The sequence below is a fragment of the Azospirillum lipoferum genome, assembly GCF_024170005.1.
Classification (GTDB): Bacteria; Pseudomonadota; Alphaproteobacteria; order Azospirillales; family Azospirillaceae; genus Azospirillum; species Azospirillum lipoferum.
The window spans coordinates 55990-110559 of the sequence record NZ_JALJXJ010000015.1 but is presented as its reverse complement, the minus strand read 5'-3'; the positions used below and the strand labels follow the sequence as shown (position 1 = coordinate 110559).

The 54570-nt window shown below is 65.6% G+C and carries 66 protein-coding genes and 1 tRNA gene (2 of these 67 cut by a window edge); 33 read left to right on the top strand and 34 right to left on the bottom strand.

Translation table 11 applies throughout. The annotated features are described in order from the left end of the window. From J2848_RS28350 to J2848_RS28265, 18 genes are all read right to left on the bottom strand, one after another. On the bottom strand, positions 1–113 hold the 5' portion of the coding sequence (locus tag J2848_RS28350; RefSeq protein WP_149233937.1) for an ATP-binding protein. It extends 4339 nt beyond the left edge of the window; the window shows 113 of its 4452 coding nt (coding positions 1–113); it begins with the start codon at positions 111–113; its stop codon lies off the left edge, out of view. A gap of 12 nt (positions 114–125) precedes the next feature. After that, complete coding sequence (locus J2848_RS28345) at positions 126–2201, bottom strand: tape measure protein (RefSeq protein WP_149233938.1); 2076 nt, start codon at positions 2199–2201, stop codon at positions 126–128. A gap of 317 nt (positions 2202–2518) precedes the next feature. After that, entirely contained in the window at positions 2519–2875 is a 357-nt protein-coding gene (locus tag J2848_RS28340; protein ID WP_149233939.1) for a hypothetical protein, read from the bottom strand. A 101-nt stretch (positions 2876–2976) separates the two neighbouring features. Continuing rightward, a complete protein-coding gene (locus tag J2848_RS28335; protein ID WP_149233940.1) occupies positions 2977–3453 on the bottom strand; it encodes a hypothetical protein in 477 nt (158 codons plus the stop codon). Positions 3454–3526: 73 nt separating this feature from the next. Next, the gene (locus J2848_RS28330) at positions 3527–3919 is read right to left on the bottom strand and encodes a DUF3168 domain-containing protein (RefSeq protein ID WP_149233941.1); all 393 of its coding nucleotides are present in this window, start codon (positions 3917–3919) and stop codon (positions 3527–3529) included. Further along, positions 3916–4365, bottom strand: a complete 450-nt coding sequence (locus J2848_RS28325) for an HK97-gp10 family putative phage morphogenesis protein (RefSeq protein WP_149233942.1) — start codon at positions 4363–4365, stop codon at positions 3916–3918. The genes J2848_RS28330 and J2848_RS28325 overlap by 4 nt, the downstream gene beginning before the upstream one ends. Beyond that, a complete protein-coding gene (locus J2848_RS28320; RefSeq protein ID WP_149233943.1) occupies positions 4365–4697 on the bottom strand; it encodes a phage head closure protein in 333 nt (110 codons plus the stop codon). The genes J2848_RS28325 and J2848_RS28320 overlap by 1 nt, the downstream gene beginning before the upstream one ends. After that, positions 4694–5002: a head-tail connector protein gene (locus tag J2848_RS28315; RefSeq protein ID WP_149233944.1), complete on the bottom strand. Its 309-nt coding sequence runs from the start codon at positions 5000–5002 to the stop codon at positions 4694–4696. Before J2848_RS28315 ends, J2848_RS28320 begins: the two co-directional genes overlap by 4 nt. Positions 5003–5025: 23 nt before the next feature. Next, positions 5026–5373: a hypothetical protein gene (locus J2848_RS28310; protein WP_149233945.1), complete on the bottom strand. Its 348-nt coding sequence runs from the start codon at positions 5371–5373 to the stop codon at positions 5026–5028. Positions 5374–5375: 2 nt separating this feature from the next. Further along, positions 5376–5804, bottom strand: coding sequence for a hypothetical protein (locus J2848_RS28305; RefSeq protein WP_149233946.1), 429 nt, complete (start codon positions 5802–5804; stop codon positions 5376–5378). 57 nt (positions 5805–5861) lie between these two features. After that, positions 5862–7127 (bottom strand): phage major capsid protein, encoded by a 1266-nt coding sequence (locus J2848_RS28300; protein ID WP_149233947.1) that lies wholly within the window; start codon positions 7125–7127, stop codon positions 5862–5864. A gap of 10 nt (positions 7128–7137) precedes the next feature. Then, positions 7138–7974 carry a head maturation protease, ClpP-related gene (locus J2848_RS28295; protein WP_149233948.1) on the bottom strand — a complete coding sequence of 279 codons (837 nt, stop codon included), beginning with the start codon at positions 7972–7974 and terminating at the stop codon, positions 7138–7140. Next, the gene (locus tag J2848_RS28290; RefSeq protein WP_149233949.1) at positions 7961–9190 is read right to left on the bottom strand and encodes a phage portal protein; all 1230 of its coding nucleotides are present in this window, start codon (positions 9188–9190) and stop codon (positions 7961–7963) included. Before J2848_RS28290 ends, J2848_RS28295 begins: the two co-directional genes overlap by 14 nt. 7 nt (positions 9191–9197) lie before the next feature. After that, positions 9198–10877 carry a terminase large subunit gene (locus tag J2848_RS28285; RefSeq protein ID WP_149233950.1) on the bottom strand — a complete coding sequence of 560 codons (1680 nt, stop codon included), beginning with the start codon at positions 10875–10877 and terminating at the stop codon, positions 9198–9200. Positions 10878–10880: 3 nt separating this feature from the next. Continuing rightward, complete coding sequence (locus J2848_RS28280; RefSeq protein ID WP_149233951.1) at positions 10881–11462, bottom strand: Lrp/AsnC family transcriptional regulator; 582 nt, start codon at positions 11460–11462, stop codon at positions 10881–10883. A 114-nt stretch (positions 11463–11576) separates the two neighbouring features. Then, a complete protein-coding gene (locus J2848_RS28275) occupies positions 11577–11975 on the bottom strand; it encodes an HNH endonuclease (RefSeq protein WP_246194195.1) in 399 nt (132 codons plus the stop codon). Between the two features lie 4 nt (positions 11976–11979). Continuing rightward, positions 11980–12171 (bottom strand): hypothetical protein, encoded by a 192-nt coding sequence (locus tag J2848_RS28270; RefSeq protein ID WP_149233952.1) that lies wholly within the window; start codon positions 12169–12171, stop codon positions 11980–11982. 2 nt (positions 12172–12173) lie between these two features. Next, a complete protein-coding gene (locus tag J2848_RS28265) occupies positions 12174–12497 on the bottom strand; it encodes a hypothetical protein (protein WP_149233953.1) in 324 nt (107 codons plus the stop codon). 327 nt (positions 12498–12824) lie between these two features. On the opposite strand from J2848_RS28265, the gene J2848_RS28260 reads away from it, so the two are divergent. The 4 genes from J2848_RS28260 to J2848_RS28245 all read left to right on the top strand — a co-directional run bounded on the left by J2848_RS28260 (position 12825) and on the right by J2848_RS28245 (position 14809). After that, positions 12825–13007, top strand: a complete 183-nt coding sequence (locus J2848_RS28260) for a hypothetical protein (protein WP_149233954.1) — start codon at positions 12825–12827, stop codon at positions 13005–13007. Next, a complete protein-coding gene (locus tag J2848_RS28255; protein ID WP_149233955.1) occupies positions 12997–13398 on the top strand; it encodes a type II toxin-antitoxin system death-on-curing family toxin in 402 nt (133 codons plus the stop codon). Before J2848_RS28260 ends, J2848_RS28255 begins: the two co-directional genes overlap by 11 nt. 58 nt (positions 13399–13456) lie before the next feature. Further along, positions 13457–13675 (top strand): hypothetical protein, encoded by a 219-nt coding sequence (locus J2848_RS28250; protein ID WP_149233956.1) that lies wholly within the window; start codon positions 13457–13459, stop codon positions 13673–13675. A 660-nt stretch (positions 13676–14335) separates the two neighbouring features. Then, the gene (locus J2848_RS28245) at positions 14336–14809 is read left to right on the top strand and encodes a hypothetical protein (RefSeq protein ID WP_149233958.1); all 474 of its coding nucleotides are present in this window, start codon (positions 14336–14338) and stop codon (positions 14807–14809) included. A gap of 41 nt (positions 14810–14850) precedes the next feature. On the opposite strand, the gene J2848_RS28240 is transcribed toward J2848_RS28245, so the two are convergent. From J2848_RS28240 to J2848_RS28215, 6 genes are all read right to left on the bottom strand, one after another. Then, positions 14851–15654, bottom strand: a complete 804-nt coding sequence (locus J2848_RS28240; RefSeq protein WP_149233959.1) for a hypothetical protein — start codon at positions 15652–15654, stop codon at positions 14851–14853. Further along, entirely contained in the window at positions 15651–15983 is a 333-nt protein-coding gene (locus tag J2848_RS28235; RefSeq protein WP_149233960.1) for a hypothetical protein, read from the bottom strand. The genes J2848_RS28240 and J2848_RS28235 overlap by 4 nt, the downstream gene beginning before the upstream one ends. A gap of 271 nt (positions 15984–16254) precedes the next feature. Next, positions 16255–17397: an AAA family ATPase gene (locus J2848_RS28230; protein ID WP_149233961.1), complete on the bottom strand. Its 1143-nt coding sequence runs from the start codon at positions 17395–17397 to the stop codon at positions 16255–16257. Next, the gene (locus J2848_RS28225) at positions 17394–18377 is read right to left on the bottom strand and encodes a DUF7146 domain-containing protein (RefSeq protein WP_149233962.1); all 984 of its coding nucleotides are present in this window, start codon (positions 18375–18377) and stop codon (positions 17394–17396) included. The genes J2848_RS28230 and J2848_RS28225 overlap by 4 nt, the downstream gene beginning before the upstream one ends. Further along, the gene (locus J2848_RS28220; RefSeq protein WP_149233963.1) at positions 18374–18586 is read right to left on the bottom strand and encodes a hypothetical protein; all 213 of its coding nucleotides are present in this window, start codon (positions 18584–18586) and stop codon (positions 18374–18376) included. The genes J2848_RS28225 and J2848_RS28220 overlap by 4 nt, the downstream gene beginning before the upstream one ends. Beyond that, positions 18586–19008, bottom strand: coding sequence for a hypothetical protein (locus tag J2848_RS28215; protein ID WP_149233964.1), 423 nt, complete (start codon positions 19006–19008; stop codon positions 18586–18588). Before J2848_RS28215 ends, J2848_RS28220 begins: the two co-directional genes overlap by 1 nt. Before the next feature lie 143 nt (positions 19009–19151). Here J2848_RS28215 and J2848_RS28210 point away from each other — a divergent pair, with 143 nt between their 5' ends. After that, on the top strand, positions 19152–19322 hold the full coding sequence (locus J2848_RS28210; protein ID WP_170307191.1) for a hypothetical protein: 171 nt from the start codon (positions 19152–19154) through the stop codon (positions 19320–19322). A gap of 167 nt (positions 19323–19489) precedes the next feature. Here the strand turns inward: J2848_RS28210 and J2848_RS28205 are convergent, their stop codons facing one another. Next, positions 19490–19813 carry a hypothetical protein gene (locus J2848_RS28205; RefSeq protein ID WP_149233965.1) on the bottom strand — a complete coding sequence of 108 codons (324 nt, stop codon included), beginning with the start codon at positions 19811–19813 and terminating at the stop codon, positions 19490–19492. 104 nt (positions 19814–19917) lie between these two features. On the opposite strand from J2848_RS28205, the gene J2848_RS28200 reads away from it, so the two are divergent. Next, a complete protein-coding gene (locus J2848_RS28200; RefSeq protein ID WP_149233966.1) occupies positions 19918–20664 on the top strand; it encodes an XRE family transcriptional regulator in 747 nt (248 codons plus the stop codon). Positions 20665–20916: 252 nt separating this feature from the next. On the opposite strand, the gene J2848_RS28195 is transcribed toward J2848_RS28200, so the two are convergent. Further along, the gene (locus J2848_RS28195) at positions 20917–21327 is read right to left on the bottom strand and encodes a PBECR3 domain-containing polyvalent protein (protein ID WP_149233967.1); all 411 of its coding nucleotides are present in this window, start codon (positions 21325–21327) and stop codon (positions 20917–20919) included. Between the two features lie 296 nt (positions 21328–21623). On the opposite strand from J2848_RS28195, the gene J2848_RS28190 reads away from it, so the two are divergent. The 18 genes from J2848_RS28190 to J2848_RS28105 all read left to right on the top strand — a co-directional run bounded on the left by J2848_RS28190 (position 21624) and on the right by J2848_RS28105 (position 33653). Continuing rightward, complete coding sequence (locus J2848_RS28190; RefSeq protein ID WP_149233968.1) at positions 21624–21836, top strand: hypothetical protein; 213 nt, start codon at positions 21624–21626, stop codon at positions 21834–21836. Positions 21837–22077: 241 nt separating this feature from the next. Further along, positions 22078–22749, top strand: a complete 672-nt coding sequence (locus J2848_RS28185; RefSeq protein WP_149233969.1) for a hypothetical protein — start codon at positions 22078–22080, stop codon at positions 22747–22749. A gap of 35 nt (positions 22750–22784) precedes the next feature. Further along, on the top strand, positions 22785–23744 hold the full coding sequence (locus J2848_RS28180; RefSeq protein WP_149233970.1) for an AIPR family protein: 960 nt from the start codon (positions 22785–22787) through the stop codon (positions 23742–23744). Between the two features lie 86 nt (positions 23745–23830). Next, positions 23831–24217, top strand: coding sequence for a hypothetical protein (locus J2848_RS28175; protein WP_149233971.1), 387 nt, complete (start codon positions 23831–23833; stop codon positions 24215–24217). Positions 24218–24604: 387 nt separating this feature from the next. Further along, complete coding sequence (locus J2848_RS28170) at positions 24605–25375, top strand: hypothetical protein (protein WP_170307192.1); 771 nt, start codon at positions 24605–24607, stop codon at positions 25373–25375. A gap of 211 nt (positions 25376–25586) precedes the next feature. Continuing rightward, positions 25587–26393 (top strand): phage antirepressor KilAC domain-containing protein, encoded by an 807-nt coding sequence (locus J2848_RS28165; protein ID WP_170307193.1) that lies wholly within the window; start codon positions 25587–25589, stop codon positions 26391–26393. A gap of 6 nt (positions 26394–26399) precedes the next feature. Then, positions 26400–26816 (top strand): hypothetical protein, encoded by a 417-nt coding sequence (locus tag J2848_RS28160; protein ID WP_149233974.1) that lies wholly within the window; start codon positions 26400–26402, stop codon positions 26814–26816. A 422-nt stretch (positions 26817–27238) separates the two neighbouring features. Then, positions 27239–27778 (top strand): hypothetical protein, encoded by a 540-nt coding sequence (locus J2848_RS28155; RefSeq protein ID WP_149233975.1) that lies wholly within the window; start codon positions 27239–27241, stop codon positions 27776–27778. A gap of 39 nt (positions 27779–27817) precedes the next feature. After that, entirely contained in the window at positions 27818–28372 is a 555-nt protein-coding gene (locus tag J2848_RS28150; protein WP_149233976.1) for a ProQ/FinO family protein, read from the top strand. After that, positions 28369–28617: a hypothetical protein gene (locus J2848_RS28145; protein WP_149233977.1), complete on the top strand. Its 249-nt coding sequence runs from the start codon at positions 28369–28371 to the stop codon at positions 28615–28617. The genes J2848_RS28150 and J2848_RS28145 overlap by 4 nt, the downstream gene beginning before the upstream one ends. After that, complete coding sequence (locus tag J2848_RS28140) at positions 28614–29720, top strand: hypothetical protein (RefSeq protein ID WP_149233978.1); 1107 nt, start codon at positions 28614–28616, stop codon at positions 29718–29720. Before J2848_RS28145 ends, J2848_RS28140 begins: the two co-directional genes overlap by 4 nt. A gap of 25 nt (positions 29721–29745) precedes the next feature. Continuing rightward, positions 29746–30708 (top strand): DUF6551 family protein, encoded by a 963-nt coding sequence (locus tag J2848_RS28135; RefSeq protein WP_149233979.1) that lies wholly within the window; start codon positions 29746–29748, stop codon positions 30706–30708. After that, positions 30708–31181, top strand: a complete 474-nt coding sequence (locus J2848_RS28130; RefSeq protein ID WP_149233980.1) for a hypothetical protein — start codon at positions 30708–30710, stop codon at positions 31179–31181. The genes J2848_RS28135 and J2848_RS28130 overlap by 1 nt, the downstream gene beginning before the upstream one ends. Then, positions 31181–31891, top strand: a complete 711-nt coding sequence (locus J2848_RS28125; RefSeq protein ID WP_149233981.1) for a hypothetical protein — start codon at positions 31181–31183, stop codon at positions 31889–31891. The genes J2848_RS28130 and J2848_RS28125 overlap by 1 nt, the downstream gene beginning before the upstream one ends. Then, positions 31888–32136 (top strand): hypothetical protein, encoded by a 249-nt coding sequence (locus tag J2848_RS28120; protein ID WP_149233982.1) that lies wholly within the window; start codon positions 31888–31890, stop codon positions 32134–32136. Before J2848_RS28125 ends, J2848_RS28120 begins: the two co-directional genes overlap by 4 nt. A gap of 36 nt (positions 32137–32172) precedes the next feature. Then, complete coding sequence (locus J2848_RS28115) at positions 32173–32430, top strand: hypothetical protein (protein WP_149233983.1); 258 nt, start codon at positions 32173–32175, stop codon at positions 32428–32430. Beyond that, positions 32427–33521: a tyrosine-type recombinase/integrase gene (locus J2848_RS28110; RefSeq protein WP_149233984.1), complete on the top strand. Its 1095-nt coding sequence runs from the start codon at positions 32427–32429 to the stop codon at positions 33519–33521. The genes J2848_RS28115 and J2848_RS28110 overlap by 4 nt, the downstream gene beginning before the upstream one ends. Positions 33522–33559: 38 nt before the next feature. Continuing rightward, a tRNA-Phe gene (locus tag J2848_RS28105) sits at positions 33560–33653 on the top strand. A gap of 178 nt (positions 33654–33831) precedes the next feature. Here J2848_RS28105 and J2848_RS28100 read toward each other — a convergent pair. From J2848_RS28100 to J2848_RS28090, 3 genes are all read right to left on the bottom strand, one after another. Beyond that, positions 33832–33972 carry a hypothetical protein gene (locus J2848_RS28100; protein WP_246194197.1) on the bottom strand — a complete coding sequence of 47 codons (141 nt, stop codon included), beginning with the start codon at positions 33970–33972 and terminating at the stop codon, positions 33832–33834. A 477-nt stretch (positions 33973–34449) separates the two neighbouring features. Beyond that, positions 34450–35289 (bottom strand): complement C1q domain-containing protein, encoded by an 840-nt coding sequence (locus J2848_RS28095; protein WP_149233985.1) that lies wholly within the window; start codon positions 35287–35289, stop codon positions 34450–34452. A 356-nt stretch (positions 35290–35645) separates the two neighbouring features. Continuing rightward, positions 35646–36341: an IS6 family transposase gene (locus J2848_RS28090; RefSeq protein ID WP_149233986.1), complete on the bottom strand. Its 696-nt coding sequence runs from the start codon at positions 36339–36341 to the stop codon at positions 35646–35648. On the opposite strand from J2848_RS28090, the gene J2848_RS28085 reads away from it, so the two are divergent. From J2848_RS28085 to J2848_RS28075, 3 genes are all read left to right on the top strand, one after another. Next, a complete protein-coding gene (locus J2848_RS28085; RefSeq protein WP_253568767.1) occupies positions 36288–36536 on the top strand; it encodes an ArdC-like ssDNA-binding domain-containing protein in 249 nt (82 codons plus the stop codon). The two genes, J2848_RS28090 and J2848_RS28085, sit on opposite strands and share 54 nt — an antisense overlap. A 259-nt stretch (positions 36537–36795) precedes the next feature. Then, positions 36796–37965, top strand: coding sequence for an efflux RND transporter periplasmic adaptor subunit (locus tag J2848_RS28080; protein ID WP_170307195.1), 1170 nt, complete (start codon positions 36796–36798; stop codon positions 37963–37965). After that, the gene (locus tag J2848_RS28075) at positions 37962–41066 is read left to right on the top strand and encodes a multidrug efflux RND transporter permease subunit (RefSeq protein ID WP_149233988.1); all 3105 of its coding nucleotides are present in this window, start codon (positions 37962–37964) and stop codon (positions 41064–41066) included. The genes J2848_RS28080 and J2848_RS28075 overlap by 4 nt, the downstream gene beginning before the upstream one ends. Before the next feature lie 112 nt (positions 41067–41178). Here the strand turns inward: J2848_RS28075 and J2848_RS28070 are convergent, their stop codons facing one another. The 5 genes from J2848_RS28070 to J2848_RS28050 form a co-directional block, all read right to left on the bottom strand. After that, positions 41179–41907, bottom strand: coding sequence for an MgtC/SapB family protein (locus J2848_RS28070; RefSeq protein WP_149233989.1), 729 nt, complete (start codon positions 41905–41907; stop codon positions 41179–41181). 104 nt (positions 41908–42011) lie between these two features. Further along, positions 42012–45119 carry an efflux RND transporter permease subunit gene (locus J2848_RS28065; RefSeq protein ID WP_149233990.1) on the bottom strand — a complete coding sequence of 1036 codons (3108 nt, stop codon included), beginning with the start codon at positions 45117–45119 and terminating at the stop codon, positions 42012–42014. Further along, positions 45116–46189, bottom strand: coding sequence for an efflux RND transporter periplasmic adaptor subunit (locus J2848_RS28060; protein ID WP_149233991.1), 1074 nt, complete (start codon positions 46187–46189; stop codon positions 45116–45118). Before J2848_RS28060 ends, J2848_RS28065 begins: the two co-directional genes overlap by 4 nt. Before the next feature lie 164 nt (positions 46190–46353). Then, positions 46354–46986, bottom strand: a complete 633-nt coding sequence (locus J2848_RS28055; RefSeq protein WP_149233992.1) for a TetR/AcrR family transcriptional regulator — start codon at positions 46984–46986, stop codon at positions 46354–46356. Between the two features lie 17 nt (positions 46987–47003). Continuing rightward, positions 47004–49217 (bottom strand): DUF3141 domain-containing protein, encoded by a 2214-nt coding sequence (locus J2848_RS28050; RefSeq protein WP_149233993.1) that lies wholly within the window; start codon positions 49215–49217, stop codon positions 47004–47006. 484 nt (positions 49218–49701) lie between these two features. Between J2848_RS28050 and J2848_RS28045 the strand changes: the two genes are divergently transcribed. The 6 genes from J2848_RS28045 to J2848_RS28020 all read left to right on the top strand — a co-directional run. Further along, positions 49702–50319, top strand: a complete 618-nt coding sequence (locus J2848_RS28045) for a TetR/AcrR family transcriptional regulator (RefSeq protein WP_149233994.1) — start codon at positions 49702–49704, stop codon at positions 50317–50319. Next, positions 50316–50972 (top strand): paraquat-inducible protein A, encoded by a 657-nt coding sequence (locus J2848_RS28040; RefSeq protein WP_149233995.1) that lies wholly within the window; start codon positions 50316–50318, stop codon positions 50970–50972. The genes J2848_RS28045 and J2848_RS28040 overlap by 4 nt, the downstream gene beginning before the upstream one ends. After that, a complete protein-coding gene (locus tag J2848_RS28035) occupies positions 50969–51601 on the top strand; it encodes a paraquat-inducible protein A (RefSeq protein ID WP_149233996.1) in 633 nt (210 codons plus the stop codon). Before J2848_RS28040 ends, J2848_RS28035 begins: the two co-directional genes overlap by 4 nt. Further along, positions 51591–53258: a PqiB family protein gene (locus J2848_RS28030; RefSeq protein WP_149233997.1), complete on the top strand. Its 1668-nt coding sequence runs from the start codon at positions 51591–51593 to the stop codon at positions 53256–53258. The genes J2848_RS28035 and J2848_RS28030 overlap by 11 nt, the downstream gene beginning before the upstream one ends. Further along, a complete protein-coding gene (locus J2848_RS28025; RefSeq protein ID WP_149233998.1) occupies positions 53255–53884 on the top strand; it encodes a PqiC family protein in 630 nt (209 codons plus the stop codon). Before J2848_RS28030 ends, J2848_RS28025 begins: the two co-directional genes overlap by 4 nt. A 386-nt stretch (positions 53885–54270) precedes the next feature. After that, positions 54271–54570 carry the 5' portion of a hypothetical protein gene (locus tag J2848_RS28020; RefSeq protein ID WP_149233999.1) on the top strand. It continues 126 nt past the right edge of the window, so 300 of the gene's 426 nt are visible here — the first part of the coding sequence; it begins with the start codon at positions 54271–54273; the stop codon falls past the right edge of the window.

Genomic DNA, 54570 nt, shown 5'->3' with positions numbered 1-54570 from the left:
CGGGTGACCTGATCGGCACTGGTGCCGAACCCGCGCAGGAAGCCGGCGCCGGCCTGGAGCGCTTGGCTCAGCGCCTGCACCGCCTTCTCGGTCTGCGCCTGCTCGTTGGTCATCAGCCGGCCGGACTAAATCGTCAAACCCGCCTGCTTCAGCGCATCGCCGGTGGCGGTGCTCAACTGCATGAAGGCGCTGGTGCCGCGGGACAGCTTGCTCGCCAGTTCCAGCCCGACCGCATCGCCGGTCTTCTGGCCGATCGACATCAGGCCGTCGAGCACAGCCGCGGTGGCGGCAACCTCCTTGCGGGCGGCGGCGAGCTGGGCCTCCAGCTTCCGCAGCCCGGCATCGCCGCTGCCGAACAGGGTGGAGAACATGCCGGCGGTGCCGCCCGCCTCGGACGGATCGGCCGAGGCGCGCTGTTCCGCGATGAGTGCCTGAAGAGTCGCGACCTTCTTCGCGGCGGCGTCTGCGGCGGCCTGGGCGGCACTCAGTTCGTTGCGCTGCTCCTCCCGCAGCTGGTTGGCCCGTTCGTGCGACGCGCCGGTCAGCTCATCGATGCGGCGGCGACCTTCGGCCAGGGTGCGGTTGTAGGCTTCCTGCGCCTTGTCGGCGTCAGACGTCCGGGTGGCGAGGTAGTAGACCGCAGCCCCGGCCGCCAGGAAGGCCGCACCCCAGGGGCCACCCACCATCGCCAGCAGACCGGTGCCGGCCGCCCTGATCCCACCCCAGGCCGCCGACAGCAGCGAGGCCCGTTGCGCCAATGCCGCGGATGCCGCCTGCGCACCGGTCGCGGCGGCGGTGAGGTGGGCGTCAGCAGCCGCCACCGCCTCCCCCGACGCGGCGGCGGCGAGCTGCGCGTTGCGCAGCCGGGCGAGCGAGGCCGCCTTCGCCGTGTCGGCGGCAATCGACGCCTCGCGGGCCATGATCACGGCGGCCTCGGCATCGCGCTCCGCGGCCAGGGCGCGGTTGAGCACATAGACGTTGGTGGTCAGCGAGGTCTTGGCCTTGGCCTGCAACAGCGAGGCTTCAGCAGCGGCGAGGTTGGATGCAGCCGTGCCGGCCACAGCGGAGCGGGCCGCGAACTCCGCCTCCGCCGATGCCACGGTCGCGGCGGCGGCGGCCTGGGTTCGCTGCGTCATGATCAGCGCCTGGACGGCAGCCAGCTGTTCCGCTTTGGCGGCTTCGAGCGTCGCCGCCGCCTTGGCGTAGAGCGCGACCTTCTGATCGTCGATGGCGCGGGTCAGGCCGGCCATGCCGGCGGGCACCATCCGCACGGTGGCGATGGCGGCCAGGGCGAGGGCCGCCTTGCCCCCGTACGCGGCGACGGTGTCGAGGTTGTCGGCCAGCGCGGTGATGCCGCGGGCGAGTGCCGCGGTGGCGCCGGTCGCCTCGTTGGCCTCGCCCACCATCTTGGTCATGGCGTTGTTCAGCGTCGCCAGCGACCGGCCGACGGTGGGCACCGCGGTCTCGAACTCCGCCTGGATCTTGGGGATCTGGCCGAGGAAGGCCTCGAAGAACTGCTTGTTGCTGACCTTGCCGTCGTTGATGAGCTGCTTCAGGCGCGAGACCGAACCGCCGGCCTCGGTCAACCCGTCGGCGACCGCCTTGGCGATGCGCGGGGCACCGTCCAGAACCGAGTTGTATTCCTCGGCCTGGACGCGGGCCGAGCCGAGCAGCTGGCCGAGCTGCTGCATGGCGCCGGCCGCCGCCTCGGCACTGGTGCCGGAGACGGCGAGCGCCTGGGCGACGCCGCCGGAAAAGCGGGTCAGCTGTTCCTGGCTGGCGCCCAGCTCGCCGGCCGCCTGGGAGGCGCGGGCATAGACGTCGACCACCGACGACAGGCCGACACCGGCCTTCTGGGCGGCGGTGAACAGCCGGTCCTGGGTTTCCTTCAACTGCCCGGCATCGCTCGCCACCAACCGCAGGCGGTTGCCGATCTGCGTCCAGGCCTCGGCATAGTCGAGCGCCTTCGCCGTCATGGCGCCCAGCGTGCCGACGCCGAGGATGGCGGCGAACTGGCCGAAGCGCTGGGCAATCGCCGCGGTGGAACGGTTGACCTGCTCCATCGCCCGATCCATCCGGCTCAACGAGCCGGTGACCGAGCGTTCGGCACGGGACACCGACTGCTCGGCCGACCGCATACCGCGGTCGAGCCCGCCGGTGTCCGCGGTCAGCGAGACGGAAAGGCCTTCGAGATCAGCCATGGGCGGGGTCCGGACAAAGGAAAGGCGCCACGGCGGGGCCGGGCGCCTGTCGGGAGGATCTCAGCTCGTCGGTTTCCGGTAGCGGGGACTGCTCCGGAGGATGGCGAGGAGCCGGTCGGCGGCTTCTTCCTCGGAGGCGGCGGGAGGGGCTTCCTCCTCCGCGGCAGCCCCCCAGGGGTTGGTCTTCTTCAGGAAGTCGACCTTGCCGTCCAGGGCCAGCTCGATCTCCGGGATCGGAGTGTCCCAAAAGACATCCGGTACCCAGCCGAGCCAGCCCGTGGCGTAGCGGAACAGCTGCTCCAGATAGGCGTCGAGGCTCAGTCCTCGCCGTTTCCCTCATCGTCCCCGGACTCGTCGTTGGCGAGCAGGCTGTCCGGCCGCTTGCCGCCGTTCATCAGGATGACGATGAACTCGATCAGCGAGGGCGCCAGATCGCTGATGCCGGCGGTAAAGATCCTGTCGTTCAGCCCCTTGGCCGCCTCGCCGCGGATGCCGGCCCCGGCGGCGATGACGAAGGAGGCGGCGGCGATGTCCTGGCTGGCGAGACGGGGCACGGCGCCCTGCAAACCCTCGAACTGGTTGGAGATCGCCAGGGCGGCGCGCGGGGTCGGCTTCAGGATCACCTTTTCGCCGTCGAGCGTGATGGTGACGTTGCTGGCGGTCAGCTTGGACATGGTCGGGACCTTTCAAAAGAGGGGAAATGCCGGGGTGTCGGGAAGAAGGGCGGGCGCCGCCCCGACAGCAGCGCCCGCCCGCTCTCGCGCGAGAGACCGGGTCAGGTGCCGCGGGCACCCTCGATGATGAAGCCGTCGATGCCGACGTTGATGACCGCCTTCACCACCTGATTGGCGTCACCGAACTGGTTCTTGTAGGAGAAGATCTTCGCCGGATAGCAGAAGCGGGTGGGCTTGGCGCCGACACCGGCCGGCTTGTCGTTCAGCTCGACCTTGACGTTGACGTTCTCGTAGCTGTCCAGCCCTTCGAGCACGTCGCCCTGACCGGCATCGTCCGGGTTGCGGGCGACGGTCAGGGAGAAGGTGCCGTTGTCCAGCGCGCCCTTCAGGCGGTGGACGATGGCCTCGTCGATGGTGGTGTAGGTGACTTCCTGGTACTGGGCGCCGAACTCGCCGACGTCCAGCAGGTTGCCGACCTTCACCCAGGTCAGCGCGTCATACTCGGTGATGGTGTCGCACTCGGTGCCGCTGGTGTCGACGAACACCTTCATCTTGGCGGTGGAAATGGCCTTGGCCATGGGACGCTCCTTTCAGGCATGAAAAAAGCCGCCCATGGGGGCGGCTGACACGCGGCGGTGGGCCGGTGAGGGATCAGGCGCTCAGGCAGAGCGCGCGGAAGCGGAGGACGCCGTGACGGGTCAGGCCGTCCGGCTCGACGAAGAGGGTCTCGAAGGAAAAGCGCAGGGTTGCCAGCTGCTGGCCGTCGACCGGGAGCGGCTGCTGGTGCAGCGCCGTCTTGATCGCGGCCATCAGATGCTTGGCCTCCTTGCGGCCGGCGTAGCGACTCCAGACATGCAGGGTGAGGTCGATCTCCTCCGCCTCGTCATCGCCCAGCATCGGCCAGTCGGTGACGGTGTCCTCGCCGATGACGACATAAGGGAAGGCCTGCCCCTGCGGTACGTCATCCAACACCGGGACAGGGGCGAGCGCCGGCTGGAGGGCAGCGAGAACGGCGACCTGCAACGGCCAGGAGGAAGCGCTCATGCTCCACCCCGCTGACGGGCGGCCCGGGCCAGGGCATCGCGCACCGCGGCACGGATCAGCTTGACGCTGGAGTCGCGATGCCGGCGGTAGGCCGGGAAGAGGAAGGGCTGCGCCGGAGCGCCGGGATGGTGGATCACCCCACCGTCGGGCATCGGGATGTCGTGGGCCGCCGCGCCGAACTCGACGAGATGGATGTGCCGGGCGCGGCGTTTGCCCCAGGAGCCGACGCGGGCGCGCAGGCCGTTGCGGCTGATCTGGAACCGCAGCTTCCGTTTCAGCTCGCCCGTGGCGTAGGGGTGTTCCGGACCGGGAGCTGCGGCCTTGGCGTCGGCGAAGATCGCGGCGCCGCTCTGTGCGACAGCCTCGGCCACCCCCGCCTTGATGTCGATCGGCAGTTTGCGCAGCTTATCGCGCAGCGACCGTCCGCCAGTGACCTTGCTGGGCATCAGAGGGCGACTCCCGCTTCGGCGTCGATGGTCAGGAAGGCTTCCCGCCGGCCGGCATCGGCGATGAAGCGGATGTTGTGGGCCTTGCCCTGCCAGACGATCCGCATGCCGGCGTCGAGACCGTCCCGGTACCGGAGCTTGAAGCGCATCAGGGTGGCAGCCTGGACCTGCCGGGCCTCGGCGCGTTCCCGGCCGGAGACCGGCCAGACCTTGGCCCAGACGGTGGCGACCGGCGTCCAGGCCTCGGCCGATCCACCGCCCTCGTCCTCGACTCGGGTCTTGGCCTCGATCCGGATCCGTTGGTCGAGGTCGCCGGCCCCGGTGGTCTTCATGCGAAGGTGATCCGGCGGTAGCTGCCCAGCAGGCGCTTGAGCGTCGGGTTCTCGGCATAGGTGGCGTCGATCACCGACACCTCGCGGTTGGCATAGAGGTCGCCCAGCACCAGCAGGATCGCAGCCTTGACCGCCGCCGGCACGGCGACCGGGACACCATCGGCATCGGTCCAGGGCACCGGACGGTCGAGGTAGCGCGCGACATCGTCCTCGGCCGCCGCCAGCTTCAACGTGATGTCGGCATCATCGTCGGTGCCATCGACGCGCAGGTGCGCCTTGGCTTCGTCCAAGGTCACGACGGTCATGTCAGCCCTCCATCCAGGTGGGATCAGGGCGGCCCAGCAGGGTTGTGCCCGAGACGCTGAAGGGCGATGCGGACGGCGAAGAGGCCGGAGGAGCCGGTGCGATCCAGCGCCGCCTCCACCCGGTCGACCCTTACCCCCGCATGCTCCTTCTGGCACCACGTCGTCATCGACAGGTCGCCACCCCGCGCCACGCGCTCGGCCATGAAGGCGCCGAGCTGATCGGGATGGAGCGACACCCAATGGTCGAGCCGGCCCTGGTGGAACGCGCCCGCCCGGTTCACCGCCATCACCGGGCCGGGCCAGACGCCCAGCGCGGCGAGGTCGTCCCACAGCGACGCCGCCGAACCGACGATGAGGAGCGGGCGCGTCATGCTCAGACCGGCGGGTTCGGCGTCGGGAACATCCGCGGATGCCCCAGCACGGCGACGGCCGACACGAAGACGTTGCCGCTGTCGTTGCCGCTCGGCGTGACGGTCAGGCGCACGTAGCGCTTGCTGCCGACATAGCCGATCTTCCGGGTTTCGTTGTCGTCGGCGTAAGTCATGCCGGCGAGCGCTTCGGTACCGAGCAGGTCGTCGTCGGCCACCGCGGCGGCGTCCGACAGACCGCTGTCGCTGCCGTGCTCGACCAGCACGGAGAAGGTGGCGTTGGGGTCGGTCAGACCGCCCGACAGGATCACGAAGGTCAGGCTGTCGTAGCCCCGGACGTCGATGATCTGCGACACCAGCGCGGTGTTGTCGGTGACCGCCGCCTGCGGGCTGATCGCCCGCAGGGGATGGATGCTGTTCATCAGGTCGCGCATGAAATGGCCCTCCTTCAGGCCCGGAAGAGGTGCGGCGGCCCGGAGGCCGCCGGGGGATCAGGTGGAGATCTTCATCAGCTTCATGGCTTCGAAGTTCTGCACCCCGCCGCCGGTGCGCTTGGTGGTGTAGAACAGGATGTTCGGCTTGCTGGTGAAGGGGTCGCGCAGCACCCGCACGCCGATGCGGTCCAGGATCAGGTAGCCGCGCTTGAAGTCGCCGAAGGCGATGGGGAAGGCGTTGGCGGCGACGTCTGGCATGTTGTCGTCATCCGCCACCGGGTAGCCCATGAAGGAGGCCGGTTCGCCGGCCAGCGCCGACGGCTGCCACAGGTAGTTGCCCTGCCCGTCCTTGAACTTGCGGATCTTGCCAACCGTGGCGTCGTTCATCAGCCAGGACGCGTTCTGGCGATAGCCGCGCTTCAGCGCATAGATCAGGTCCAGGAAGGCGTCGGACGGGTTGGAAGCGGCGAAGGCCGAGGCATGACCGGAGACGACGAAGCCAAGCTTGCCCCAGGCATAGCTGGCGTCCGCCACCATGTCGTAGGACAGCAGGCCGCGCGGCTCGTTGACGCCGTTGCCGCTGATGTGGGCGGCGCCCTCCTGCTCGGCGAACTCGACCGACACCTCGTCGGCGAGCCATTGCTCGATGTTCATCCCGCTGTCGTCGAGCATGGTCTGGGTGGCGCCCGGCTGGGCGTACAGCTCCTTCATGCCGAATTCCAGACCGATCAGGCGAGGCGTCTCCGTCTCGGGCCGGCCGCTGTTCTCCCCCACCCATCCGCTGGTGGCGCCACCGACATTCACCAGCTTCTTGTAGGTGGCGGCACCGATGGGGCGGACCGTGGCGAGGGAGCGCATCGTCGACATGGTGCCCAGCACCCGGTCGATAGCGCTCTCCATCTGCGTCGGCACGACATAGCCGCCATCCGGGTCGGACTGGGTGGTCAGCTTCGCCTTCACCTCCAGATCGCGCAGGTTGGCCTCGGCGCCCTTGCGGAAGAACTGGTTGAAGGCCTGGGCATGCTCGGCGCGGGCCGGGTCGTTGTCGTTGCCGCCGGTACCGTTCAGCTTCAGGGCGGCGAGCTGGGCGTTGGTCTGGTCCAGCGCCGACTGCAGATCGGTGACGGCGGTGTTGATGCGCTCGACCTTCTCGGCCTTCACCACATCGTCGAAACCCTTCTTGACTTCCTTCAGGCGCTCTTCGTTCTCGGCCTTGAACGTGGCGAAGGCCTGCTGGAGGTTGGCAAGGATGGAATTGGCATCGGCCGCGTCCGCGCGCACCGATGCGATCCCGCGGAACTTGCGGGCGGTCTGCATCTTCATGGTCGTCCTTTCAGGAACGAATGGTTTCGAGAAGCCGCAGGGCTGCGGCGGGATCGAAGCCAGCGCGGAGCGTGGCGGGGGACTCGGCAGCGCCCGGCGTACCGAGGGCTTCACGCATCAGGCGGCGCCGCTCGGATCGCGGCATGCCGTTCTGGGCGAGAAGAGCGTCGAGACGGCGCCGGGCGGACAGCTCGGCCCGCGCAGAAGCGCCGTCGGAAGAAGGAGCGGGGTCGTTGAAGGTGGCGTCGGCGAAGCCTTTGTCGACGGCCTCCGACGCCCGCATGAAGGTCTCGGCGTCCATCATCTTCGCCACCTCCTTCACCGGCTGGCCGGTGCGGGCGGCGTAGATGTCGGCCATGGCGGCGTCGTACTGCTCGAAGACGTCGGCGGCGGCCCGCCAGTCGTGGCGGTTGCCGACCACCGCGCCCCAGGCGTTGTGGATCATCAGGAAGGAGCCGAGCCCCACCTCGATGCGGTCGCCGGCCATGGCGATGATGGAAGCCGCCGAAGCGGCCAGCCCCATCACCTTGACCGTCACCTCGGCCGGGTGCTCGCGCAGCAGGTTGTAGATCGCCAGCCCCTCGAACATGTCGCCGCCGGGGCTGTTGATGCTGACCGTCACCGGCTTGGAGCCGATGGAGCGCAGCGCGCCGGAGATGCGCTTGGCCGTCACCCCCTCGCCGGTCCAGCTGTCCGTGCCGATGATGTCCATGATGCCGATGGTGCCGGGAGCCTCCGCCAGCGCCGCGGTGGCGGCCCAGCGCTCCAGCGCGTCGGACGGCGGGTCCCAATGCAGGCCCTCGGGGCGTTCGAACGCCTGGGCGGCCGGCAGGTTACGGAGCGACATTGCGGGTTTCTCCTGCGCTGATGAGGCCGCCGCCGTCGGGGTGCGCTCCCAGACCGACCGACTCGCGGACCTCGTTGACTTCCATCCATGGCCGCTGGCCGCCGGCACCGAGCGCCCTGGAATAGAATTCGGCCTGATCCTTCAGCGTGCCGCGCAGCAGCTCGGTCTCGTCGAAGTCGGGGAAGAGGGTCCCGCGATCAGCCAGAGGGATGCAGGAGCGGGTGATCGCCTGCTCCCAGGCCTGGAACCACGGCGCCAGGCCGTAGCGGACGAAGAGGATGCTCAACTGCTCGATACCCGAACCCCACGACGTGTCATCCACCCCCATCAGCGGGCGCGGCACGCCGAAGACGCGGGCGATCTCCTCCACCAGCGAGGCGCGGGCTTCGACCAGCTGGGAGTCCTTGGCGGTGTTGGCGAAGGGCTTCGCCTCCATGCCCTCCTCGGTGATGATCCATTTCCCGGCGTTCTCCGGTCCGGCGTGGATCTCGTTCAACGACTCGCGGAGGAACTGCTTGCCTTCGGGCCCGAGCTTGCCGGGGTGCTTCAGGTTGCCGCCGACCATCATGCCGTTGCGGAAGATGCGCTCGGCGGCACGGCCGGACTGGAGTGCGAGCGAGATGGTCTCAGCCGCCTTCTGGACGCGGGACAGACCGGTCAGGCCGTTCAGCGACAGGCCGCGCAGATGCAGGACGTCGCGGGCGGCGTAAGTGCCGATCGAGCCGTCGTCGCGGGTGATCTCATAGCGCACGGACAGGTCCGGCATCTGCCGCACCCGGACCCGGCAGGGGTCGACCGGGATGAACTGCGTGATCTTGGCGCCGGTCCTGACGATGATGGCGTAGGCGTTGCCATGGACCAGCACCCAGGTCTGCATGAGTTGCTTGAACTCGAACGCCGTCTGCCAGCTATTCGGCTGATAGGCGAGCAGGTCGAACAGCGGATGGGCCTCGTTCTTCACGACGGAGCCGGCTTCCCGGCGCATGAGGAAGATCGGCAGCATGCCGATGCTGCTCGACACCAGATCGACACAGCGGAAGACGGCCGAGTTGCGCAGCGCTTCGTCCACCGACACCGTGGTACCGGCCAAGGCTCCCGTGCGCAGGAACTCCAGCAGAGCCGGATCGTCCAGGCCGGTGAAGACCTGTCCGCCGTTGGCCCGGGGCCGCTGGCCACCCTGTGCCCGGCCGCCGCGGAAGAAATCGAACAGGCCCATCGGCGCCTCACACGATCAGCAGGCCGCGGGTCGTATAGACCGACGGACCGCAGGCTGCCGGGTTGGTCGCCATCAGCGCCACGGCGTTGAAGCTGCTCATCAGCGGGTCGATCTTCGCCGTGCCGCTGACCTGCTTGGTGATCGAGATGGCGTTGCCCTGCTGGACGATGCGGGCGTTGCCGACGCACCACGCCATCATCGGCCGGCCACCATGCGCCGTGGTCTTCGACGCCAGCCGGCGCTCAGCCGTCTTTATGGCACCGTTCAGCTTCCAGCCCTGGCTGATGCCGATGATCCGCTCCAGCGCGATGCCGCGTCCGGTCAGCTCGTCGACGATCTCGCCAATGCCGGCGGCGTCGACACCAATGCCCTGTTCGGCCAGCAGCTCGGCCTGCTCGACCTGCATGACGATGTCGGCCAACTCCGTCACAGCCTGGGCCGGATCGTCGACGATGGTCAGGTCCCCGTCCTTCTCGAAGTCGAGCAGGCGCGGGGCAATCTCCTGCCGGCGCTCCAGCACGATCCGGTGCGCCCAGGCACGGTGCCACATCAGCCAGCGCCGGGTTTCCCGGCAGCGCCCCAGCACAGCTAGGCCCAGCAGGTCGTCCAGCCCGCCGCCATCGATCCCGACCACCACCACCTCGCAGCGGGCGAGGATCGCCTCCAGCGTCAGTCCCTCTTCGCCGCAGCCTTCCCAGAAGTCGGCACCGGCCCAGCGGTCGGAGCCCATGTTCAGGCCGACTTCGACGTTCAGGTGCTTCGACAGGAAGCCGCGGACGGAGCCCTCGCCGCCCAACTGGGCCTTGGCATATTCGTCGAGCAGGAACTCCTCGTCGACCGACGCCCCCATGTTGGGGTTGGTAACGTAGAAGTTCTCCGGCCGGAGATGCGCCTTGGCCTCCAGCATCGCCTTGGGGAACTCGTAGAGCACCCCTAGCGACTTCGGCGCCGACAGCTTGCCGTCGCGGATGTCCCGGAAGCGGGCCAGCCACTGCTTGAAGACGCCGGCTGGCGGCTCCTCCCCCTGGGTGGACAGGGCGATGACGAAGCCCTCCGGCCGGCTGGTCAGGCCGCCGCGGGCCTCGCGCAGCATCGCCTCGGCATTCGCCTTGGTCCCGAACAGGTGCAGCTCGTCGATCAGCACCCCGGTGGCCTTGTTGCCGGTGACAACATCGCTGTCGGCCGCCAGGATCTTCAGCGTCGCCCCGGTCGTCCGGTGCTCGACCATCCGCAGATGCGGGATGGGCTTCAGGATCTCGAACAGTTCCGGGTCGGCGGTGACCATGCTCATCGCCGGATCGGCGGAGTTCTGCGCCACCTTGATGGTCGGCGCGATGATGATGAACTCGGCGTTCTGCCGCCAGTTGCGCAGCAGCGCCGTGACCATGATCCCGGCGGCGATGGTCGACTTGCTGTTCTTCTTCGAGATCAGCAGCAGGAACTCGTTGATCAGCCGCCGGCCGGTCTCCGCGTCATAGGCGCCGAACACCGCGCCAACGAAGTCGAACACCCACTCCCGGCAGGCTTCCTCGAATGTCGGGCTGCCGGGAACGTCGACGATCTTCAGGGCACGGAAGATCTTCAGCGCCGCCTCGGCCTCGGCCGAGAACAGCGGCGGGCATGGGATCAGCGACTCTCCGGCGATGATGCGCCGTTCCCAGTCGGGGCATGCGGTCGTCCAGCGCATGCGTCAGCCCTTCATGTTGTCGACGGCAAGGCGCGGCGGCGCCGGGGGAGCGAACTTGTTGCCGGGCTTGGCGGCTTCCTGCGCCCTGGCCTTGGCCTCTTCCTTCTTGCCGCCGCCGATGCCGACGCCGGCAACCTCCTTCGCCACCGCCAGGGCCTGCACGATGGTCTTCAGCGTCATGGAGCGGGCCGGCAGGGAGATGGCCTTCAGCATGGCGGCACGGCGCCGACCGTCCCTGTCGTCGTCGGTCTCGACCTCGATCAGCTGCTCCAACTCGCCGACATGCGAGGTGACGGCATCGAGTTCGTCCAGCATCCGGCCGGCGATCTCGCGGGCGTGCTCGACATGCTCCCGCGGTTCACCGGGAAGAACCGGACGGGCCGAGCGGTCGATCGGCGGCAGGATTTCGGCGACCGGCAGGTGCGCACGCGGCTGGGCACTGCGCACCCAATCCCCAGCCTTCGCCCGCTTGCGGATGTTGGCTTCCGAGACGCCGAACCGCTCGGCAATCTGGCGGTTCGACAGCGTTCCGGCCCTGAAAGCGGCCTCGATCGCCGTCCAGTCGATGTCGTCACGTTTCGCCATGGCTGGTCATGCGCACCGCAAAGTGCGCACCTCGGTTCGTACAGCGGAGAAAAAACTCTGAATGGGGGGATCGGCGGTCCAAAGCCTGCGCACTCTGCGCACTTTTCACCCCCCCTACCCTCTCGCAAACCCCTGATCCCGCGCCGTGCGGGCGTTGTGGCAGGGCTCGCACAGGACCCGGAGGTTCGACCGCTCCAACCGCAGGTCGGGACGATCGGCGATGCTCTTGATGTGGTCGACATGGGCGACGGGCGCGGTTGCCGTGGCCTCCCGCTTCCGCAGCACCACGATGCGGCCACAGCCCTTCGCCTCGCACCGGCAGCCCCGCTCGATCACCACCGCATCCCGCAGCTTCTCCCAGTCGCGGTCGTAGCCACGCTGACGGGCGGTGCCGCGGGTCTCGTCGAAGCGACGCTTGCGCTCCGTCTCCGACACGACGGGCGCCATAGCCTTGCCGGTGCGGGTGTCCAGGATGGACAAGGGCGAGCGCAGGGTACGGAGACGCGGGGCCATGGCTTCAGTTCTCGACCAGCGCTGGAACCACTGCGGTCCAGCCATCCATCACGCCCACGGCAATGAGACCGTCGGGGATGTCCCGCATCAGGGGCCGGACGAACCGGCTGGCATCGGCGTAGCCTTCGGCGATGGCTTGCTGCTCGAAGATGTCGGCTGCATCGGCGATGCTCTGGGACAGGGGCTTGCGGTCCATGATCAGGCTGTCGGCTTGAGGCTCTGGATCACGAGCTGCGTCAGGCTGCGCACCTCGGACACCACCGCCTTCACGTCCTCGGCGATCCGCTCGTTCTGCTGGACGATGGCCGTCATGCTGGCCGATGTCTCCGCCTGCGCCTGGGCGGTGACCCGTAGGGCCTCCACCACCGTGGCCGCATCGGGGCCGGGCTGTGGCCGCCGAGACCAAATCCAAAGCCCCACCACACCGCCGATCACCAGCAACGCCGTGATCTGCGCGGCCGGCGACAGGATGGCGATGCGGGCGAGCGTGTCGCCGACGTCCGGCAACGGCAGTGTGTCCATCGTGGCGAAGCTCCAGAAACGACGAAGCCCCGCAACGGATTTCTCCGGCGGGGCTTGGTTCAGTCGCACCTTGGGCGGTGCATGGTGTCAACTATTGCAGGGAAATCCTTTCCAAACCCTTAACCAATCGGTTTTGCCGGCTTGGAAAATTGTCATGCCATGATCCCGCTACCATCTCTTCGGACGCATCATCGTGGAGTGAGGGTCGCTTGGTTCACCGGGTGCGTGGTGGCGGCCGGCTGGGAACCAACCCTGTCCGGTGACGTTTCCAATAGCTTTGTGCTACCATGGACAGGGTATGCTGCTGTTCGTGTCGAGGAGATGATGATGGCCATTCGCAAGCTCAAGGACGATCCGATCCAGACGGAGCATGCGGCTGATTCCGTCGAGCAGCGCAGTTCCACCCTGTCGTTCGAGGCGCGTCCAGCCGCCGACAAGACCGACTTCGACGTCCGCCTCTCGCGGGTGATGGGCAAGATTTCGAAGACGCGCGCCTACCTTGCCAAGTGAGCCGCTCTGGCTGACGCCGGACGACCTCGAAGCCATCAACCGGCGAGAGGTGGAGGAGACCGGCGAGACGCATTTCACCCGTGATCGGGGACTTTTGGAAAGCGCCGCAGCCAAGCCGATCAACCGCTGGCTCTACGGCGATACCAACGTCGTCCACCTCGCCGTGGCACTCCTGCACGGCATCGCGCAGAACCATTGCTTCGAGCAGGGCAACAAACGGACGGCGGCCACCGCCGCTTTGCTGTTCCTCGATTTCAACGGCTACGAATGGGTCGCCGAGGATGACGAGGAACTCGGCCATTGGATCGTGGCCCTGATCGAAGGCCGCATCGGTGAGGACGAGTTGGCAGACCTGATGAGTGATCACCTCCAGCCGATCAAGCCAACATAGCCCCGGCAGCGCTGTCCGCCGTTGGGCAGGGCGCACCGGGGCGTTGTGCTTGAGAGGCATGATGTTCAAGGACATGAAGCGTGCACGCCGCCGCCACGATCTGGCACGCATGAAGGCCAAGGTACGTCGGGCGTGGAACCAGGGGCCGGAGGCCGACAGGTTCGCCAATCACATGGCATGGTGCGCCCGCGGATGCTGCGCCAATCCCCGGCGGTTCTGGAGTGAGCTGACCATGCAGGAAATACGGCAGGACGTACGCGACCGTTACAGCGAATGATGTTGGAAGGGCCGCTCCTTACCGGGCGGCCCTTTCTCGTTCTGCCGGATCGTCGCACCGCCAAGCCGAAGCTGGGTCTCGACTCTGGATGTGTGCCTCTGCATAATCTGGTTGCGCAAAGCGGTGGGCGTTCGCGCTGGGAAGGGTAGATGGAGTGCGCTTAGCGCAGCTTGTAGCAATGTGGGGCCGTGGCCAACGGTCAAGCCTCTGAAGCACGAGACGGCGCCAGACAAAAGCACAAGTCTATCTCGTCGAATTATGTTACTGGGCCGTTCTGGCTTGGGAATCAGTTATAAATTCCAAATGATGGACCTTTAATTATGTCTCCAATTATTGTAATTATTCTTAGTATTGTGTGCGCAACCGTAAACTGGTTCATTGCCAAGGAGCGGGGGCGGAGTCAGGTTCTGTGGGCGATTGGCGGCATTGTGCTATCGATCTCAGCTCTGATCACATTGGTGGTTTTGCCTAAAGCAGGATCAAGTGTACATAGCTATACTATCAGGATCATGATACTAATTGCAGGGTTTCTCCTTATCATGATGTTCCCAATAGGCTTCAACATCTCTATTACAACAAAGAATTAATCATCAACCGACTACTGGTCGGAGGTGCAAGTTTTCCGATTACACCGATTTGCAGTTTTGAGGATCCCCTGACATGCGCGTTGCCGGCTTCACCATGATCGTGTTTGGTCTGCTCGGATCATTTTTTTTTGCGGTCGGCGTCGACACCGGCGTGTCGACCGGGGTGTCCGGGCGCGTTGAGAACATCGGCCTGCTGAGCCGCCAGAGCAATGGCCTGATCGTATCGGGCCTGCTGTTCATGACCGGCTGCATCCTGGTCGGGCTGGCGGCGGTTCGGGATGCGGTGGACCGGCTCGGGCCGGCAATCATCGCAAACGCGCCACGCGCCATGCCGCCGGCTCAACAACGGTCGGCTCCCTTGGAGCCTGCGCCATCCCCCAATGACACCCAGTCGGCCGCCCAGTCTGTGCAGGCCGTTGCCGAACCCAGCTTTTCGAAGATCTGCCCCGATTGCGGGTCGATCTCTATGGGAACGGCGAAGACGTGTCGGCGGTGCGGGCATCAGTATTCCGACGCGGCAGCCGATGCGTCTCAAGTCGCCCCCTGACCGCCCGCCTGCCTGCCGGCCGGCCCTCTTCTGCCCACGCATCACCCCCACGGCTCCGCCGGCACACCGAACCCGACGAGCCTGTGATCCCGCAGCACCACCCGCCGCAGCGCCCTCTCCAACGCCATCATCCCGGCATGCCAAGCCGCGTAGATGGCGTTCATGTTCGCGATCCAGGCATCCGACGGGGACGGCTCCAGCGGGCACCAGCGCACGGCCACCTGACGCCCGCCGTCGTCGGTGATGCGGTAGGCGAAGCCCGGCTCCTGCGACGGGAACCGCAGCCGGCCGTACCGGTCGAGGATCGGCACGCCCCGGCGCCGCAGATCGGCCAGCAGCACCGATTGCAGCGGCAGGTCCACCCACTCCGCCCGGACGACGTGGCGCACCGCTCCGCGCCGGCTTTCGGGCACCGGGACGGGGACCAGCGTCTGGTCGCCGTTGGACCAGTCCGGCCGGTCGCCGAGCTGGGCGTATTCGAACACCAGCCCGCGCTGTCGCCAGTCGGGAATGGCGCGGATCGCGTCGACCACCGCCTCGGCGTCCGGATGCACCCGGGGCTGGACACCCCGCATCGGCCCGCCGCCGTCGATCCGGCAGCCGCCCGTCTCCCGCCGGCGCATCAGCGTGGCGACGCCGTCGCGGCTGCTGTCCCGCGGCTCCCGGTCGGGATGGTCGAGCGCGGCCTCCAGGTCGAACAGCGCGCCGCCGGTGCGGTCCGCCTTCTGGTCGCGGATCGCCCAGATCGCCAGCCTCTCGACGTCCACCGGCTGGCGGGTGTCGGGTGCCGCGGCATCGTTGGCGGGCCGCCGCCCGGAGCCGGCGGGAACGGTGGCAGCGGTCATGCAGCCCACCCGCCGATGCCGTGCCAAGCGTAATCCACCGCCGTCGAAGCGTGGTGCCCGGCGGTGCGGTCGAGATCGTCCCAGATGTCCACCATCGCCGCGGTGCCACCCAGCGCGCCGATCCGCTCGCCGATGCGGCGAATGTCCGCCCACAGCCCGGCCTCGGTCGGATCGTCCGGTATGGCGCCGCCGACCCCCAACCGCTCCCGGTTCGCCAGCAGGGCGCGGGCCTTGGCCTCCAGCTCGTCCTGCAGCCGGAACAGCTCGACCACGCCGTCGGCGTGATGGCCGGCGGATGCCAGCACGGGACGCTCGGTCTTGTCGGTCATGCGGTCACTCCCATGGCTCGAAGGCCTCCAGCCCACAGGGCCGCGCCGCAGCGTCCCTCGCGGGCGTGCGCGGTATAGGGCTTTAGCCCTATACTCGGAGGTCGGAAGGTCGGAAATGCGTTTCGGATCAAGGGGTTACAGACAGGTTGGAAGGTCGGAAAAGGTCGGAAGCGAGGTCGGAAGTTTGTGATTTTCCAAGCACTTACCAGTAGGTCGGAAGCTCGGAAGGAGGTCGGAAGGCAGGTCGGAAACAGGGTCGGAAGGATGCGCATCAGGGTTTCCCTTCCTCATCCGCGAAGCGGAACGTGTCCGTGCGGATGTACTGTTGCCGCTTGGACGGCGGGCCGATCTCGACGATGGCCAGCCGCTTGTCGGCGAGCAAAGCGTCCTTCACCCCTTCGATCTGACCGCGGGTGAACCGCCGGGTCATGGGGTGCTGCATCAGGGCCTTCACCACATAGGTGCGGGCGAACTTGTCCGGGCTCATGCGGGTGCCGTTCCGGCACAGCTGGTCCACCGCCTTGAGCACCGATACCTTCAGGTCGATCTGGTCCACCTTGTCCAGCGGGCCGGCATCCGCCGGGGCATCCACCCGCATGAACGCGCCATGCTCCCAGCGTATCTCGATCTGACCGCCGGACTTGGACTGGTTGGACTTCATGGTCTTCAGGAGCCGGATGTCGCCATCGTCTTCCTCCTCTCCGTTCTTCGGTTTGGGTTTGGTCAGATACAGCCGGGAGCGCACAGAGTTGTTCCAGGCCGTGGAACCGGAGATGCCCGATCCGCTGTTCAGGCCGGCCAGGGACGGGTGAGCCGTCAGGATCACCGCCCCATTGGTCTCCAGCGCCAGCTTGCGCAGCGCCGACACGAAGCGTCGCACCTGATTGCGGATGATCTCGTTGCCGGCAAAGACGTCGGCCAGCGTGTCGAGCACGATCAGCTGTGCCCCAACATCGAGCACCTTCTGCCGGAGCTGCGCGAAGATCGGAGTCGGCTTCGCTGTATCGTCTCGGCGGTCGAACTCCATCAGGACGTTCTCCGCGCCAACTCGGGACATCATCCAGACGTCCTCCAGGTCGCCCATCTCGGTCCCGTACAGGGTGTTGATGGACTGCTGGCGCCGCCACAACTCGTCCTTGTCGTCCTCGCAGAAGAAGCCCAGACCCCTGCATTGGGCCACCTTCATGCCGAGCCAATCCTGGCCGAGCGCGGCGCAGGTCAGCAGCTGCTGCATCAGCAGCGACTTGCCCAGCCCACCATCGCCGGAGAGCATGCAGACGGTGCCGCGCAGGACGCAGTTCTCGACCATCCAGTCCAGCGCCGGGGGGTTCCGGCCCTGCCATTCGATGGGAGAGAACGCCTCGAAGGGCGCCAGCCGCCGTTGATTGGCCGGCAACGGCGTGACGTTGTTCATGCCGCCACCGCCCCGCGCCCCATCAGCGCGTCGTTCCAGTCGCCCTCTAGCGGTGCCTCGATGTCGACCAGCAGCCCGCGGCCGGCGAACAGGTCGGCGGCCCGCTGTGCGGCAGCGATGCCGGTTTCCCCGGCATCGGCGAACACCACCACATGCTCGACGCAGTCCGGCAGGGCGACGCTGTGCATGCGGCCGGCGCCGTTGGCCGACCAGACCGGCAGGCTGTAGATCTGACGGGCCGACAGCGCCGTCTCGATGCCCTCGGCCAGCCCCAGCACCCTGCCCGGCCGCGCCAGCCGCACGGCGCCGTCGCGCATCGGCCCCTTCCCCTTCTTGCGGGGCTTCACGTCCAGCTTCCCGCGCCCGTCCGGCGTCAGGTAGATGCGCTGGACCGCGGTGATGGTGCCGGCGCCGTCCTGCATCGCCGCGACCAGCGCCGGGAACTCCCGCCGGGCGGTGGCGTGCCACAGGGCCGGGGCGAAGCGCAGGGTCGGCGGCAGCGGCAGGCGGATGCCGCGCCAGCGCAGATAGGTCTCGGCGACGGTACCGGCGATGGGCCGGGCGTTGAACCAGATGGCGCGCGCATGCTCCATACGGGCGCGCTCGTCCTCATCCGGTTCCCACCCCCTGCCCGCGGCGGCGGTGTATTCCTCGGTGGCCGCCATCATGCGGCGCTCGAAATCCAGGGCGGTGTTACGGCGGAGCGCCGGGCGCTCGCCGGACAGCGCCTCGACCGCGGCGGCGAAGTCCAGCCCGTCCAGCCGGCGCAGCAGGTCGATCACGTCGCCGTGCGCCCCGCAGCCGAAGCAGTGGAAGAAGCCCTTGCGGTCGTTGATGAAGAAGCTCGGCGACTTCTCGTCATGGAAGGGGCAGCAGGCCTTGAACTCGCGCCCGGCCTTGACCAGCCGCAGGCGCTTGGCCGCGACCTCGGACAGCGGGACGGAGCGGGCGCGCTCGAGGGCGGCGGGATCGCGCATCATGCCTCCGCCAGCCCGAGACGGTCGAACAGGGCCGCCGTCTCCTCCATCGACAGGATCCCGTCTTCATACAAGGCCGTGATCAGCAGCTTGCGCTGCTCCGGCGTGTCGAGGCGGCAGGCGTCGGCGACGATGCGCAGGCGCGCCTCGTTCAGCGCCACGGAGCCGGGCGCGGCCTCGACCGGCAGATCGGCGACGGGATGGATGTGCATCAGAGGCGACCCCCGCGAGGGGTCAGCGCTGTTGCTCCTTCTCCAGCCTCCGACGCAGCCGGCTGATCCGCCACCGCACCCAGGCTCGGTGGAGCCTCAGTATCCAGGCGGGCGGTGATAGCGGCATCCACGGTCTCCAGTCGGGCGATTTCAGCTTTGAGGCGGGCGATCCTCCGGGCTTTGCCGGCTTCGGCGCAGGCCTTCATCGACAGGTACTCGACTGCCCACAGCCGCTCGACCCGGCCGTAGTAGATGGCCCAGGCGCGGTTGAAGCTGATGCCCAGCTCCTTCGCCGCGCGGGTCAGCGACGCCTTGGTGGTCGGCGCGCCGTCCCCGGCGTCGCGCAACCACTCCCGCGCCTCGTCGATCAGTGCCTGATCCGTCACAGACATTGGCGGATTGACCTGCTGGTTGTGATGCATCCGGCACAACTCCCCATGCCATGGTTCGGGCACGGAGAGGCGGATGCCTCATCGTTGACGTTGGGAACCTCGCCCGTCTTCGGACGGGCGCCTTTTTCGAAGCCGCCGGATGGACCGGCCGAACCGGGATGGAGACAGCGACGATGACCGACAGCCTGGGCACCGAGTTCACCCAGCACACCGAGGAAGTCCTGGCCCGTATGACGCTGATGGCCGAGCTGCTGCCGGCCGGCGAGCGGCGCGACCTGCTGGCGCTGAAGGGGCGCGTGAAGGTGCTGACGGAGCGGGCGACCCGCAGACCGGCGGCCCACTGACCGCGTGCATGTGCGCGTGAAGGTCTGAGCCGTTTGCACCGACCGCACCACCATCGCGCGCATTGCCCCGGACCGGGCGAAGCGGCAAATCTGTCCTGGGAAGGCACCCACCCGATCCTCCTTCCTTGTGTGCCGGGACGGTTCGCACCCGCCGCCGGCACGATTGATCAGACCGCGGCGCTCTGGGTTTCCGTCCCCTGGGGCGCCGCTGTCTTTCTCCGGGTCCGGCGGGCAGGCGGCCGGCGGCCCGTGCGTCGGCCGCCCTTGCCGCGGCGGATCCAGTTCGGCCGGTCTTCGGCCGCAATCGCCAGAGCCTCCAGCGTCACCGCCAGATCGCGCAGCACCGCGCCGCGCACGAGCTTCCGCCAGCACTTGGCCGGAACGCTGTTTCGATGGCGCCAGCACACCACCAGCGACGCGGTCACACCGGCGTCCTCGGCAAAGGCTTGGTCGCTCGGCCACTCGGCAATGATGTCGATGAAGGTTTTCATGCAGCATAGAGTGACTTAACGCAATTCTTCTGTCAACCCCATGCTATGCGTATTGCAATTTATCGCTGCTTGCGTAAGCCCAGCTTACCTTTAGGCTCACTCCCATGAAGCGTGACATTGCACAGCGCCTGCGCCTCGCGCGCACCGCGGCCGGCTATCGGACCGCCAAGGAGTTCGCCGCCAGCCACGGCGTGCCGCAGCCGACCTATGCCCTGCATGAAAGCGGCGAGCGCGGCCTGCGTGCCGATGTCGCCGGCCGCTACGCCTCGCTTCTCGGCGTCTCCGCCGCCTGGTTGCTGACCGGCGAGGGCCAGGGCCCGGCCGCCATCGCCTCGACGCCTCCGGAGCCGCCCGCCTTGCCCGCCGACCGCCGGCCGGCCGGCGAGAGCGACGACACCGTCCCGGTTCCCGAGATCGATGTCCGCGCCGGCATGGGCGCCGGGGGCGAAGCCCTGCTCGACTACCAGCCCAACGGCGACGGTGGCGGCTACAGCGAGACGGAGAAGATCACCGGCCTGTGGGAGTTCCCCCCGGACTATCTCCGGCAGGAGCTGCGCATCGGCAACGGAGCCGCCCGGATCATCCCGGTCCAGGGCGACAGCATGGAGCCGACGCTGGTCAGCGGCGACCGGGTGATGGTCCACCTGGAGGATCGCTTCCCCTCCCCGCCCGGCATCTTCGCCCTGTGGGATGGCTTCGGCGTGGTGGTGAAGCGACTGGAGTTCGTGCCGAACAGCGATCCGCCGCGGGTCGTCATCGCATCCGACAACCCGCGCCATGGGCGGTACGAGCGCACGGCCGACGAGGTGAACATCATTGGGCGGGTCGTGTGGTTTGCTCGGCGGATGTGATGGGATGTTATGGCCGGTTATGCAGGGTTATGGACGATGGCGTTGACTCGACAGATACCCGGAGCCATATTGGCACAAGGACTGTTGTTGTGTGCGATGAAGCTTGCTGAGGTGAGAACGGCTGTCTCACACTCCACATCAGCCAAGGATGGTGTGGTGAAGTAGTCCGAAAGGGCGAAGGGATCCGGGGGTTGCATTCCGGCTCAAGTTTCATCGTTGGACGGTTGAAGGCCCTACCGGAAGGTGGGGCCTTCAGCGTATTGGCACCCTCTTCAGATAGCCTTTCCTCAACCGGTTCTGAACCTTGTCCTCGGCAATCGGATAGAAGGAGCGGACTTCATACTGTCCGTTGGCGTTCACTTCGACATCGACCGCCACCAACAGAACCGAATCAACCGAAGGGACACGGGCGATCAACTCGATCTTGCCAGGATTCCGGATATCATCGCCGATGAACTGAGGAGCGTTCACCACGCTGGCAACATGGGGCAGAAGGCGTTCGTAATCTTCAGGATGACGGCGCAAGACATGCAGTTGGATCGCGGGAATCAGAACCGCAGTGCCGGCTTCGAGTTCAAGAGACAGGGCCTTGTTGATCGCGTCCACGGGCAGAGGGCCAAGATCAAGTGTCTCATGCCCAAGTTTGGGTTTCTTCTTAGGCATGCTCATCTCATCCGGCACTTGGCACCGGCAGCGTCATCAGCTTCGGCGCAACATCATATGATCATAACGTTCGGTCGGGGCAAGCGTTCCTGAAAACTACCCCTATTTGAAGGGAAAATCTCCGGAAGGGGATAATGTTGACCTCTCTCCCCCCAATGTGGAAGCGTAGGGACCAGAGCGTTAGGATGCGATTATGACTCTCCGCTCACACCACCCGCCGATCAAGCCGACATAGCCCCGGCAGCGCTGCCCGCCGTTGGGCAGGGCGCACCGGGGCGTTGTGCTTGAGAGGCAGAATGTCCAAGGACAGAAAGCGCGCCCGGCGCCGCCAGGATCGGGCGCGTATGCTCGCGCGGGCGAAGCGGTACTATCCCGGCCAGCGCCATCAGCGGCTCGCCGACAACCTCGCCTCCTGTAGCTGCTGGATGTGCGGCAATCCGCGACGGTGGCACGGGGAACTGACCATGCAGGAGCGCCGTCAGGACATGCGCGACCGCGACAACGAATGAACCATCAAGGGCCGTCCCTCACCGGGCGGCCCTTGATGGTTCTGCTGGGTTGTCGAACCGTCACGCTGAAGCCGGGTCTCGACTCCGAGGCGATGCTCTGGCAGTCTTATGATTGCATTAAGTAATACACTATTCATTAAGCCATGCGGAAACCATTACAAAGGATAAGTAGGTAATGAGCCGGCATACGATAGGTCGAATCTCGAATGTGCTTACGGACCAATACAAAGACCTAATCAACATGGAGGACTGGTCTGGAAGACCGGAAGAGCAGGTGCGAGGGGCTTTCCTGTCTCGTGCCCTATCTGCTTTGTGCATCAAATCATTATCAGGCTGTGACGCTCAAACCGCAGCTAACTCCTTGACAGACAGTTATCACGATGGCGGCCTTGACGCTATTTATTTTGAGACAAGAACAGATACATTGTATCTAGTTCAAGCAAAGTGGAACGAGAGCGGCGATAAACCAATTAATGAAATTGGAATCAACAAGTTTGTTTCGGGTATTCAGGATTTAATCGCCGCTAAGTTTGACAGATTTAATGACAAGATAAAAGCCAAGAGTGCTGAAATACGAGCTGTTCTATACTCTGATCGGCCGATTAAACTTAGGCTTATAGTATCTCATACGGCAACCCAGTCGATGCAGCCGTATGTTTTGAGGAAAATAGAAGATCTAGTTTCCGATCTAAATGATCCGGTGAATTTCTGTAGATTTGATGAGTTTAGCCAAGCCGGTATCTATGATCTTATAACTAGTGAGTCCAAAGCACCAAAAATTAAAATCCAGATTATTCTTAACGACTATGGAGTTATTGATAAGCCATTTCTCGCCTATTATGGAAGAGTGCATATCAGCGAGGTATCTGAATGGTGGAAGAAGTATGAAAATAGACTTTTTCTGAAAATCTAAGGCTTTACTACACAAATTCTAGCGTTAATGAAGCATTGAGGAAAACAGTTTTAAGTGATCAAGAAAACTTTTGGTACTTCAACAATGGAATAACTGTTATATGTGATAGCATTACTAGAAATCTTGCTGGCTCCCCAGGAACTAAGCTTGGACTTTTTTCCTGTGACGGTGTAAGTATTGTGAACGGAGCTCAAACAGTTGGCACCATCGGATCTGCTTACGACCAGTCCGATATTGCCATAGATAATGAAGCAGACGGACCACAGTCATGGGTACAAATTCGAATTATCTCCCTTGAAAAATGCCCGCCAGACTTTGCCAGAAGGATAACGCGAGCAGCGAACCTGCAAAATGCTGTTGGGAACAGAGAGTTTGCTGCTATGGATCCACTACAACATCGCTTAGCTACGGAGTTTGCACTTGATAGAAGAAAGTATGTTTATAAATCTGGAGAACAAGACCCTAGAGGAGAAGACGGTTGCAGTATTGTAGAGGCAACTCAGGCGCTAGGATGCGCTCATTCTGTAGCACTAGCGGTTCAGGTCAAGCGCGAAATTGGTGTTATATGGGGAGATACAGATACTTCCCCATATATTGATATTTTCAATGATGACTTGAGCAGCTTCCGCTTGTGGAGAGCTGTTATGGTGATGCGAGTAGCAGACGAGATACTGCTAAGCCTTCGCAGCCACACTTGCCCAAGGGCTGACTTAGTCGGCATTCACATGAACAGAATTATTTTGCATCTTGTTTTTCAAGAGAAAAATGTGAAGCGTTTCTATACAGATATGAACAATGAAGATAATTTAATTATTTCTGTGAAAAAATCCACTGAAGATATATTTCTCAAAGTTGCTTTATATCTTGAAGATCATCACCCAAATGATTATCTAGCAAATTTAAGCAAGAGCCATAGTAAGTGTGAGGCCTTAGTAAAAGCAATCACGAACATTCCGCTGGATCCAGAAAACTGGAAACAAGCTAGCCTGTTCTGAATTCCATGAGTAATTGTGCAGAAGTTCTGTATGGCCTCGGCCCCCGTTGCGCAGCGTTTCTGCGCACGCGGTATCCAGAGGGGCAGGTGATCAAAGGAGTGATGCGGGACCTCCGGTGTGGGAGGTCGCGAGCGAAGGAACTGCTGGCCGGCTACGCCCCAACCACCTTCCACCTTGAAGAGATGGTCGAGCTATGGGGTGACGATTTCCTGCGCGCAATCTTCGTGGAGGCATGGGAGCGGCAGGACGAGCGGATCAGGGTCATCCAGCAGCGTGAAGAGGAAATGCGTCAACGAGCCGAGGAGGCCGAAGCTATCGCCGCAGCATATAAAAGAGGCGATAAATTCAGCTTCACCCTCCCATTGCACGTCCAGGCCATTCAGGCTCTGGAACTGGAACTCGCAACACGTCAGCCTCCCACGCTAGGGCAACGCCTCGGCAGGTGGCTGCGCCGGTTCGGCTTGGAAGCATAGGGACGATTAGAAACTGCAAGCACCTCCGTGGCCGGAATCTCCGGCCCTTGGATGGCTTCTGCCTCAGTATTGGTTTCGGCACTATCTCAGCGACCATAACTCGCAAAATTTTCGCAGCGTGCTCAGTCGCGAGGCTGATCAGGAGGCTTGTACATTCATGTCAATCATATCCAGATCACCTACAAGCCCTTGCCTTCAAAGCGATGGCCCCGCCTGATGTGACATTGATCAAAATCGAAACGGCTCCCATGACAGGGCACCGCTCTCCTACCCCCTGTCAAAGCCCACCTCCGACGCCCCAACGCATTTCGGAACTCAAACCCCAAATAGATTTGACGGCGGTGGAATTAGGGGTTATGGTTCCAAACGTATTGATGAGGCAATGTCGTGGCGAAGTTAGCGGAGCTTGTTGAGTGTCTTTCGGAAGTGCTTGGAATGCCCACAACAGCGGTGGAGGCATATGCTAAGCCATTGAGAAAGGAAGGGCTTATATCGTCTTCGGGTCGCACTGGACCTGGATCGCCTAACATGACAAGTCTTGATGCAACCAACCTTTTGCTGGCAATCCTTGGCGGAAGCACCAGAAATGCCGTAAAAAAATGCAAAGAGATTTCGAGTTCACTTTCCATGATTTCTGATATCGAGGGCCAGTACAGAGATTCACAAATCCATATCGTAAGAAAACTTAATTTGAAGGAAGAGCATACTCTTGGGGAGATGGTTCAATCAATTATCGAAAACAACGCTTGTAGCGACATTAAGGATAATTCTGCTGTTAATAGTGATTTCTCAGAATATTTATTTGCTACGCTGAATAATCCGGAAGGACAAGATATATCTAATAAATATAGCGAGTACGTTGAAAAATTTCGCCAAGATCATGGTGGAGAATGGGCTGAGGCATCAGTTACAGTATGGCATGAAAAATGGTGGATGTCCATTTCTGGAGCAACCTTTAGCGCTCACCTTCGTCGCGGCGAAACTTCTCCGGAAATAACGATAAACTACAGCACTGTTATAAGCGATTTTTTTACAGACTTTGAAGATGAATCACCTGACAGGAGAAATCCAACAAGAGGAATTGGGATTTCATCTCGCCTAGCAATTAACGAGCATACTTTCGGGAAAATTTCACGCCTTCTTCGGCATTCAAAGTAACCGCTATTAGATGTGAGAAAAGGCGATACATCCCGAGCAGTAGTAAAGAAGCTCGCTTACTAATAGGTATAGCGCCACAAGTCCAACCTGCTCATGTGGGTGCTTGAAAAGCAAACGACGGCAACGGTGTTCGAGCACCGCGCCGTCGCAAAGCCGACTAGTCGTTCGAGCGACTGGTCGAATGTCAAAATCCGACCTAGGAAATCAGAAAATGACGAACGGCAATATGCCCTCAGACGGGGAAAAGGGCAACGCCTCCCTAATCCCTTCTCTGGTGCAGGGGGAACCCCGCATCCGAGACATCGACTTTGCGCAACGGCTCGGCTTCGCCAATCCCATCGACATCCGGAAGCTCATTCGTCGTCATGACGAGGCACTGAGCAAGATGGGGGTTCTTGCCACCGTGGCAAAAACCTCTGAGGCTGGCGGCAGACCGGCCACCGAGTTCTACCTGAACCGCAAGCAGGCGATCTTCATCACGGCCAAGTCGGAGACGGCGGAGGCGACGGAGATCACGATCGAGATCATCGAGCGGTTCGACTCCTACGAACGCGGCGCGGCGAAGCAGGCCGACCCGATGGCCCTCCTCAACGACCCGGCGGCGATGCGGGGCCTGCTGCTGAACTACAGCGAGAAGGTTCTGGCCCTGGAGGCGCAGGTGCAGGAACAGGCGCCGACCGTCGCCGCCTATAACCGGATCGCCAACGCCGACGGGCTGCTGTGCCTGACCGACGCCGCCAAGTCGCTCGCCCAGCAACCCCGCGCCTTCACCCGCTGGCTGTTCGCCGAGGGCTACATCTACAAGCGTCCCGGCTCGGCGAAGTGGGTGGCCTACCAGACATACCTCCAGTCCGGCCTGTTCGAACACAAGGTCCACGTCATCGTGAAGGACGACGGGACCGAACGGGCTGTCGATCAGGTGATGGTGACGCCGAAGGGCTTGGCAAAGTTCGCCCGCCAGCTCGGCGTCCAGGTCCCCGTCGATCTCTTCCACCGCCCTGCTGTCGCCGCGGAGTAACCGCCCATGCATCACCGTATCTCGACCCGCCGGGGCATCCTGGCGGGAACGGTGGCGGCTTGCGTGGTGCCGGCCGCCCTCCTTCCTCCCCTGTCCGTCGCTCCCGATCCCCACCCCGACGCCGCCCTGCTGGAGCTGGGCCGGGAGATGGACGATCTGGTCGCCGCCCTCTACAGCGCCGACAGCGACGAGGCCCGCGACGCGCTGTGCGCCCGCTATGCGGCCGTGCAGGACCAAGTCGCGGTGCTGGTGCCTCGCACACCGGCCGGTCTGGCGGTGCGACTCCGGCTCGCCTGGAACCTGTCCACCGAACTGGACGGCACCGAACACCGCTTCGGCCCCCAGCCCTACAGCGACGACCGGACCCGTCTGCTGTGGGAGCTGATCCGGGACGCGGAACGCCTGTCCGGGATCGCAGCCTGACATGACCGGGCGGGCGCCTTCCCACGCCCGCCCGGCACCGACTCCAGGCAATCCGAGACCGAATTGCGATAAACGCAATTTTTCAATTCACTCCGTGATTTGCGTCTTGACGCATTACGCTGCGTATCGCAATATCTTCTTCACCTCCACCCCGGCAGGCTGACCCACAATTCGGTCGCCGCCTCACAATCGGGAGCGTGGGACGCATGGCTTTCTTCCTCGCGCGCATCTTTGACAATAAGCGCTTCGTGCCGCGCTCGGTCCTCGACGGCTCCACCCCCTTTCCGGACATGGGGGTGCCCGGCTGCATGGCACACTGACCGCCCGCGCCGGCGCTCCACCACTTCCACACCCCCACCGACATCGTTCCGCCGCGATCCGTTTCGCGGTGACGCCCTCCCCTTGCCCGAAAGGATCGGATCATGATCGCCAGTGCCTCCCCCTCCACCCTGCCGCCGGGCAGCATCCCGCCCCGCCCCATCACGATCCACAAGGGCGACCGCTGCTCCATCGCGTTCGACGGCTACGGCACCGCCGAAATCTCCGGCCCGCGCCGCAGCGAACTCGTCGGCATGGTGTCGGCCCTGCCCATGGTGCTGAAGGCGCTGGTGTCGGTCGCCGCCGCGCTGCGCAGCGGCACCGCGGCGCCGGACCTGTCGGAGCTGGAAACCGCCCTCGCCGAAGCCGGGATCGCCTCCTGCCCTTTGCCCGGTAACGGCGACCGGGCGTCGCTTCCGGCGTCCGCGCCGGGAACCGCCCGGCTGGCCGATCTGCTCACGGCGGTTGCGGTCAAGTTCAGCGGCCTGCTCCAGGACCGGACGAACTTCCGCGCCCCGCGCGCCCTGAAGGACGCCCTGCTGGAGACGGTGGACAGCATCCGCCAGACCCTGATGGAGACCGGCTATCCCGACCCGCTGCCGACCAGCGCCGCCCCCACCGCCGAAACGGCGTCGGCCGCATAACGCCGGCCCTGCCGCCCTCATCCCAGGAGGCTGATCGTCATGAAAATGCTGACCGCTCCGCCGTTGGCGGACGAAGCGCCCGCGACATCCACCACCGACCCGATCCAACCCGCCGTTGTCACCACGATCGACGACCAACTGACCGCCGCGTGGTCGCGTCTTTCCATCGATCAGAAGCGCAAGGCGCTCCCGATCCTCCAGCGGATGGTCGATCACCAGAACCGTAAGCCTGGCATCGCCGAACGGTTCCCAAAGCCGGCGCCGGGCAACCGCACCGGCCTGCGCGCCGACCGCCGCGCCCTGGCCGCCGCCTTCCCGGCCTGCTTCAACCAGCCGAAGTCCAAGGCGCCCAAGCGCCCGCTGAAGATCGGCATCACCGCCGACCTCATCGCCCATGGCGTCACCGGGGAGGACGGCCAGCCGCTGTCCCACAAGCGGATCGAGCGGGTGGTGCGCGATTACTGCCTGGGCACCAAGTACGACGCCGCCCTGATCCCCGGCTCCACCCGCATCGACCTGGACGGCAACCCAGCCGGCTCGGTGTCGGCCAGCCACGCGGCCGGCCGCGAGCGGAAGGAGGGGACCGAAGCATGAGCTACATATCCCCCACCCCGGTCCAGGCCGATCCCGCCGACGCTCTGCTGGCGACTCCGGTCGATCCCTTCTGGCTGCATCAGGCCAACCGTTCCAATTATCCGCCGGTGCACCGGCTGTTCCGACTGCTGGCGCTCGCCTCTCCCAAGGACCGCGCCGACGCCATCGACCAGATCACCGACCACTGCCGCCAGCGCCTCGGTAGCGAGGCCATGGACGCCATTCTCAACGGGAGGACTGCATGAGCCTGCTGCCGATCTCCAAGCCCGTCGCCGAAGACGCGCCCGCCTCCTTCGTTGGGTCGACGATCTCCCCGGCCCTGCGAATGGCCTATCTGGACTGGCGCCGGGTGAAGACGGTGTCGTCGCTGTTCTGGGCGATCGCTGCCGATCTTCCCTGTGGGGACGAGGAGGACGCCACGTCCAGTTTCGGCAGCGCGGCCGACCAGTTGGAAGGGGTGCTGCGCGACCGGGTGACGGGCTTCACGGCGGTGACGGACGCCGACCGGATGCTGAAGATGCGCTGCCTGCTGGAGAGCGACGAGGATGCGCTCCAGGGTTTCGACCACGGCCTCCTGCCGGACCTGATCGCGTTGGGCAGTCTGGCGGTCGTGATGGAGCCGGCGGCGGTCGAGCATCCCGGCACCGATGCGGAGTGGCGGGACACGCTGACCGCCAAGCCGGACCTGATCGTCGACCAGAAGCCGGCTGACCTGCTGCGCCTCTTCACGCTCGACGAGGGCGGCGAACTCTTCGCCTTGGCTGCGGCCTACCGCGCCGCCAAGCGCGACGAGCCGGATCGGATGGGTGCTGTCCTCACTTCGCTGGACGCCTACGGCGCGTTCGCCTGCGCCTTCGGGTATGACGACAAGGGCGACTATCGCCTCACCCCCGGCGCCATCCTTTCAGAGGAAGAGCGTGCAGTCTTGGCCGAGCTGGGCCACCTGCCGGACAGCGCCGTCCGGCGGCTGCGCACCGCCGTCGAAGCCCATCGCGCCGAAGTGTCGGAGCGCTATCGCCGGCAGGAAGAGGAGCACAAGGCGAAGAAGGCTGCCGAGGATAGAGCGAAGCACGGGCCGCCGCTGCGGGAGAGGCTGGTGCCGCTGCTGCCGTCCTTCTCCGATGAGGCACGGGAAAGCGCCGTCCGCATCATCTACGGCGCCAGCATGATCGCCCTCTCCCGCGTGATGCTGCCCGAGAAGGCCGAGAGCCTGTCCGAGGCGGAACTGGAAGACCTGCGCCGACTGGATTTCTCCACCCTGGCGGAGCGCTTCGAGCCGGGTTGCGAACAGGCCCTGCACGAAGAGATCGACCGGCTGCTCGGCATGCGCCGCAGCGCGGCAGCCTGACCACCGGAGAAGGGAGGACCATGACATGGACGGAATGCTCGCCCCCTGGTCGCTGACGGAGATCGCCGAGTGCGTCTCCGGCACCACCGCCGCTCCGGAAGAGGTCGCCGTCGTCGAGCAGCGCGACGACGCTCCGGTCCAGGTGACCGAACTGGCTTTCCGAGACCTGGAGCCTTCCAGGGACCTCGGCCCGATGCCGGTCTTCGCTTGGCTGCCGAAGGATGCCTTGCGGATCGACCCGCGCTATCAGCGGAACCTCTCCGACAAGTCGAAGACGCAGATCAAGCGGATGGTGGAACGCTGGCATTGGGACAAGTGCCAGCCGCTGACGGTGACGGAAATCGGCGGCGACCTGTTCGCCGTGGTCGACGGCCAGCACCGCGCCGCCGCCGCCCTCCTCCATCCCCAGGTCGATGAACTCCCTTGCTGGATCATCCGCACCGAGGAGGTGAAGGAACAGGCCAAGGTCTTCGTCGCGGTCAATGCCGACCGCACGCCGATGACCACGCTCCAGATGTTCCGGGGCAAGCTGATCGCCGGTGATCCGGACGCGGTGCAGGTTCTAAACGTCTGCACCCGGTCGGGGATCGAGATCGCCTATCACATCAGCAACACGTCCAAGCGCCTGCCGCCGCGTCACACGCAGTCGGTGGCAACCATCCGCAAGCTGATCGCCAAGCATGGCGAGCGGCCGGTGGTGCGCGCCCTGTCGGCCTTGGCGAGCGCCTATCGGGAAGTGCCCGACCAGCTCCGCGGCCCGGTGATCGAGGCGGTGGTGACGCTGGTGGTCCAGTACCGCGACCGGCTGGACGAAGACCGGCTGATCAAGGCCCTGTCCGGCACCGACTGTACCGTGCTGTGCGAGCAGGCCAGCAAGATGAGGAAGCTGGTCGGGCTGTCGGTGCAGGACGCCCTGATCGCCTCGCTGGTGAAGGCCTACGACAAGGGTCTCGCCGATGCTAAACGCCTCTGCCCGGCGGTGGCGTGATGCAGACCGGCGAAGAGGCTCGATGCTTCCTGCACTCCATGATCGGTGCCCTGGACACGGTGCCGGCATATCCGAAGGCCCCCGCCCACTACACCGCCACGCTGGCGAGCTATGACGCCTTGTGGGCGCGCGGCATCAAGGTCCCGGTGCGCACGCTGTGCGACCTCGCCCGTCTCGACGAGGCCCAGGTCGTCGCCGGCCGGCGGCTGGCCGAGAACCCCGACAGCCGCGAACCGGGACGGAAGCACAGCCGCGCCTTCTGGCATGGCTGGCGGTCCCGCTGGATGGAACTCACCCCCGATGACCGGGACGAGGCTCATTGCGAGCTGTATTTCCGGTTCTGGTGGTGGGTGCTCCGCCATAGCCCCGAATGCCTTCGGATCGTAGCCGGCTGCGTCCCCGATAGCGATATCGCCCAACCCAGCCAATACGCCGACCTGGAGCGAGCATTGGAACGCGGGGAGCCTGTGTGATGAATGAACCGACCCGGCAATGGGCGACCCCCTACGGCGTGCTCGTCACCGCCACGATGATGGAAGTCGACGGCAAGCCCGAACCGATGATCGACGCCGAAGGCACGGCGACGCTGTTCGGCATCCACGATCCCGACCAGCGCCGCGGCTTCACCGATGCGCTCCGGGCGCTGATGGAGACCGGCGGCGACATGGCCCCCATCGTCGCCAGCTTCGGCGGGCGGAAGCCTTCCTCCGTTCCGATCCCGCCGCCACGCGATCCGCTCTATCCCACCATCCCCTCCGACCGGACCATCGACCACGGAGCGGAGACCGTCAGCTTGCGCGACATCACCGACGAATGGGTGTCGCTGCTGACCGACTCCGGATGCTGGTTCGACCGGGCCGGCGATTTCCTGATCCTGATCGAGCGGCAGATCGCGGGATTGGCCTCGGCTCCCCGCCCGATGGTCGGCGTCACCTTGAGCAGCATCGTCACGGCGATGCTGGAGAACCTGGGCGAGACGGAGGTCGACCGGCTGGAGCCGGCGGCCTTCTACGCCCTGACCATGCACGACGATTGGCGCGCCGCCGGCCGGGCTTGGCTGCTGCCCCACCGCGGGACCTGGGTGCGGGACTGGATCGGGGAACGGCCGGTTTACCGCCGCCTCGCCCGGCTGGCCGGGATGGTCCACTGCGACGTGCCGTCCTGGCTGAAGGAGGTGCGATGACCGCCACGATCATCGCCTTCCCCCGCCGGCTGGTCAGCGACGCGGACCGAGTGGAGGCGGCCAAGGCGAAGTATGAGGCCGCCCTCGTCTTCGACGAGGACCCAAGCCCGGAGAACCGGGAGAGGCTGATCGAGGCGCACCGCCGGCTGGCCGAAGCCCGGCATGGCGGCGTGCCGGCCCTGGTCGACCGCGACATGGCCGCCTTCCTCCGGATGATGACCCTCAGCGAACAGGAACCGGCGTGACCGAGGCACAGGGAAAGCGCGTGGGAGAGAAAGCGAATGGTTGAGAAGTATCTGGACCGCCAGCAGGTCCGCGAACGGCTGGCCGAACGCGGCGTCACCCTGAACGACCGACAGGTTCGCCGGGCGATGGAGCCGGACGCCGAAGGAAAGCGTGTGATCCCCGCCGTGAAGTGCCCGATCCGCAAATGCCTGATCGTGCGGCAATCCGACCTGGAGAAACTGTACCCCAGCCGGGATGCCGTCGCTCCGCAGACAGCCAGGGCCCGGCGGGCTGAGGAGCGTCACGCCAGATGACCGACATCAGGAAGCGCACCGGCCCGGCCGGTGTCAGCTATCAGGTGCGTTACAAGGATGCCGGGGGCGCCTATCGCTACAAGTCCTTCCCCACCCTGAAGGCCGCCAAGGCTTTCACCGGCCGGATCGGCGGCGAGGTGGCGGACGGTCGCCACATCCATGAGCGCGACAGCATCACCGTCGACAAGGCCCTGGACGCCTGGATCGAGACGGTCGAGACCGTGGGTCGGCACGGTCGGGAACCGGTATCCCCGGCTACGCTGCGAAAGTACAAGGAGCGGGCCAAGAACCACATCAGACCCCTGCTGGGTGATGTTCTCCTGGCGCAGCTCACGACGCCGCGCGTGGTCGAGTTCCGCGACGAGCTGCTGAAGCGCTGCGCCAGGCCGACCGCCAAGAAGTGCCTGACCGACCTCCGGTCCGCCCTGGCGGAGGCACGCCTGCGCGGGCAGATGGTCCTCAACCCGGCGGCAGACGTCTCCATCGTGGACAGCAACCGGCGTCAGCGCCGCCCCCAGATCCCCACCATCCGCGAGATGCAGGCCATCGAACGCGCGCTGCGGCAACGCCGGGATGATCGGGACTGGCAACGCTTCTACGCCATGCTGACGACGCTTCGCTGGAGTGGCGCCCGGCCATCGGAGGTTCGCGCCTTGGCCGAAACCGGTCTCCACCCGAGCCGCGGGCAGGTCCGGGTGATCCAGGGGGCGGACGAAGACGGGCTGATCGGCGCGCCGAAGACGGCGAACGCCTATCGGATGATCGACGCGCCCGAGCTGCTGTTCGACGTGCTGGCGGAGTGGCTGATGATCCGGCAGCCGCCGAGCAAGAACCCGCATGCGCTGGTGTTTCCGACACGGAACGGCGCGCCGGTGTCGCTGAGCAACCTGACCGCCCGCGCCTGGAGCGCAGTGCTGGAAGACGCTGGACTGGAGGGCCGATACCCGCTCTACTCGCTACGCCACTACCGCATTTCCGAGCGGCTGGCGGCAGGCGAGAGCATCCAAGTCGTGAGCGAACAGGCCGGGCACGCCGACGCCGGCTTCACGCTGAGGGTCTACGGCCACGTTCTCCGGGAAGGGCTGCGATAACTCGCTGTGGCGGATTTGTGGCGAGAGACTAAAGCCAAGCCCTGGAAGTATTGATTTGCCTGATCGAAATAAAAATCCCTGTGGGGACTGAAAATCCCCGTGTCGGCGGTTCGACTCCGTCCCTGGGCACCACCCTCCCTCATTTAAAATCAGCGGGTTGGTTGGTGCAGGCGAAGTCACTCGGGCTTTTACGCCTGTTTTGCTGTGTCTGCTCTAACCCGCAGAAATCCTAGCCCGCCCGAACGTGCCCGCATGGGCCTGTGGCGGATGTGGCGACAGGCCGTCCCGCATCGAGACGCCCTTTGCCGTGTCAACGCGCCACCCCCTTGACCTTCTCGAAGGTTCGGTATCCAGCCAACCCCAGCATCGGCACCAGCAGCCCCATCAGCGTGTCGGTGTCGATCTGCGGCATCGGCATGCCGGGCGCCCAGATCGACAGCGCCCACCCCATCAGCGGATAGCCGACGGTCTGGACCAGCAGGCCCAGGATGCAGACCCAGCCGACAGCCGGAGACGAACAGGTTCGGGTTGGCAGCCTCCGCCGAACTGCGCCGCGTCGCCGCTCTGAAGCATGGCGACGATCTAGGCGTTCGCCGCCGCGGTCGCCTTCGCCTTGGCGTCCGGGTCGGGGATCTTGTCGAGCAGGTCCGCCAGCAGCGGGGTCAGGGCGGTGATGAGGGAGATGGCGACGGCCACGATGATTGCTCCTCCTTGTGGGCACGAAAAAGCCCGCGGCCGGGATGGCGCGCGGGCGAAGTGCTGACGCTTCAGTAGCTGCTTGGCACAGCCGTGCCGCACCACCGCTAAAGCTGTTCGGGCAGACGGCGACGGCGTGCCTACGTTTTGCTGGAGTGGGTTAATGGTCGAATGTAAAATGGGGGTCTAAGTATGGCGCCATACCACCTTCATTCAAAGGCAGAGGACGTGGCTAGATGCGGCTGGCGGAAAAGTACGTAAGGTCGCTCCTTCCGTTGAAGCTTCTGCTTGAGCCGGTGAATTGAGCGCCTAGAACGTCCAGATAGTCCGTAGTACCGTTGAGATAAACGATGTCGTTTATCTGTGCGAATGCATGCAGCAATGCAGGTACCGCTACTGATGCTGTGGCATTTGCCACGTAGGCGCCTCCATTTTTTCGGATCGCGATCCCAACATAGGTTCCGTTCGGGATCTCGACCACCACCTGTGCCGATACGTCATAGTAACCAGCGACTGAGGGCGAGAAGCGGTTGGTTGTCACGTCGAAGGCGTTGCCGACATTGAAGTCCAGGGTAGAGAGAGCAATCTTGGTATAGGTGCCGGTGGCAATCCCTGTCTGATCGACACCGCCGAGCGTTGCCCGGCAGATGACGAGGTTGGATACTGGCGGCGTCAGATCGATCAATGCCCGTTCGTCCACGATCAATTCGTTGATAATTGCATCGGTGGTGGGAAGCAGCATGACGCGGGCTATCGGCAGCTTGCCAGTCGGGATTGCCGGTGGCGTCAGGCTGTTGGCTGCACCGGTGACAATGGCTGCGGCACCGGTGCTGCGGTCCACCACCACGCGGTCGATGCGGAAACCGCTGGCCGGGGGTGCGAAGGGACCGACGGATTGGGCATTCACCTCGATCAGGGTGGTGCCGTTCAGCAGATTGCCGGGGTCGAGCGCCAGGGTCAGGTTCGGCGTTACCTGCGCATGAGGCGCAAAATTCCCGACGATCCGTTGGGAAACGGCCCAGTTAGCAGCGGATTGGGACAGGTCGGTAGGGTTGAAGGTCTGAACAGCCATGAACAATTCTCCGCTACATCGGTAGGGTGACGATGTCTAGTGGACGAAGGCTGGCCAGCCTCTGCAACATGCGCAGATAGAAAGTGCCCTCCAGGCGCACTCCTGTAAAGATAAAAATCCTAAAAAAGGATATTAGGCTCTACCTGTGCGATGCTGGTGGTTAGGAGTGCATCAGCCCAGCCCCACCACTGTGGCTGTCATCTGGCCGACCATACCATCGGCACCAAGCCCACACGCCGCCTGCCACCGCGCCACAGCGACCTTGATTGACCAGCGCTGGGCAGACACAAGGGCTACGCCTGGCTTTGTCACGAAAACTGGGCCGGCGCGCAGCATGCTTCGATTTCCCGACAGGCTCACGCCGCAGCGGTCGCTGCCTGCCAGTCGGCCCTGGCCTGCGCCCGGAAGGTGCGCAGGGTTCGGCGGGAGACCAGGTGGCGTTGGAGGTTGAAGCAGTTGTAGACGGCGGCGTGCAGGGAAACGAAGCGCTGAGCGGACGCGGGCGATTTGAACCGCCGCATCTTCCGCTCTCGTCGCCGCACCGGCTGGTGCGAGACTTCGGCCCGGTTGTTCGTTCGCCGCCCTTGTTCATGATGGGCCGTCAGACCGATTTCGCGGAAGGCGGCCCTGTAGGACCGGAGCTTGTCGGTCGTGACCTGGATGGGGGCGAAGCCATACTTCTTCAGCAGCTTGCGCATCACCTTCAAAGCCGCAGCCTTGTCGCGTCGGCGCTGGACGAGCACCTTCAACACCTCGCCTTCATCATCGACGGCCCGCCACAAGTACATGAGCCGGCCGCTCACCCTGATCACCATCTCGTCCAGATGCCAGCGCGGACTGGGCTTGGGACGAAATCCCCGCAGGTTGCCGGCGATGGCCGGCCCGAACTTCAGGACCCAGCGGCGGACGGTCTCGTAGGACACCTCTACGCCGCGTTCGGCCAGCAGTTCCTCGACGTCCCGGTAGCTCAGAGCGAACCGGAGATACAGCCAGATCGCGTGCTGGATGATCGCGGGGGGAAACTGGTGGCGGGCATACGAGATCGGCGTCATCGGAGGAACGTACCCTCACCGCTTGGCCGCCGCCAAGGTTGGCGTGACAATGCCCTGCCCCGCAATGCGGTCAGCGGTCGCCGCTATTCCGGGATCAATGTCCTGATCCTGTGGAGCGCGATGGCGGAGCGTGGTTTCTCCGGTCATGGGCGGCGGTCAATATCTAAAGCCGCCGGTATTACTATGTGCAGTTGATGGTTTTATTGGAGGAAATGGAACACCATGGCTGCCAGGTCAAGTTTCTGGACCGGTCGACCAAATTCAACTTGACGATGCCCGCGGATCGTCCCTGGCAGACTCTGCGGCGGCTCCCTTGCACGGAATTCATCCGGCAGAAAGGCGGCGGCTATCCGCATGCCGCATAGTGCTGTGGTGATCGAGCTTCGCCCGGCTTTCCTGCGGAAAGGTCAGCGCTATGGATCAGTCGTCACGTTCAGCGAGGGCCCTTACGGCGGTGCGAAGCCTGACCGTCGCCGGCGTCCTCGCCGGGGTCGTGTTTGCCGGCTCCCTGTGGGGCCAGAGCGCGGATCGTCCGGCCAAGGCGGCGGCGCCATCGCAGCAGCAGCCCGTACCGGTGACCGTCGCCCCCGTAACGCGGCAGGACGTCCCGCTGTGGCTGCAAGGCATCGGCACGGTGCAGGCCGTCAGCACGGTGACGATCCGCTCCCGCGTCGACGGCGAACTGCAGAATGCCTTCTTCACCGAAGGGCAGACGATCAAGGCCGGCGACCCGCTGGTGCAGATCGATCCGCGGCCCTTCCAGGCGACGCTCGACCAAGCCACCGCCAAAAAGGCACAGGACGAGGCGCAGCTCGCCAATGCGCAACGCGATCTCACCCGCTACGAGGCGCTGGCGCAACGGGACTTCTCCTCGCGCCAGCAGGCCGACACCCAGAAGGCGGAGGTCGCGCAGCTCCAGGCGCAGATCAAGGGCGACCAGGCGCTCATCGACAATGCCCAGGTGCAACTCGGCTACACCCTCATCCGTTCGCCCATCGGCGGCCGGGCCGGCTTTGGGCTCGTCGACCCGGGAAACATCGTCCATGCCACCGACGCCAACGGGATCCTGGTGGTGACGCAGACGGACCCGATCACCGTCGTTTTCACGCTGCCGGAAGACCGGCTGCACGACATTGTCGAAGCGATGGCCCGGGGTACGGTCGCCGTCTCGATCAACAGTCGCGACAATCAGCGGCACCTGAAGGACGGCGTGCTGAAGGTGATCGACAACCAGGTCGATCCGGCCACGGGCACCATCCGCATGAAGGCGCTGTTCCCGAATGCCGACAACGCGCTGTGGCCCGGCGAGTTCGTTGCGGCGGAGGTGTTGCTGCATACCGACCATGGAGCGCTGACCGTCCCGTCCGCCGCGGTGCAGCGTGGCGCCTCCGGCCTCTATGTTTACGTGGTCGCCGCTCCGGATGAGCGCGTGGAACTGCGCACCGTGAAGGCCGCGCGTCTGGGGCCCCAGATCGCCGTCATCACCGACGGCCTGAAGGAGGGCGAGCGCGTGGTGGTTTCCGGCCAGCTCAAGGTTCAGCCGGGCGCCCGCGTCGACGCCCGGCCAGCCGACCAGCCGCTCCTGGTCGGGCAGAGCGTCGCACAGGGAGGGCCGGCACGATGAACCTGTCGGCCCCCTTCATCCGCCGGCCCGTCGCCACCGCCCTCCTGATGATCGGGCTGCTGCTGGCGGGCGTCGCGGCCTATCCGTTCCTGCCGGTGGCCCCGCTGCCGCGGGTCGACTTCCCCACCATCCAGGTCTCGGCCTCGCTGCCCGGCGCCAGCCCGGAGACCATGGCCGCCACCGTCGCGCAGCCGCTGGAGCGCCAGTTCTCACAGATCGCCGGGGTGACGCAGCTCACCTCCACCAGCGCGCTCGGCAGCACGCAGATCACCGTGCAGTTCGACCTCGACCGCAATATCGACGGCGCCGCGCAGGATATCCAGACCGCCATCAGCGCCGCCACCGGCCAGCTTCCCAAGAGCCTGCCGAGCCCGCCCAGCTACCGCAAGGTGAACCCGGCGGATTCGCCGGTCCTGATCCTGGGCGTGCGTTCGGACCTGCTGCCGATCACCCAGGTGGACGAATACGCCGACACCATGCTGGCGCAGCAGATCAGCCAGGTGCCGGGCGTGTCCCAGGTGTCCATCGGCGGCGAACAGAAGCCGGCGGTGCGGATCCAGGCCGACCCGGCGAAGCTCGCCGGCCTCGGCCTGTCGCTGGAGGATCTGCGCGGCGTCATCGTGTCCGCCACCGTCAATTCGGCCAAGGGCAGCATCAACGGGCCGGATCGCAGCTTCACCCTCTACGACAACGACCAGATCACCGCGGCGCAGCCGTGGAACGACGTCATCATCGCCTACCACAACGGTGCGCCGGTCCGCATCGGCGATATCGGACGGGCCGTCGACGGGCCGGAGAACACGCAGCTCGCCGCCTGGCAGAACGGCCGGCCCGGCGTCCTGCTGACCGTCTACAAGCAGCCCGGCGCCAACGTCATCGACACGGTCGACCGCATCAAGCAGCTGCTGCCGCAGCTCCAGGCCGCCATCCCGCCGGCCGTGCATGTCGACATCATGTCCGACCGGACGCAGACCATCCGCGCCTCGGTCGCCGACGTGCAGTTCACGCTGGCCCTGACCATCGCCCTGGTGGTCATGGTGATCTTCCTCTTCCTGCGCAGCGCGATGGCGACGCTGATCCCAGGCGTGACGGTGCCGCTGTCGCTCGCCGCGACGCTCGGGCTGATGTATGTGTGCGGTTACAGCCTGGACAACCTGTCGCTGATGGCGTTGACCATCGCCGTGGGCTTCGTCGTCGACGACGCCATCGTGATGGTGGAGAACATCCACCGCCACATCGAGGAGGGCGTGCCGCCCCTCCAGGCGGCGCTGACCGGCTCCCGGGAGATCGGCTTCACCATCCTCTCGATCAGCCTGTCGCTGATGGCGGTCTTCATCCCGCTGCTGCTGATGGGCGGCATCGTCGGGCGGCTGTTCCGTGAGTTCGCGGTCACCGTGACCATGACCATCGCGGTTTCGGCGCTGGTGTCGCTGACGCTCACGCCGATGATGGGCGCCCGCCTGCTCAAGGACGAGCGCCACCGGACGCATGGCCGCTTCTACCGCGCGATCGAGGGAGGGTTCGATGCCCTGCTCGCCGGATACCGCACCACGCTGGACATCGTTCTGCGGCACCAGCCCGTCACGCTGCTGGCCTTCGTCGCGTCCGTCGCCCTCACCGGCTGGATGTTCGCGGAAATCCCCAAGGGCTTCTTCCCGCAGCAGGATACCGGCCTGATCATGGGCACTTCGGAGGGGCCGCAGGACGCCTCCTTCGCCATCATGAGCCGGTTGCAGCAGCAGTTGGGCGCCGTCATCGGCGCCGATCCGGACGTGGCGACCTGGGTCGGCTCCGTCGGGGCCGGCGGCGGCCAGTCGGTGAACACCGGCCGCTTCTTCATCACCCTGAAGCCGCGCAACGAGCGGACGGCCACCGCGGATCAGGTCATCAGCCGCCTGCGTCGGCAGACCGCGGCGGTGGAGGGCATCCGGCTCTACCTGCAGGCGGCGCAGGATCTCCGCGTCGGCGGCCGGTCCTCGCGGGCCTTGTACCAGTACACGCTTCAGGATGCCGATCTGGAGGAACTGGACGATTGGGCGCCGAAGGTGCTCGACCGCCTGAAGACGCTGCCGGAACTGCGCGACCTGTCCTCCGATCAGCAGACCGCGGCGACCACGGCGACGCTGACCATCGATCGCGATCAGGCCGCCCGCTTCGGCATCCAGCCGCAGCTGATCGACGACACGCTCTACGACGCCTTCGGGCAGCGGCAGGTGACGCAGTACTTCACGCAGACCAACAGCTACCATGTCGTGCTGGAGGTGTCGCCGGACCTGCAGGGCCTGCCGGCGACGCTGCGGCAGATCTACCTGCGCTCCCCCGCCACCGGACAGCCGGTGCCCCTCTCCACGCTGGTCAAAGTCTCGACACGTCCGATCGCCGCGCTGACCATCAACCACCAGGGACAGTTTCCGGCCGTGACGCTGTCCTTCAACCTGGCGCAGGGCGTTTCGCTCGGACAGGCGACCACGGCCATCGACGAGGCCATGCGCGCCCTGGGCACGCCGGCGGCACTGGCCGGATCGTTCCAGGGAACGGCCCAGGCCTTCCAGCAGTCGCTGTCCAGCGAACCCTACCTGATCGCCGCGGCGCTGGTTGCCGTCTACATCATCCTCGGCGTCCTCTACGAAAGCACGATCCACCCCCTGACCATTCTGTCCACCCTGCCGTCGGCCGGACTCGGCGCCCTGGGCACCCTGTGGCTCGGCGGCTTCGGTTTCGACGTGATCGGACTGATCGGGTTGATCCTGCTGGTCGGCATCGTGAAGAAAAATGGAATCATGATGGTGGATTTCGCCATCGCGGCGGAGCGCGAGCGGAACATGGCCCCGCAGGACGCCATCCGCGAAGCCTGCCTGCGGCGCTTCCGTCCGATCCTGATGACGACAATGGCAGCACTTCTCGGCGGCGTCCCGCTGATGCTCGGCGCCGGGACCGGTTCGGAACTGCGCCAGCCGCTCGGTTACTCCATGGTCGGCGGGCTGCTTGTCTCGCAGCTGTTGACGCTCTACACCACGCCGGTGATCTATCTGGCCTTCGATCGGCTCACCCGCCGCCCTGCGCGCGCGGTGCCGGCCAGGGTCGCGGGGCGGCTCGGGTAAATGGGGTGAACCGGTTCAGCAATTCGCGACCGCGGACGTGTAAGCGAATGTCGAACTGGGGGTGTTCTGCACACCGGCTCAGTTCCCGTGACAATGCCCCGGCAAAGGCCGGTCAGATCCGCGACGGCGTCATGTGGAGTTCCATCACGCCGTCGGTCGCGGACAGCTCCGTGACCATCCGCGAGGTGTCCGGCGACCCGCTGGTCTTCAGCGCCAGCTTGTACTCGATCTGGCCGGCGCCGTTCATGAGGTGGTATCCCCAGTCCACGACCTCGAAGCCGCGCTCCCGCGCCAGAACCTGGATGCTCTCGGCCGGCGGCGCCTTGTCCCGCGTGAAGACAACGGTCAGGTGCGTCACCGTCCGGTGCGGCAGGATCGGCTCCAGCCGCCGCAGGCCGACCATCGCCACTATGGTCAGGGCGGTGGCGGCAAGTGCGGCCACGTAGAAGCCGATACCGATGGTGACGCCGATGGCGGCGGTGGTCCAGATCGAGGAGGCGGTGGACAATCCTCTGATGGAATGGCTTTCCCGCATGATGACTCCCGCCCCGAGAAAGCCGAGGCCGGTGACGATCCCCTGGATGACGCGGGTCGGGTCCGCGGAACCGCTCCAGCCGGCCGCGGCACCGCCATACCACAGGTGCGGATAGGCGACGATCACGGTCAGAGCCGTAGAGGCCATGCAGACCAGACCGTAGGTCCGCATGCCGGCCGCCCGTCCCTGATAGGATCGCTCGTAGCCAAGCAGCACGCCCGTCAGAAGGGAGCCGAGCAGGTGCAGCAGGATGATGCCGTTGGCCACCAACTCGCCGTGGGACCAATAGGCCTGAAAAATGTCCATGACCATTGCCTGACGTTGATGAGGGATCGGCACCGGCTGGTGCCAGGGCTATGTTCGGGTGCGGCGCCAGCCCGCGCCGGTGTTTCAAAAAGTCCCGCCTGTGCTCACCCTTCGAGCAAAACGGTTTCTTCCCGATGCGACTCTTGGTTGCCCGACTGTGGAGGGAACGTGTCCGGCCGCGGCCGCTCGATCCGGAACCAGGCGACGTACAGCGCCGGCAGGAACACCAGCGTCAGCAGCGTCGCCACCGCCAAGCCGCCGATGATGGCGTAGGCCATCGGCCCCCAGAAGACGGTCGGCGCGATCGGGATCATGCCGAGGATCGCCGCCGCCGCGGTGAGAAGGATCGGACGGAAGCGATGGGTGGCCGCGATGACGACCGCATCCCACGGATGATGCCCGTGCGCCTTCTCGATCTCGATCTGGTCGATCAGGATGACCGAGTTGCGCGCGATCATGCCGATCAGCGCCAGCACGCCGAGGATCGCGACGAAGCCGAGCGGCTTGCCGGAGGCGAGCAGCGCCGCGACCACGCCGATCACCCCCAGCGGTGCGACGCTGAGCACCAGGAACAGCCGGTTGAAGCTCTGGAGCTGGATCATGAGGATCGTCAGCATCAAAAGCAGCATCACCGGCACCACCGCGATCACCGACGCCTGCGACTTGTCGCTCTCCTCCACGGTACCGCCGACATCCACATGGTAGCCGTCGGGCAGGGAGGCGTTCAGCTCCGCGAATTTCGGCGCCAGCGCCTCCACCACCGTGGCGGGCTGGGCCCCCGCAGCGACGTCGGCCTGGACCGTCAGCGTCGGCTTGCGGTCGCGGCGCCAGATGAACGGCAGTTCCTGGCCGTATTCGATGGAGGCGAGCTGGCTCAGCGGCACGGTCTTGCCGTTGGGCAGGGGCACCGGAAGCGACCGGATGGTCGCCAGCGACATGCGCTGCTCGGCCGAAGCCCGCGTCAGCACATCGACGAGATAGATGTCGTCGCGCATCTGGGTGACGGTCACGCCGGTCACCACGGTATTCAGCGTCTGGGCCAGTCCCTGGGAGCTCAGCCCCAGCAGGCGGGCCTGATCCTGGTCGACGCGGATCTGGACGGTACGCGCCGGTTCGAACCAGTTGTAGTTCACCTTCTGGACGGTGCCGTCGGAGGCCATGATCTGGGCGGCCTGCAGCGCGATCCCGCGCACCTTCTCGGGATCCGGACCGCTCACCCGGTATTGAAGCGGCCAGCCCACGGGCGGCCCCAGCTCCAGGGGGTAGATGCGCCCGACGACGCTGGGGAACTCGGCCTCCAGCGCCTGCTCCAGCCGCGCCTTCACGTGGTCGCGCACGTCCGCTCCCTTGGTGACGACCACCGCCTGGGAGAAGAAGTCGTTCGGAAGCTGGACATCGAGCGGCAGGTAGAAGCGGACGGCACCGCGGCCGACATAGCTGCTCCAGCGCTCCACGTCGGGATCCTTGGACAGGATTTTGTCCAGCCGGGCCGACAAATCCCGCGTGGCTTCGATCGAGGCGTTCTGCGGCAGCTTCAGGTCGACGAGCAGTTCGGGCCGGTCCGAGGATGGAAAGAACTGCTGGGGAACGAAGCGCCCGCCATACATGCCCAGCGCGAAGATCGCCAGCGTCAGCGCGATCGTGACCCAACGCGCCCGCATCGCCAGGTCCAGCAGGCGCCGGAAGGCGCGCATGAGCGGACCGCCCGCCTCGTCATGATGCTTCTTCGGCTTCTTCAGGATCCAGACGCCCAGCAGCGGCGAGAAGAGGACGGCGACGAACCAGGAGGAGATCAGGGCTATGGCGACGACGGCGAAGATCGAGAATGTGTACTCGCCCGCCGCACTGCGGGCGAAGCCGATGGGCACGAAGCCGGCCACGGTGACCAGTGTTCCGGTCAGCATCGGAAAGGCGGTCGAGGTGTAGGCGAAGGTGGCGGCCTTCTCCTTGCTGTCGCCCCGCTCCAGCCGGGTGACCATGCTCTCCACGGTGATCATCGCGTCGTCGACCAGCAGGCCGAGGGCGATGATGAGGGCACCCAGCGACACGCGCTGCAGATCGATCCCGAGGATTTCCATCGCCACGAAGACGATGGCCAGCACCAGCGGGATGGAGCATGCCACCACCGCACCCGCCCGCGTGCCGAGACTGACGAAGCTGACCGCCAGGACGATGGCAATCCCTTCCCACAGCGCCTCCATGAACTCGTCGACCGCATGTTCGACGGTGGCGGGCTGTTCGGCGACCAGCGTCGCCTCGATGCCGACCGGCAGCTCCTTCACGATGTCGGCCATCGCATGTTCGATGTTGTGCCCCAGCGCCAGGACATCGCCGCCGTCGCGCATGGCGACGGCAAGGCCGATGGCGTCCTGGCCGTTGACACGGAAAACCGGCTGCGGAGGGTCGGCCGGGCCGCGGGTCACGCGCGAGATGTCGCCGAGCCGGATGATGCGGTTGTTGGCGACGAAGTTGACGGCGAGAACATCCTGTTCGGAGCGGAAGGCACCGGTGACCCGGAGCATGATCTTCTCGTCGCCGGTCTGGATCACGCCGGCGGGGGTGACGGCGTTCTGCGCCTGAAGGGCATCGATGAGCGCCGAACGGTCGATGCCCATTCCGGCAAGCTGCTCGGTCGAGAACTCCACATAGATGCGTTCGTCCTGGGCGCCGAGCACGTCGATCTTGGAGACGTCCGGCACCTGGAGCAGGCGCGAGCGTATGTCGTCGACATAGTCCTTCAGCTCGCGGTGCGAGAAGCCGTTGGCGATGAAGCCGTAGATGATGCCGTAGGTGTCGCCGAACTCGTCATTGAAGCCCGGCCCGACGATGTCCTGGGGCAAGGTGCCGCGGATGTCGCCGATCTTCTTGCGCACCTGGTACCAGATGTCGGGCACCTTGCCGGCGGGCGTCGATCCCTTCAGGTTGACGAAGATCGTCGATTGGCCGGCGGTCGTGTAGCTGCGCAGGTAATCAAGGCTGGGCGTTTCCTGCAGCTTGCGCTCCAGCCGCTCGGTGACCTGCTTCAGCGTGTCGTTGATGGTCGCCCCCTGCCATTGCGCCTGCACGACCATCGTCTTGATGGTAAAGGTGGGGTCCTCGTTGCGGCCGAGCCGGGTGTAGGCGCCGATGCCGGCGACCGTGAGCACCAGCATGAAGAAGGCGATGAGCGACCGGTGCCCGATCGCCCATTCCGACAGGTTCAGGCTTTTCACGACTCACCTCCCAGCAGGCGAACCTTCTGCCCGGGGCGCAGAACCTGCGCACCGGCCGTGACCACCACCTCGCCGGCCGCCAGCCCTTGCGAGATCACCACGCTCGACGGCTCGTGCAGGGAGATCTCGACGCTGCGCAGGGAAACGGTCTGGCTTCTCGGATCGAAGACCCAGACGGCCGGCCGTCCATTCGAAAGGGTGAGCGCGCTGGCTGGAACGTCGACGCCCTCCGGCGGGCTCAGCCGGATGCGGCCGGCCACGGTGGCGCCGAGCCGCATGGCGTCCGGCGGATCGATCAGGCCGACCTTGACCTGGAAGGTCCGGGTGGTGGAATCGGCCTGCGGTGCGACTTCGCGGACTCGGCCCGTCGCCGTCACCGACGGATCCTCGGCCAGCGACACCGCGACGACCGAATCGCGCGGTGCCGTGCGGATGAGCCGGGACGGCACGTCGAACACCGCATCGCGACCGCCCTGGCGGGCGACCTGCACCACCATCTGCCCGGCCCGCACCACCTCGCCGGGTTCGGCACCGGTCGCGGTGACGGTCCCGGCGGTATCCGCCAGCAGGTCGGTGTAGCTCAGCGTCTCCTCGGCACTGCGCAGCTGCGCGCGGGACGAGGTGACCTGGGCCTCGGCGGAGTCGAGCGCCTGCCGGGCCTGATCGAAGCTGGCGTTGGTCGTCCAGCCGTTCTTCAGCAGCTCCTGCTGGCGCCGGAAGGCGTTGCGGGCCTGGGTCAGCTGCGCCTGGGCCGACGACAGCCCGGCCTGCGACTGGCGCAGGGAGTTCTGCTGAATCTGCGGATCGAGCTTGCCGACGACCTGTCCCGGCTGGACGAGATCGCCGACATTGACGCGCCGCTCCAACAGCCGGCCGTCCAGGCGGAAGGACAGGTTGGCCTGATCCTGCGCCCGCACCTGCCCGGTCAGCGTGACCGGGGCGCCCTGCACATTGCGCTCGACCGTGATCGCGCGGACAGGCCGGATGGCGGGTTCGGATGGCGCCTGTTCCTGGCAGCCCGCAAGGGCGACGGCTATGACACTGACCGCTGCGATCCTGGATATATGCATCGTCTTTGCTTCCTGACTTGGAAAATGTCTCAGTCCGCTCGCAATGCGGTCAGCAAGCACCGCAGCGGGGAGCCGAAGTGGGGAGCGCATGTCCGATCGGGATGTCGGGTTTGGAGGAGGTTCCGCGGTCACCGGATCGCAAGCGGCGGCCCGGTGAGCCAAGCTCAGGCGGCACCTTTGCAGAGACCCCGGATGAACAGGGTCACCGCCTTGCGTGTGAACTCATCGCGTTCCGCTTTGGATGGCGGACCGGCAATTCCCAATTCCGGAACGGAGTGGAAACCACCTGAAAGTGCTGCCAGGAACTGTCTGGCGATGAAGGCCGGATCCGCGATGCCGACGCAGCCGCGGCCGGACAGGCGCGCGAACAGGATGGTCAGGGCGGAAACGATCCGCTGCGGTCCGGCCTGGCAATAGAGATGTCCCACCAGCGGTATGCGCGACGCCTCGCTCAGGACCGACTGGCGGATCATGATGGTGTCCGGGGACCACAACAGATCGACGAGACGCCGGCCGACCCGGTAAAGCGCCTCCTCCAGGGGCAGGTCGGCCACATTGTCGGGAGTGATGTCCGCTCCATAGCGCCGGCAAGCAGCCTGGATCGTCGCCACGAACAGCTCCTCTTTCGAGGGAAACCGGGTGTAGAGCGTCGTCTTCGATACGGCCGCACGCTGCGCCACCAGACTCATGGAGGTCGCGGTGTAGCCAAGCTCCAGGAACAGCCGCTCCGATGCGGCCAGGATGCGATCGGTCCTGGGATCGCATCCGGCCGGGAGGGGGGTGGTTTCGATGGTCATCCGGGCCGCTCCCGCCGTCACGCCGCCTTGGCGGGGCCGTTTCGATGGTTGCGGAACAGCAGCTCAAGCCGGGCGAGCCGTTGACGCCTTTCCAGGCTGTCGCATTCGTCGGCATCGACAACCTGCCGCACGGTTTCGAACGCCGCGTTGCAGGTGGCGGGATCGGAGGGCAGCATGGCACCGATCGCATCGACCGCGCGCTCCTCGTCGATCAGCAGCTGGAAGAACTGCTCGCGCAGCATTTCCTTGAAGCTGTCCAGCGTCTGCTTCTCCGGATCCCGGGCGCGCAGGCGCTGGATCATCGCAAAGGTGCGTTCGTCGGCACTTGCGGTCGCCCCCAGGGCATACAGGACCGCGCGTGTCACCGCTTCGCGCAGGCCGCCATCGGCGATCCGCCGGCGCAGGTCGTCGATGCGTTCACGCACGTAGCGTTCATGCGCAGGATCGATGCCTGGGCGGCGCGCTGCGGAATCGGCCGCACCGCGGAGGCCGAGCACGGCCTGCATCGCCTGTGATCCATAGATCGCGAAGAACATCTCCTCCGCGGTCCGGTCGCGCCGGTCACGCCATGTGTTAAGCAGCGTCTCCATGAGGTCGGACAGCCGCTCCTGCGCCACGAGGAAGGGGTTGCCGGACGCGCAGGGCCGGCGATGCTCGCGCACCGTTTCAGCGACACTTGCCAGCATCGCGGCGCCGGGTGTCCGGTCGTTCACCATCTCGTAGGGCAGGCGTGACGGGTGCAGGGCGCGCGATGCAGCCGCCAGAGGCTCCAGCGTCATCAGGCGCACCCATGGCTGCAGGATTGTGCGATACAGGCCGAGGTTGATCTCCGACAGACGTGCCGCCGCGGCGAAGGCGCGGTCGTCCTCGGGACTGTTGCAGCCGAGCGCCCGGATGTCGTCGAGGGTGCGTTCCTCGAAGCTGACGATGTGATCGCCCACCTCCGGACCGGCCCCGTCCGGACGGGGCCGGATCACCGCCTCATAGAGGCCCGGCGGCAGGCAGTCGATGAAGTCGATGTTCTGGACGAACTCCGCATATTCCTTCCGCGCCACCGCGGCGGACACGAAGATGCCGAGGTGCCCGGCATTGGCATGGACGCTGTAGACGATGGTCTGCCCATGGGCACGGATGTCGCGGACGTCGGCATAGAGGTCGAGGATCCAGCCCAACGCCTGCTGCGGCGGGGTGATGTTGTCGCCGTCGGAGCAGAAGCAGACAATCGGCGAGCGGATGTTGCGCAGATCGACCATCTCACCGGAGCCGGTGACGATCCGCGCGGTGGACAGGCGGTTGCCGACGAACAGGTTGTCGACGATCCACTGCATCTCCCCGGCGTTGAGCAGGACATGGCCGCCCCACCAGCGCTCGAATTCCAGATAGCGCGCCTCCTCGCTGTCCACCTTGGCGTAGAGACCATAGGGCTTCGACCACAGGGTGTTCGCCGGGTTCATGTTCTCGAAGTTCTGCACCAGCCATGCCCCGTCGAACACGCCGCCACCGAGATCTCCGGTGAGAGCGGTCAAGGCGCTGCCGCCGAGCAGGCCGCCGGAATAGCGCATCGGATTGCGGCCATGCACCCCGGCCCAATAGGACAGGGGCGATCCCGCCACCAGGATCGGGCCGAACAGCTCCGGACGCAGCGCCGCCAGCATCAGCACCGCCCAGCCGGCCTGACAATTGCCGATGACGAAGGGCTTGCCCTCGGCTTCAGGGTGGCGGTCGATCACCGCCTCCAGGAACACCGCCTCGGCGGCGGCCACATCCCCGATCGTCTGTCCGGGTACCGGGTTGGGCAGGAAGCCGATGAAGTAGCAGGGATGGCCGGCCTTCAGCGCCATGCCGATCTCGCTGTCGGCCTTGAAGCCGGCGATGCCCGGCCCGTGGCCGGCCCGCGGATCGACGACGACGACCGGGCGGGCGCGCCGGTCGGTCGGTGGCGCATCGGCCGGCGGGTCGACGCGCACCAGACCATAATTCACCGGACGTGTCAGCGTCCGGCCGTCGATCAGGACCTCGCCGGCGAAATGCAGCACATGCGGTGCATCCTGGCTTGCGTGCGCCCGGTACTGGTTTCCCCGCCGGCGCATCACGTCCCAGAACAGGACGGATCGTTGCGCCCCGTCCCAGGCATAGTCGACGGCGTCCTGCAACGGACGCAGGGCCACTTGCCAAAGCGATTGCAGTGGACCGGCGGTGAGTGTTTCGGGCTGCGTATGACGTTCCAGCATGATCGTCTCCAATTCCCTGACCGCGCGCAGGCGCTTGGATGTCCGGCATATGCGGACTCCGGGCGCATTGTGTTCCTGCTTGATTTCTCGAAGGAAATGCCGTTCCGGCAGCGTCGCAGCGGGTGCTGTCCAGCGCTTGGCTCGTCATTTACCGTACCGTACGGTATGAGTTTGAGAGGCGGGCGTCAAATGAAATCGTACCGACCGGTCCATTAAAGGTCGTCCGGCCTCATATGGCGGCCGGCAGACCGTGGCCCGCATCGCCTGACGCGATGCACCGCAATGGCGGATGGCACAACGCCGCCATCCACCATTGCGGGCGGGCGTGAGGCTTCGGCGGCGCCACGGCACCGTTCGGCACAACTGGGTGGCGAATCAAATTCCTTTGTCAAACCGTACGGTACGGTCTAATATTTGATGCAATCATGGTCAAGCCCGTGCACCGCATCGCGCCCGACCGGAAAGTCCACAAAAAGGCAACCCCATGCGCAGGAAGACCGAAGCCAAGCGCGACGCCATTCTCGACGCCGCCACGCTGGAATTCACCGAACGCGGATATGAGGGAGCCTCGATCTCGGCCATCGTTGAGCGGCTCGGCGCGTCGAAACAGACGCTCTACCGCTACTTCCCGTCGAAAGACGAGCTGTTCGTCGAGGTGATGGCCCGGATCATCGACCGGCATGTGGCCACCCCGCTGGGGGATTTTGCGGACACGACGGACATCTGCGGAGCGCTGCAACGGCATGGGGAGCGTTACCTGAAGGTCCGCCTCTCGCCGGACATGGTGAGCCTGACACGCATGGTGTTCGCCGAAGCCGGACGTTCCGAGGTCAGCCGGCTCCTTCATCCCCGCGGAAAGATGAGGGCGGCGGAGGACATCGGCCGCTTCCTGACGGCCGTCATGGAGACGGGAGGCCTGCGTGTCGCCGATCCCACCGTTGCGGCACTTCATTTTCTGGCGCTGCTCGACGCCGAATTGTTCGAACCGGTGGTGTTGCGCGTCCGGGAGCCGGCAGCGGAGGACGAGATCATCGCAGCTGTCGGCCGGGCTGTCGGCGCCTTTCTCGCCGGCTACGGCCGCGACGGAAAGCATCCGTCATGACCGCGGGAGCCGAAGCATCGCCGCCGGCTTCCGCAGGGCCTGCCGATGACCGGCTGGTCGCCTGTCCGGAATGCGACCGCCTGCATGTCCGCGTGCCGCTGCGGGCCGGGGAGAAGGCACGCTGCGTCCGCTGCGGCACCGTCCTGCAAAGCGCGCCGTACTGGCGGCCGGACCAGATGCTGGCGCTGGTGATGGCGGCGCTGATCGCCTTCCTGCTGGCCAATGCCTGTCCCATTCTGGAGCTGCGCGTACAGGGCAGCATCAGCAGTGCCACGCTGCTGGATGCCGTCCTCACCCTCTGGAGGGAGGATCGCCAGTTGGTGGCGGTGCTGGTGTTCGCCACCGGTCTGCTCGCCCCCCTGGCCGACCTGCTGGCCATGACGGCTCTGCTGGCGGCGGTGCTGGCCGGTCGGCGGCCGGCCTATTTCGCGCCGCTGCTGCGGCTGATCCAGCAGATCCGTCCCTGGGGCATGATCGAGGTGCTGATGCTGGGGGTGCTCGTTTCCCTCATCAAGCTGTCGCATCTGGCTCAGGTGGTGCCGGGGGTGGCTCTGTGGGCCTTCATCGCCTTGACGGTGCTGCTGGCGGTGGTGCTGTCCTATGATCCACGCTGCCTGTGGGAACTGCCCGCCGGACGGAAGGGCGCGGCATGACCACCGCCCTGTCCCATGGCCTGTGGGCCTGCCCATGCTGCCGGCGGCTTTGCCGGCCCAGCGCCGGGAACCGCGGTGGTGCCGGACGCTGCCCGCGCTGTGGAGCCACCGCCCACCCGCGCAAGCCCGACAGCCTGTCCCGCACCTGGGCCTTCCTGATCGCCGCCGCGACCCTCTATGTCCCCGCCAACCTGCTGCCGGTGATGCAGACCTCCAGCCTGCTGGGCTCGTCGCGCGACACGATCATCAGCGGCGTGGTCTATTTCTGGACGTCCGGATCGCCGGGGCTCGCCCTGCTGATCTTCAGCGTCAGCATCCTCGTGCCGCTGATCAAGCTCGGCGCACTGGCTTATCTGGCCTTCAGCGTCCGCCGTCCCGGCGCCACCGGCCCGCATCGGCTGGGACGGCTGTACCGGGCCGTGGAGCTGGCCGGACGCTGGTCGATGCTGGACGTCTTCGTCATCGCCCTGATGGTCGGCATGGTGCGCTTCCGCACCCTCGCCACCATCGAAGCCGGGCCCGGCGCCGCAGCCTTCGGCGCCGTGGTCGTCCTCAGCATGCTGGCCGCCGCCAGCTTCGATCCCCGTCTCCTGTGGGATGCAAGCGGACCATCGAGCCATGAACACTGATACGCAATCGGCCGCGGCCGATCCCTCCATCGTGCAACCGGAGATCGCCCGGCCGTTGGTGTGGGACCGTCGCCGCGGCAGGGTTTCCCTGGTCTGGATCATTCCGATCGTCGCGGCGCTGATCGGACTGTCGCTGGTGGCGCAGGCCCTGTGGCAGCGCGGCCCGACCATCACCGTGACCTTCGCCACGGCCGAGGGCATCGAGCCCGGCAAGACGAAGGTGAAGTACAAGAACGTCGACATCGGCGACGTGACGGGACTGGCGCTCAGCGCCGACCACGCGCGGGTGGTGGCGACCATCGACCTCGCCAAGGATGCCGCTCCGTTCGCGGTCACCGGCAGCCGCTTCTGGGTGGTACGCCCGCGCCTGGCCGGATCGGGCATCTCCGGCCTGGGCACCCTGCTGTCGGGAGCCTACATCGGCGTCGATGCCGGTCAGAGCCATGAGGCCCGCAACGCCTTCGTCGGCGAGGAGGAGCCCCCCGTGGTGCCGTCCGACATGCCGGGCCGCCGCTTCATTCTGCATGCCGATGACGTCGGTTCGCTCGACATCGGGTCTCCGGTGTTCTTCCGGCGGGTCCAGGTCGGCCATGTGGAGAGCTTCGCCCTCGATCCGGACGGCCGCCGCACCACGATGGGCATCTTCGTCAAGGCACCCTACGAGCGCTTCGTCACCACCAGCAGCCGCTTCTGGCACGCCAGCGGCGTCGACCTTCGCATGGACGCGTCGGGACTGAAGCTGGAAACCCAGTCCCTGGCCACCATCCTGCTGGGCGGCATCGCCTTCGAGAGCCTGGAGCCCAGCGGATCGGGCCAGACGGCGGCTCAGACCGCCGAAGAGGGCGCGCATTTCAATCTGGCCGCCGACCGGGTCGAAGCCCTGAAATCTCCCGACGGCGCACCGGAATCCCTCGTCCTGCATTTCCAGCAGAGCATCCGTGGCCTGAGCGCCGGCGCACCCGTCGATTTCCGCGGCGTCGAGATCGGACAGGTGCGATCGGTCAGCGTCGAATATGACCCCGCCGGCACCGATTTCGTCTCGTCGGCGCGGATCGACGTTTATCCTCAGCGGCTGGGAAGGGTCAGCGATGTGTTTCCCGAGACTATGCCGCAGGATCGGCGTCGGGCTTTGCTGGCCGATCTCGTGCAGCGCGGGATGCGGGCACAGTTGAGATCGGGCAACCTGCTGACCGGTCAGCTGTACGTCGCCGTCGATTTCTTTCCCCAAGCGTCCCCGGCACGCTTCGATCCGCGGCTCGATCCGCTGGAGCTGCCGACCGTACCGGGCGACCTGCAGGAAATGCAGCAGCAGGTGCAGAATATCCTGCGCAAGCTCGACACGCTTCCCTTCGACACGCTCGGCCAGGACGCCCATCGCCTGATGGTGGCAACCGAAACCACCGTGACGCAGCTTGGCGGCCTCGCCCGGCATGCCGACCGCGAAACCATGCCGGAGGTCCGTCTGGCGATCCGCGACCTGCGGCAGACTCTCGCCACCGTCCAGGGAAGCATCGCCGGCGATTCGCCGCTGCTGCAGGACATCCGTCAGACATTGCGCGGTGTGACCGATGCGACCCGCTCCGTCAAGGCGCTGACCGATGGTCTCGACCGCAGCCCGGAATCCCTGCTGCGGGGCAAGAAGGAAACCACCCGATGACACGCATCTCCTCCCGCCACCTTCTCCTGGCCCTCTGCCTCGCCCTGCCGGCCGGCTGCGGCACGTCGCCACCGCCCCGTTACCATGCCCTCTCCCGCCCGGACGACGCCCTTCCCGCCTCGGGACAGGCGCGGATGCTGGTGGAAATCCTGCCCGTCGCCGTTCCCGAGGCCCTGACGCGAAGCAATCTGGTGCTCACCGACGAAACGGGACAGGTGACGGTGATGGAAGCCGAACGCTGGCTGTCCCCGATCGGGGACGAGTTGCGGCAGATCCTGGCCGACGGCCTGTGGAGGACCGCAAGAGCGTCCGATACCTATCAGGCGCCGGTGTCCGGTTCGGCGGTCACGCTGCCGCTCTTCCGGCTGGCCGTCCGGCTCGACCGTTTCGAAGCGGTGCCGGGCCGGGCCGCGATGATCGACGCTTCCTGGACCCTGCGGCGTCTGCCCGATGGCCCGGTGCAAGGCTGCAGATGGGCCGGCCGTCAGCCGGTGGATGGCCGTGATGCCGCCGCCGCCGCCGCGGCGCTGTCTGCCGTCAGCCGCCGTCTGGCCGACCGGATCGGCGACAGCCTGCGCCATGTCGCGGCGGGGCAAGGGCTGCCCTGTCCGGACGAGAGCCGGTGACGGGTGGAAGCCCGGGGCAGGGGACCGGGCTTCGCCATTCCTTCGTTGACAGCACACGGCGGCAGGTCTAACTTATTTAAATAACGCGTTCATTGAACGCGTTCTAAGGGAGCCGGAGCGGCAACGTCTGACCAAATCCGTCTTACATGACAGGCCGGACGTCGTCACTGCCCACTGCCACCCGGTTCCTCTTGCGAGCGCCCTCGCCATCCGCCCGGTGGCTGACTGCCGCTCGCCCTCCCCTGCCATCGGGTGAATGCCATGACGTCCCTTCGTCTTCTTGCCGAATTCGTGGCCTCGTTCCTCATCATTGCCGTTCATCTCGCGCTGCTTTTCGCGATGTGACCCGCTCGTCCCACTCTCAATGGTCTGTATGGAGCAGCCTGATGAAACATGCCCTTTTCATCGCGCTTGGAGCGTTCGCCATGACCGCCCCCGCCGCAATCGCGCAGGTTCCACCCCTGCCGCCCCTCACCTTCCCCACGAATGGGCCGCCGCCATCCCTGGAACAGCAATGGCAGGCGCTTCAGCAACAGCGGCCGGCACAGGCACGTCCACCGGACCAGCGCCCGCCGGAAAGCCAGCCGCAAGAGCGGCACACCCTGTCGGATGCCGTCGCGAAAAAGGTCGCGGAACATGTCCAATCCCTGTCGTGCGACCAGTTGGCGACGATGAAATCGGAACCG

Coding starts and splice junctions, on each gene's coding strand:
- J2848_RS28245 (WP_149233958.1), top strand. CDS start 14,336: ATGCGCGTTGCCGGCTTCACCATGATCGTGTTTGGTCTGCTCGGATCA.
- J2848_RS28095 (WP_149233985.1), bottom strand. CDS start 35,289: ATGGCTGTTCAGACCTTCAACCCTACCGACCTGTCCCAATCCGCTGCT.
- J2848_RS28045 (WP_149233994.1), top strand. CDS start 49,702: ATGCGCAGGAAGACCGAAGCCAAGCGCGACGCCATTCTCGACGCCGCC.
- J2848_RS28285 (WP_149233950.1), bottom strand. CDS start 10,877: ATGCGCTGGACGACCGCATGCCCCGACTGGGAACGGCGCATCATCGCC.
- J2848_RS28330 (WP_149233941.1), bottom strand. CDS start 3,919: ATGAGCGCTTCCTCCTGGCCGTTGCAGGTCGCCGTTCTCGCTGCCCTC.
- J2848_RS28165 (WP_170307193.1), top strand. CDS start 25,587: ATGACGAACGGCAATATGCCCTCAGACGGGGAAAAGGGCAACGCCTCC.
- J2848_RS28225 (WP_149233962.1), bottom strand. CDS start 18,377: ATGATGCGCGATCCCGCCGCCCTCGAGCGCGCCCGCTCCGTCCCGCTG.
- J2848_RS28035 (WP_149233996.1), top strand. CDS start 50,969: ATGACCACCGCCCTGTCCCATGGCCTGTGGGCCTGCCCATGCTGCCGG.
- J2848_RS28340 (WP_149233939.1), bottom strand. CDS start 2,875: ATGTCCAAGCTGACCGCCAGCAACGTCACCATCACGCTCGACGGCGAA.
- J2848_RS28200 (WP_149233966.1), top strand. CDS start 19,918: ATGAAGCGTGACATTGCACAGCGCCTGCGCCTCGCGCGCACCGCGGCC.
- J2848_RS28125 (WP_149233981.1), top strand. CDS start 31,181: ATGAATGAACCGACCCGGCAATGGGCGACCCCCTACGGCGTGCTCGTC.
- J2848_RS28090 (WP_149233986.1), bottom strand. CDS start 36,341: ATGACGCCGATCTCGTATGCCCGCCACCAGTTTCCCCCCGCGATCATC.
- J2848_RS28205 (WP_149233965.1), bottom strand. CDS start 19,813: ATGAAAACCTTCATCGACATCATTGCCGAGTGGCCGAGCGACCAAGCC.
- J2848_RS28300 (WP_149233947.1), bottom strand. CDS start 7,127: ATGAAGATGCAGACCGCCCGCAAGTTCCGCGGGATCGCATCGGTGCGC.
- J2848_RS28055 (WP_149233992.1), bottom strand. CDS start 46,986: ATGACCATCGAAACCACCCCCCTCCCGGCCGGATGCGATCCCAGGACC.
- J2848_RS28185 (WP_149233969.1), top strand. CDS start 22,078: ATGGAGGACTGGTCTGGAAGACCGGAAGAGCAGGTGCGAGGGGCTTTC.
- J2848_RS28220 (WP_149233963.1), bottom strand. CDS start 18,586: ATGCACATCCATCCCGTCGCCGATCTGCCGGTCGAGGCCGCGCCCGGC.
- J2848_RS28130 (WP_149233980.1), top strand. CDS start 30,708: ATGCAGACCGGCGAAGAGGCTCGATGCTTCCTGCACTCCATGATCGGT.
- J2848_RS28295 (WP_149233948.1), bottom strand. CDS start 7,974: ATGTCGCTCCGTAACCTGCCGGCCGCCCAGGCGTTCGAACGCCCCGAG.
- J2848_RS28335 (WP_149233940.1), bottom strand. CDS start 3,453: ATGGCCAAGGCCATTTCCACCGCCAAGATGAAGGTGTTCGTCGACACC.
- J2848_RS28250 (WP_149233956.1), top strand. CDS start 13,457: ATGATGTTCAAGGACATGAAGCGTGCACGCCGCCGCCACGATCTGGCA.
- J2848_RS28345 (WP_149233938.1), bottom strand. CDS start 2,201: ATGGCTGATCTCGAAGGCCTTTCCGTCTCGCTGACCGCGGACACCGGC.
- J2848_RS28290 (WP_149233949.1), bottom strand. CDS start 9,190: ATGGGCCTGTTCGATTTCTTCCGCGGCGGCCGGGCACAGGGTGGCCAG.
- J2848_RS28195 (WP_149233967.1), bottom strand. CDS start 21,327: ATGCCTAAGAAGAAACCCAAACTTGGGCATGAGACACTTGATCTTGGC.
- J2848_RS28190 (WP_149233968.1), top strand. CDS start 21,624: ATGTCCAAGGACAGAAAGCGCGCCCGGCGCCGCCAGGATCGGGCGCGT.
- J2848_RS28070 (WP_149233989.1), bottom strand. CDS start 41,907: ATGGACATTTTTCAGGCCTATTGGTCCCACGGCGAGTTGGTGGCCAAC.
- J2848_RS28310 (WP_149233945.1), bottom strand. CDS start 5,373: ATGACGCGCCCGCTCCTCATCGTCGGTTCGGCGGCGTCGCTGTGGGAC.
- J2848_RS28210 (WP_170307191.1), top strand. CDS start 19,152: ATGACCGACAGCCTGGGCACCGAGTTCACCCAGCACACCGAGGAAGTC.
- J2848_RS28030 (WP_149233997.1), top strand. CDS start 51,591: ATGAACACTGATACGCAATCGGCCGCGGCCGATCCCTCCATCGTGCAA.
- J2848_RS28240 (WP_149233959.1), bottom strand. CDS start 15,654: ATGACCGCTGCCACCGTTCCCGCCGGCTCCGGGCGGCGGCCCGCCAAC.
- J2848_RS28145 (WP_149233977.1), top strand. CDS start 28,369: ATGAGCTACATATCCCCCACCCCGGTCCAGGCCGATCCCGCCGACGCT.
- J2848_RS28320 (WP_149233943.1), bottom strand. CDS start 4,697: ATGAAGACCACCGGGGCCGGCGACCTCGACCAACGGATCCGGATCGAG.
- J2848_RS28160 (WP_149233974.1), top strand. CDS start 26,400: ATGCATCACCGTATCTCGACCCGCCGGGGCATCCTGGCGGGAACGGTG.
- J2848_RS28275 (WP_246194195.1), bottom strand. CDS start 11,975: ATGGCCCCGCGTCTCCGTACCCTGCGCTCGCCCTTGTCCATCCTGGAC.
- J2848_RS28230 (WP_149233961.1), bottom strand. CDS start 17,397: ATGAACAACGTCACGCCGTTGCCGGCCAATCAACGGCGGCTGGCGCCC.
- J2848_RS28050 (WP_149233993.1), bottom strand. CDS start 49,217: ATGCTGGAACGTCATACGCAGCCCGAAACACTCACCGCCGGTCCACTG.
- J2848_RS28115 (WP_149233983.1), top strand. CDS start 32,173: ATGGTTGAGAAGTATCTGGACCGCCAGCAGGTCCGCGAACGGCTGGCC.
- J2848_RS28270 (WP_149233952.1), bottom strand. CDS start 12,171: ATGGACCGCAAGCCCCTGTCCCAGAGCATCGCCGATGCAGCCGACATC.
- J2848_RS28150 (WP_149233976.1), top strand. CDS start 27,818: ATGAAAATGCTGACCGCTCCGCCGTTGGCGGACGAAGCGCCCGCGACA.
- J2848_RS28075 (WP_149233988.1), top strand. CDS start 37,962: ATGAACCTGTCGGCCCCCTTCATCCGCCGGCCCGTCGCCACCGCCCTC.
- J2848_RS28305 (WP_149233946.1), bottom strand. CDS start 5,804: ATGCGCGACCTGATGAACAGCATCCATCCCCTGCGGGCGATCAGCCCG.
- J2848_RS28100 (WP_246194197.1), bottom strand. CDS start 33,972: ATGGGGTGGGCGCTGTCGATCTGGGCGCCCGGCATGCCGATGCCGCAG.
- J2848_RS28260 (WP_149233954.1), top strand. CDS start 12,825: ATGGCCATTCGCAAGCTCAAGGACGATCCGATCCAGACGGAGCATGCG.
- J2848_RS28025 (WP_149233998.1), top strand. CDS start 53,255: ATGACACGCATCTCCTCCCGCCACCTTCTCCTGGCCCTCTGCCTCGCC.
- J2848_RS28235 (WP_149233960.1), bottom strand. CDS start 15,983: ATGACCGACAAGACCGAGCGTCCCGTGCTGGCATCCGCCGGCCATCAC.
- J2848_RS28280 (WP_149233951.1), bottom strand. CDS start 11,462: ATGGCGAAACGTGACGACATCGACTGGACGGCGATCGAGGCCGCTTTC.
- J2848_RS28215 (WP_149233964.1), bottom strand. CDS start 19,008: ATGCATCACAACCAGCAGGTCAATCCGCCAATGTCTGTGACGGATCAG.
- J2848_RS28265 (WP_149233953.1), bottom strand. CDS start 12,497: ATGGACACACTGCCGTTGCCGGACGTCGGCGACACGCTCGCCCGCATC.
- J2848_RS28060 (WP_149233991.1), bottom strand. CDS start 46,189: ATGCATATATCCAGGATCGCAGCGGTCAGTGTCATAGCCGTCGCCCTT.
- J2848_RS28110 (WP_149233984.1), top strand. CDS start 32,427: ATGACCGACATCAGGAAGCGCACCGGCCCGGCCGGTGTCAGCTATCAG.
- J2848_RS28325 (WP_149233942.1), bottom strand. CDS start 4,365: ATGCCCAGCAAGGTCACTGGCGGACGGTCGCTGCGCGATAAGCTGCGC.
- J2848_RS28135 (WP_149233979.1), top strand. CDS start 29,746: ATGGACGGAATGCTCGCCCCCTGGTCGCTGACGGAGATCGCCGAGTGC.
- J2848_RS28120 (WP_149233982.1), top strand. CDS start 31,888: ATGACCGCCACGATCATCGCCTTCCCCCGCCGGCTGGTCAGCGACGCG.
- J2848_RS28315 (WP_149233944.1), bottom strand. CDS start 5,002: ATGACCGTCGTGACCTTGGACGAAGCCAAGGCGCACCTGCGCGTCGAT.
- J2848_RS28155 (WP_149233975.1), top strand. CDS start 27,239: ATGATCGCCAGTGCCTCCCCCTCCACCCTGCCGCCGGGCAGCATCCCG.
- J2848_RS28040 (WP_149233995.1), top strand. CDS start 50,316: ATGACCGCGGGAGCCGAAGCATCGCCGCCGGCTTCCGCAGGGCCTGCC.
- J2848_RS28140 (WP_149233978.1), top strand. CDS start 28,614: ATGAGCCTGCTGCCGATCTCCAAGCCCGTCGCCGAAGACGCGCCCGCC.